Below are 56,259 nucleotides of genomic sequence, written 5' to 3'. Positions count from 1 at the left end.
CATTGATAGTACCTTCACCTTTGCAGGTTTCACAACGACCGCCATCAACGTTGAATGAGAAATGCTTTGGCTGATAATTTCTGATTTGCGATAGTTTTTGCTTGGCAAACAGGTCACGAATATCGTCATACGCCTTGATATAGGTCACCGGATTGGAACGTGAACTACGGCCAATAGGATTCTGGTCGACATATTCGATATGTTTGATAAGCTGATAACTTCCGGTCATTTCGCTAAATTGCCCGGCTTTTTCACCAACACCTTCCAGCGCTTTCTGCATGGCCGGAAAAAGTATTTTTTTGACAAGGGTACTTTTTCCACTTCCGGAAACTCCGGTGATTACTGTAAGCACTTCCAAAGGAAAACGAACATCAATATTTTTAAGGTTGTTTTCACGTGCCCCAATAATATCAATAAAGTTTTTATGTTTTCTGCGTATTCTCGGCGTTTTTATTTCTTCCTGTCCGTTCAGGTATTGGGCTGTAAGCGATGATGATTTTAGTATTTCCTCAAAAGTTCCCTGTGCCACCAGTTCTCCTCCAAATGTTCCTGCTTCCGGGCCTATGTCGATAATCATATCGGCCGCTTTCATAATATCTTCATCGTGCTCCACCACGATAACCGTATTTCCTAAATCGCGAAGCGAAAGCAACACTTTTATCAATCGTTCCGTATCTTTAGGATGAAGCCCGATACTTGGCTCATCCAAAATATACATCGAGCCTACTAGGCTGCTTCCTAAGGATGTAGCCAGATTAATTCGCTGGGATTCACCTCCGGATAATGTGGCAGAATTTCGGTTTAGGGTAAGATAATCAAGCCCCACCTCCGATAGGAAAGCCAGACGGTTATTGATTTCCAGTAATAAACGTTTGGCAACTTTGAAATCGTATTCCGAAAATTCCAGTTCTTTGAAAAAAGTAACCAATCTTTTGATTGGCAAATCAACCAAATCAGAAATCGTTTTGCCGCCAACTTTTACATAATTGGCTTCTTCACGCAGACGTTTTCCTCTGCAATCCGGGCATTTGGTCTTACCCCTGTAGCGGGAAAGCATCACACGATTTTGTATTTTATAATTTTTTACTTCCAGTTCTTTAAAGAAATCGTTCAATCCGACAAATTCCTTATTGCCTTTCCATACCAAAGCTTTTTGTTCTTCAGTAAGTTCATAATAGGGCTTGTGGATGGGGAAATCAAATTTATAACCGTTTTTGACCAGTTCATCTCTGTACCAGCTCATGCTCTCGCCGCGCCACGGATAAATAGCATTTTCGAAAATAGAAAGTGCTGTGTTCGGGATAACCAAATCTTCATCAATTCCTATCACATTCCCATATCCCTGACAGGTAGGGCAGGCTCCATAAGGATTATTAAAGCTGAAAAGGTGAACGTTAGGTTCAAAAAACTGTATTCCGTCCAGTTCAAAATTATTACTGTACGTAAAACGCTTATCCGTATTTAATTCCTGCAGATAACAAACACCTTTGCCTTCATAAAAAGCGGTCTGGATAGCATCGGCAAGTCGGTTGAAAAATTCTTCTTCTTCCTTGACAACAATCCTGTCAATAATCAATAATATATCTTTATTGTCTAACGAATGGCCGTCTATTTCATCAAGTCTTACCATTTCATTACCCACCAGTATACGGGCAAACCCCTGTTGCAGCAATACTTTCAGTTTGTCTTCAAGTGCACGTCCGTCTTCCAGATGAATAGGGGCGAGGAGCAACCACCGACTATCCAAATCAAATGATTTTACGTCATTAATAACATCTGTAACACTGTCTTTTCTGACTTCCTGCCCGGATATAGGAGAGAAAGTTTTCCCGATTCTGGCAAAAAGCAATTTCAGGTAATCGTATATTTCTGTAGAAGTACCAACCGTTGAGCGGGCATTGGTCGTATTCACTTTTTGCTCGATAGCTATTGCCGGAGCAATTCCTTTGATATATTCTACTTTTGGCTTGTCTAATCGTCCAAGAAACTGCCTGGCATAAGAAGAAAGACTTTCAACATACCTTCTTTGTCCTTCAGCATAAAGTGTATCAAAAGCCAGACTTGATTTTCCGGAGCCGGAAAGCCCTGTAATGACTACAAATTTATTTCTGGGAATTACTACATCAAGATTCTTAAGATTGTGAATTTGAGCACCTTTGATGATAATATTTGATTTTGGTTCAATCTTTGTTATATCAGTTATCATAGCTAATTTTGAGAAGTACAAAGATAATTAATTTTAGTGATGCAATCCGATACTATAAGATTGAGATATAGTCAGGGATGGCAATGTTAACGGACTCGTAAATCTATTGAAATATGCCATTTTTTGACGGAGAAACATTGTTGAAAATTATTTTATCATAAGGTTTTATGTTAAAATTCGATATTTTGTTTTGTACTATAAAAAAAATAATGCTACATTTGGTTCATTATTAATCTTAATTTAACACTTGCCTATACAAAAAATTACTTTTTAGAATATCTATTTTTCATTACACAACCAAAAACTAAAAGGTAATACTATGGCAAATGTTCAAACCCCAGACGCTTTGTTGGTAAAAAGATATGTGGCGGGTGACGAAGTCGCTCTTGCTTCACTTATCGACAGACACCAGTCAAAAATCTATGGATTTATCTACTCCAAGGTTTCTGACAGAGATATTACTGATGATATTTTTCAGGACACCTTTATTAAAGTCATTAAAACCTTGAAATCAGGTTCGTATAATGAAGAAGGGAAATTTCTTCCCTGGGTAATGAGAATTGCCCATAACCTTATTGTGGACCATTTCAGGAGAGGCAAAAAAATGCCTATGTCAAGAGAAACAGAAGAGTTTTCTATATTCTCTGTTATTTCAGACTCATGCCCGAATATCGAAAGCAGAATGATTACGGCTCAGGTAGAAAAAGACCTGAAAAAATTGATAGAAGAACTTCCGGATGACCAGAAAGAAGTGCTGTTAATGCGAATTTATCAGGACCTTAGTTTTAAAGAAATCTCTGAATTGACGGGAGTTAGCATCAATACCGCTTTGGGTAGAATGCGTTATGCTCTCATGAACTTAAGAAAAGTTATTGACAAGCATCAAATTATCTTGACAAACTAACAATATTCCCTGCATTGTTGCGTTGTAGTAGAAATAACCTAGTAAAATTATTATATGGCAAAAATCTACTCTAAAAAATCATTAGCAACAAAACCAATGCAACCTAAAAAAGAGACAATATCATTTCTATTGAATTACTCTAAAGCCTTGAGCTATATCAAAGTAAAAGGGCTTAAATTTGAGTCGATTGCTAACTGATAAAATATCCCGGTAATTTATTATCGGGATATTTTTTTTATTTCCCGGCCAGTTCAGCCAGTACTTTTTTACTGCCGATAGTGCGGGTAATAATATCCTTTCCTAAATTCCAGCCCCTTGCAGGAGAATATTCCCTTCCATACCAGATTATCTGAAGGTGGAGGTCATTCCATAATTCTCTGGGGAAAATAGCTTTAGCATCTTTTTCCGTCTGTAGCACATTTTTTCCGTTTGAAAGTCCCCAGCGATACATCAATCGGTGGATATGCGTGTCTACCGGGAAAGCAGGAACTCCAAAAGCCTGTGACATAACAACGCTGGCTGTTTTGTGCCCTACTGCCGGAAGCGCTTCCAATGCTTCAAAACTTTGAGGGACTTCGCCATTGTATTTTTCAATAAGTATTTGTGACAAGCCGTAGATTCCTTTGGATTTCATAGGCGAAAGGCCACACGGACGGATGATGTCCTGAATTTCTTCAACAGACATTTTTACCATATCATATGGATTGTCAGCCCTGGCAAAGAGCAAGGGCGTAATCTGATTGACACGAACGTCTGTGCATTGTGCCGATAACAAAACAGCAATTAGCAAAGTATAAGCGTCTTTATGGTCTAACGGAACAGGAACGGTAGTGTATAACTCTTTTAACGTATTAATAACAAATGTAGCGCGCTCTTTTTTGGTCATTTTTAGCTATTTTTATAAATGTAAAAGTAGGATAAATATTTAGTTTTTCCTTTTTACAATTTTCTGAAACCCAATACCAAAAACATGACAACATTAAAAGCAGGAGACAAAGCGCCTGATTTTTCAGGCTTTGACCAAGACGGAAAATTTCACCAGTTAGCAGATTATAAAGGAAAAAAGTTAGTAGTTTTCTTTTATCCTAAAGCGAATACGCCGGGTTGTACCGCCGAAGCTTGCAACTTGCGTGATAATTTTGAACGCTTTAAAGCGAATAATTACGAGCTTTTGGGAGTTAGCGCAGATTCTCAAAAAGCACAGGGAAGATTCAGGGATAAATTCAAGTTTCCTTTCCCGTTAATGGCAGATGAAGATAAGAGTATTATTGAAGCTTTTGGCGTCTGGGGACCTAAAAAGTTTATGGGAAGAACCTATGACGGAATCCACAGGACAACATTTGTAATTGATGAGAAGGGGATTATCGAAGAAGTGATTACCGACGTAAAAACCAAAGCGCACGCCAATCAGATATTAAAATAGGGTAAATAAAAAAGCAGTATCTGACAAATACTGCTTTTTTTATAAAATATCTAAACTTAGCACCTCTTTTAAACTAATTTGTGCTTTCTTCCATCAGTTTTTTAGGGTCGTAACCAAAAAGATTATCTCTTTTAATCATTTCTGCAATACCTTTTGGCAGCATGCTTTCCCAGCCCGGTTTTCCTTTGCTAATCATTTTCAGAACCTCACGGGAGAAAATTTCCAAATCATGCTCATCAAAGTCGGTTATATCGACTACCTTTCCGTTGAACTTGAAGAATTTATACAATTCTTTCATTCTAGGATGTACTTTGAGGTTTTCTGAATTGATGACTACTCCGTGTTCGTCCTTCATAGGATACAGGAATACCTTCAGGTCACGATAAAATAATTTACCGAAAGCTTCCAGTATACCACCGCTTAAATGGCGGTAATATTTTTCATCAAAAACATCCACAAGGTTGCTTACTCCCATGGCAAGTCCCATACGGGCTTTGGTGTAGTTAGAGAAATATTCCACTACTTTATAATACTCTTGGAAATTAGAAATCATTACAGTCTGTCCTAAAGAACAAAGCAATTCAGCCCTGTCCATAAAATCTCTTTCGTCAATTTCACCATCCGAACGCAGGTTGGAAAGCGTAATTTCAAAAACGACCAGCGTATTTTCTTTTTCTACTTTATTTTCTTCGAGAAACATCTGTAATGATTTCTCGTACATATCCATGTTTACACGGGTTACCGGGCGGAAACTTCCTCTTAGTGCCAAAATGTTCTTTTTGTAAAGTACAGCAGCAGGTAAAACGTTATTTCCTTCAGGGTCAAACATTACGGCATCTGTCATCCCGTTTTTAACCAGCTGGAGGCTCATCAAACGGTTATCGACATCGGCAAAGCGCGGACCGGAAAAATTTATCGTATCGATTTCCAATTGGTCCTTGTCCAGGTGGTCATAAAGATAACGCAGTAACTTTTTTGGGTCATTGTATTTGTAAAAAGCACCGTAAATCAGATTAACACCAAGAATACCAAGGGTTTCCTGTTGTAATCGGGCATCGGTTTCTTTAAAACGGATATGGAGTATAATTTCATTATAATCCTCGTCCGGTTCAATCTGGTATTTGATACCTACCCAACCATGTCCTTTGAATTGTTTTGCAAAATCGATAGTGGCTACCGTGTTGGCGTAGCTAAAAAACATTTTGCTGGGATGTTTGTCTCGTTTAAGACGCTGTTCCACAAGTTTTACTTCGTGTGAAAGCATTTTTTTTAATCGGGCCTCGGTGACATATCTTCCATCAGCTTCAGCACCATAGATGGCGTCGCTAAAATCCTTGTCATAGGCAGACATCGCCTTAGCAATCGTTCCGGATGAACCACCTGTTCTAAAGAAATGCCTTACAGTTTCCTGACCGGCACCAATCTCGGCAAAAGTACCATATATATTTTCATTCAAGTTGATACGGAGCGCTTTATCCTTTATGGAAGGAATCTGCTCAATGACCTTATCTCCTTTGAGTTTAATCTCGTTTTCGTCGTTTCTCATAATAGTGATAATACTTTGCAAAGTTAACAAAATAGGGCTTTTATTAAAGGGAATTAATCCTATTTTTGTAAAAAATTAACGTCAATTGAAAGTCTATTTTTTAGGTACGGGTACTTCACAGGGCATTCCGGTAATAGGAAGCGAGCATCCCGTATGTAAAAGTACCAACGCAAAAGATAAGCGTCTTCGTGTGTCTGTTTGGATTTCCTGGGAAAATCATTCTTTTGTTATTGATTGCGGACCGGATTTCAGACAGCAAATGCTGGTGTCCCAATGCCCTAAAATTGATGGTATCCTCTTTACACACGAACATTCAGACCATACTGCAGGTTTGGATGATATCCGTCCGTTCAATTTCAGACAGGGCAATATTCCAATCTATCTGCACAAAAGGGTTTTAGAATCGCTTAAACGCAGGTTTGATTATGTTTTTGAAACGGTCGACAAATATCCGGGTGCTCCGTCTGTTGAACCAATAGAGGTAGTTAACGGGCAGAGTTTCGATATTGGGAATAAAAAGGCGATTCCAATTAATGTGATGCACGGTAATCTTCAGGTTTTTGGTTACAGGATAGACGATTTTGCCTATCTGACAGATGTCAAGACCATTGAACCGTCTGAAGTTGAAAAGCTAAAAGGATTAAAAGTGCTTGTAGTTAATGCTTTACGGGAAGAACCGCACCATTCTCATTTCAATCTGGAAGAAGCCCTGGAATTTATTAATACGGTTCGCCCTGAAAAGGCTTACCTGACCCATATCAGTCACAGGATGGGTTTTCACGATGAAGTAGAGAAGATGCTTCCTGAAAATGTATATCTGGCATATGACAATTTGCAAATAACTATCTAAAATCAAAAAACAATGAAAAAACCACTGTTATATCTTTTCATTTTGTCTGTACTGTTGAACATCTTTACTTATATGTATTTTACAAAAAAAGTAAAATTTGAAGAAGACAGAATAGCTAACTTCCAAAAGGAATCCAAAGCAAAAAAAGATTCTATAGCGGCCTTAAACAATCAGGTTATGGAGGCAAATTATTTTTCTTTGGAATATAATGATAACGCTATGGATTATTTTGAACAATTTGATATCAATCAGTTGTCAGCTGAAATTCGGGATGAAATCAATTCCTTGAATGAAAAACCAGAAGGGAATCCGCTTACAAAATATGACAAGATTAATGGTGACAAGGCAATTATCAATAAGATAAAAATTTTGAACAACCGTTGGATTATTGCCGATTTTAGTATTGGAAAAGCCTGGGGCGAAGTCATGATAAAATATTACAAACAGGAAGGTAAGCCAACGGAATATGAAACGATGGATACTTTTATCTATCCTGCCACATTAAAATAGAAGTTTTTTTATAATTTTATAGGCTATCAAGACTAACCCCAAAACAATTATGAAAAAAGTATTTATGTTGGCCTTTATTACTGTTTCAGCTTTTTCCTGTAAAGATCTGGGTAGGAATTCTGATTTGTCAATCCAGAAAGACAGCCTCGGAACAGTAGTAGGAAACGATAAAGACGATAAAGGATGTGTCGCTTCAGCAGGTTATACCTGGTCTGAATTGAAAAGAACCTGTGTTCGTCCGTTTGAGGTTGGTATCCGTTTGAACCCGGCTGCAGAAATAAAACAGGGAGAAGCAATTTATAGCGCTTTTGCTATTTTGGAAGAGAATGGAGGAAATAAAGCAGAGCTTTTTATGCCTAATGAAAAAACATCCATGATATTGGAAAGAGAATCAGAAGGAAAGCCTTATGTGAAAGACGATTGGAAATTGCAAACTACAAATGGCTATCAATTGATGAAAGGCGACTCGCTGATGTATGCAGGAGCGCTGATTAATGAGGAAGTGATAACCGGAAGCGATAAGGCAGAAGATTAAAACATACTAAAAAGGATTCCAAATCGGAATCCTTTTTTATTTGTGATTTTCTAACCAGTTTCTAAAATCGTAAAAATTTTGTGGCGATACGCCGTGTCCAATCGGATATTCTTTATAGGTTGCTTCTATTCCTAATTTTTTAAGTAAATCAGGCGCTTTTCGTGCCCATTCTACCGGAATTACCTGGTCAACAGTTCCGTGGGAAATAAACAGGTTCAGATGCCTGAAATCATTTTTTTCATAGCCCGGAACTAATAAATCAGTATTGATATGACCACTTAAAGCAATAACGTTTTTAACTTTTTTAGGATAGCTTAAAGCAACAGCATAGCTCAGGATTGTTCCCTGGCTGAATCCAATCAATGTTACATTCTGAAAGTCAATAGGAAGTTCAGAAATCAGTTCGTTGATGAGCTTTGCAATAAGGTCTCTTGATTCCTTAGCCTGGTCAATATCCGAAAATTTATTTTCATCCGCATCAAAATTGATGGCATACCAGGCGTGTCCGTATGGCTGCAGATTATAAGGTGCGCGGGCCGAAACCACATAATATTCATCAGGAAGTTCAGAAGCAAAAGAAAAGAGGTCTTCTTCGTTACTCCCATAACCATGAAGCAATAACAGTAGCGGATTCTTTTCTTTTTTTATTTTAGGTTCCCGAATAAGGTATTCTATATTTGATTTCATTAGTCTTAAGTAAGGTTTTTAAATGCTTTTTGGAAGAAACCTCCCAAGAGAGGAATTTTGTTCATCTGTCCCTGAAGAGCGCTTACGAAACTATAGGCCCATAAAATAAAAATAAAGATATACAGGGCTGATGAAATCATCCAGCTGTCAAACAATCCAACAGGATAGCCTAAAGCAAAGAACAGAAGGAATATTCCTAAAGTCTGTCGGATATAAAAGCCTGCAAAAGCATTTTTTTTATCGCCATTTAATACGGCAGCGATTATTGTTCCTATGATGGTAAGGTGGGTTATAATAGCAATGTTTTTTCCTTCGTTAACTGTATTTTCCATAATCTATTCGTTTAAAACCAATTGTTGGTTATTGTATATTCCATAGGCTTTTCCTTTCATGGATTCTCCCATAAAAGCTGAATTTTTTGATTTTGACAAGATATTTTCTTTACCAAATGTCCATTTCTCTTCAGGATTAAACAGGGTCAGATTTGCTTTGTTTCCTTCTTTGATAACACTTTGGTCAATACTGAAAATTTCTTTTCCCTGAGTCAGTTTTTCAATTACTGTTTCCAGAGGAAGAACAGTCAGTAATGCTCCAAAAGCGCTTTCCAATCCAATAGTTCCGTTTTTGGCCATATCAAACTCCATTTTTTTGTGTTCGATATCCATCGGATTATGGTCGGAGGTAATCATATCGATGATTCCGTCTTTTACAGCTTTTACCAAGGCCTTTCTGTCTGTTTCACTTCTTAACGGAGGAGTTACTTTATATCGGGTATCAAAACCATCCAGTTTTTCATCGGTCAATACCAGATTATGAACGGCCACACTACAGGTCACATCCAAACCTTTCGCTTTCGCTTCTTTGATAAGCTGTACCGATTTTGCGGTTGAAATAGTTGGGATGTGTAATTTTCCTCCGGTATATTCTAAGATAAACAAATTCCTTGAAACCTGCAATTCTTCAGCCAGTGAAGGAATACCTTTCAGGCCAAGTCGGGTGCTGGCTATACCTTCATTGGCAACACCTGCTCCCTTAATATCCGAATCCTGAGAATAGGCGATAACCAATCCATCAAAATCCTGTACATATTGCAGCGCAATTTTTAGCAGGTTGGCATTTGACAAGCTTTTGTTATAATCACCAAAAGCCACGGCGCCGGAATTTTTCATATCAAACAATTCGGCTAGGTCTTTACCTTCGCTTCCTTTAGTCAGTGCCCCAATAGGGAAAAGTTCTGTGGCAAAACCTTCTGCTTTTCTTTTTGAGAAACTGATTCCCGATTGGCTGTCTGGAATCGGAAAAGCATTGGGTTGCAAGGCGATGGCCGTAAAACCGCTTTTTCCGGCTGTATCCAGTCCGTTAGAAAGAGTTTCCCTGTCTTCAAACCCCGGTTCGCCTAAGCTGACACTGGAATCAAACCAGCCTTGTGATATATGAAGACCTTGAAAAGTAACTTCTTTAAGTTTATCAGGATTCTGGAGCTTTTTTCCAATTTTAGTAATGACGCCACCCTCAATTTTCAAATCGGCAATCTCATTGTGATAAGGGCTTTTAGGGTCAATAACCTTAGCTTGTCTGATAATTAGGTTCATTTTACGAATTTTTGTATCAATATTTCAGTGACTAAAAAGAGTAGCGTTAAAAACACAAACCATTTCCATATTTCATTGTCTGTCCTGTTGGTTTGTAAAGTATCAAAAACTTCATCAATGCTTCCAATAACATTATAATCTGATAATACAGATTCATTGGAAGTAGCAATATTGCTTTCTGTTCGGGCATAATTAAAGCTGATTTCCTTTAAAAGATTATCTTGCTTGTAGACTCCAAAATTTCCGGCTTCCTGTGGAAAATCGTTAAACGTAAGTTTGACTTTATTATTCAATATCTGCTGCATTGGAATGAATTTCTCATTCGTTTCTTCGGAAAGACTTTTGATTTCAACAATTTCATCTTTGGAGAGGGAAGCGTCAATCAGGAAAGGGCTATTTTCCCCAATAGTCAAGGCGCTGATTCCTGTTTTCTGACTGCTTAATGCCATATTGTAAAAAGTAGGCACAATCAAAGGTGAATTCTGGAAATTGGAGTTGTTTTTATTGAGCGGAGCCGAAAATACATAAACCGAACTGACCGGATTTTGTATTGCCGTAAGAAAAGCATTCTGGTCTTCAAAACTCAATATCGATGGATAAGCACTTGAAATACTGTAAGCACTGCTAACATTCGGGTATTGGAAATTATCAATCTTTTTCTCAAAAACGGTACTGTAGAGCGGATGATTAAAGGCAATTTTGGTAACCAGTTTCTCTCCGTTTTCTAAAGATTTGAATTGTATTTTTCCGAAATTTCCCATCAGGCTATTCAGGTTGGAAATACTGCTTTCAGAAGACGGAATAACAATCAGATTGCCACCTTTTTCTACAAAAGTTTTTAAGGTGGTCTGCAAGGCTTGAGGAACTTCAGGAACCTCGTTTAAGATAATAGCATCCTGTTTTTCCAGTATATTGTAATCCAGTGTTTTTAAGTCGAAGTTGCTAAAAATAAATTCATTATCAGAATAGATTTTTTTCAGGAAGCTGCTTTTTTCAGGCTGTCCAATGCTAACGATATTCATCTTTTGCGGCTTTGAAATACTGAAAAATAATTGGTTATCATATTGTAATGCATTGTCATCAATGGCAGCATAACCATTGAAATCTCCTTTTGGAATAGTAAAATTGATTGACTTTTCTTTGCCTTCAAAATTGACTATGGTTTTGGCAACCAGTTTTTTGTTATTATAAAGAGAAATAGGAATATCCTTTTCATTGTCACCGTAGGAAGAAAGCTTGATACCAATTTCATAAAAATTGTCCAAAGCCTGTTGGATGAAAACGCTGTCAATCGCTACATTGTTCTTTTGTTCTGCTTTTGGAATGATAAAATAGGCATTTGAAGTGCTATCAATGTTTTTAAGCTGTTTTGGCTGTAAACCCACTGCGTCTGTAATAATTACTATGTCTTTGTTATAAGGCGATTTTCTGGATTTTATTTTGGACATCAAATTATCCAAAACAAAGGGAGAAGCACTGTATTTTAGGTTTTGCAATTCTCTTTGGATGGATTTTATATCGGTATTCCAAAAAGTTTCAGAGTTTGTAATTAGTGAAAAAGTCTGGTTTTCAGGAACGTTTTCCAATAATTCCTGAACTGCCCGTTTCATCAATTCGCCTTGTTTTCCTTTGACCTGCATTGAAAAGGAATTGTCGAGAACGATAAACATTTCATTCGTGATTCCTTTACTGTCTTTAGCCTGGAAAAAAGGCTGGGCAAAAGCAATAATCAGACAAGCCAGAAGAAATAACCGGGTAAGTAATAAAAGCCATTTTTTTAACCTCGAACTTTTTCGGGTTTGTATGGCAAGCTCTTTTAGAAAATGTACGTTGGTAAAATATTCTTTCTTGAAACGACGCAGTTGAAATAAATGAACCAGAATTGGAATGACCAATAAGAAAAGGAAGTAAAGAATTTCAGGGTGTTTGAACTGCATTTATTGAAAGTTTGTCAAAAATACAAATTAGTTGGCAGTTGTCGTAGCTAGTTTGGAGATTTTTTTGGAATATTAAATCAGTCAGTTCAAAAATGCCACAGATTAAAGGATTAAAATGATTCAATGTCCAAAATCCGGGTAAATCTGTGTAATCAGTGGCTAAAAAAAAATCTTTTGATATATTACAGAGTTAGGATGCCACAGATTAAAGGATTAAAATGATTCAATGTCCAAAATCTACGTAAATCTGTGCAATCAGTGGCTAAAAAAACTTTTGATATTATTACAGAGAGGAGAGTTAGAATGCCACAGATTAAAGGATTAGAATGATTCAATTTCCAAAATCTACGTAAATCTGTGTAATCAGTGGCTAAAAACTTTTGATATTATAGAGTTAGAATGCCACAGATTAAAAGATTAAAATGATTCAATGTCTAAAAATCTGTGTAAATTGGTTTAATCTGAGGCAAAAATCTATCGCCTCAACATAAGTGAAATTAACATTTCGTGATGATGCTTTTGCTTTCCGAAGCCTTATTTTTGTTCTAAACAATTTTTAAAATGAAAAAAATCAATTTCTTTCTTCTTGTTTTTTTATTTGTTATGAATGCTAAAGCCCAGGATAAAATTTATAATCTGATTGTAGGAACCTACACGAATTCCTGTGAAAGTAAAGGAATATATGTTTATGATTTTAGCCCGGATACGGGTGATTTTTCTTTAAAAAAGACACAGAAAACAGACAATCCGAGTTATCTCACGGTTTCGGAAGATGCCAAATATGTCTACAGCGTTAATGAAAATGGGGCAAACAGTAAAATAAGTTCTTTCCGTTTTGATTCAAAAAGCGGCCAATTGCAACTGCTGAATTCTCTGGATTCCAAAGGTGCCGACCCGTGTTATACTATTAATGATGACAAAAATGTAATTGTAGCGAATTATTCAGGAGGAAGTATCGCTGTTTTTGAAAAGAAGGCAGATGGAAGTCTGAAAGAAGCCAAACAGGTTATACAACATACCGGAAAAGGAATCAATACAAGCCGACAGGAAAGTGCCCATGTTCATATGGTATATTTTTCACCGGATAAAAAATATATTTTGGCAAATGATTTAGGAACGGATATGATTTACGTTTACAAATACAATAAGAATGCTCCGGAAAAAATATTGGAATTAAAAGATAAAATAGCTGTAAAACCAGGAAGCGGTCCTCGTCATCTTACGTTTAGTAAAGATGGGAAGTTTGTCTACTTGCTTCAGGAACTGGATGGAACACTTACTGTTTTTAAATACAAAAACGGTTCTTTAAAACAGCTTCAGGAAATTACTGTTGTAGCTAAAGATTTTAAAGGAGAAAATAGTGCGGCAGACATTCATATTTCGCCCGACGGACATTTTTTATATGCCACAAACAGGGGAGATGCCAACACCATCAACGTCTTTGCTATTAATAAAAAAGGAACGTTGGATTTAGTCAATCAGGTAAGCACTAAGGGAAAAGGTCCGAGGAATTTTGCCATTGACCCAAGCGGTAAATTTTTATTGGTCGCACACCAATATACAAACGATGTTGTGATATTCAGGATAGATAAAACTACAGGAAAGCTTTCCGATACCGGAAAAAGAATTGAGCTTTGTTCTCCCGTTTGTTTGGTTTTTACCAAATTCTAAATTCTATTTGCCTTTATCTTTTCTCTTTTTGTCTCGGTTTCTTTCCACAGCACGGTTTCTTGGCTTTGTCTTTCTTGGTTTAGTTTTGCCGGGACCGCCCAGATTGACTTTTTTGTTCTTGTCTGATTTTTCATGAAAAGCACTGCCTCCTTCTTTTTTGACTTTTTTCAAAAGCTTAATCGGTTGTTTTACTTTTTCTGATTCGATAAGAACAGTTGAAATTTCAACTCCTTCCGGAATTGGAAGCATATCTACTTCCATGTCCATCAGCATTTCACACTCAATAAAAGCATCTTCTTCCTTTGGTCCTACAAAACTGATAGCGGTTCCTTCTTTATCGGCACGACCGGTTCTTCCAATTCTATGGATGTATTGTTCCGGGATTTCTGCAACATCAAAATTCAATACATGGGTAATATCAGAAATGTCCAAACCTCTGGCCATAACGTCTGTGGTGATGATTCCCCTCAAATCTCCTTTTTGGAAATCCTGCATAGTAGTAAGACGATAATTCTGAGATTTATTGGAATGAATCACACCAAACTGCTCACCAAAATCCTCTTCAATACGGTCGTAAATCATGTCAACAAAACGCTTGTTATTCACGAAAATTAAGATTCGTGACATGGACTCGTCAGTTGACAAAAGATGTTTCAACAGGTTAATTTTTGTGTTGAAATTCGGAACGGCATATTTGACCTGCTTGATTTTTTCCAATGGTGTTCCGGATGGGGCCAGCGAAACTTCTTCCGGAAAATCAAAATAATCTTCCAATACAGCATCAACTTCATCTGTCATTGTAGCAGAGAAAAGGATATTTTGGCGTTTTGGACGCATCATTGCCAAAATGGAAGTTAGCTGTACGCGGAAACCAAGATTCAGCATTTCATCAAATTCATCAATCACCAGTTTCTGGGTTTCATCAAAACGCAAGACATTGTCTAAAGCCAAATCCATAACACGACCCGGTGTACCAACCAAAACATCTATTCCCTGATAAACAGAAGTTTTTTGGGTGTTGATATTGACACCTCCGTAAATGCCCAAAGTTCTGACGGACATGTATTTGGTTAGCTTTTCAACTTCTTCTACAACCTGTACTACCAATTCTCTGGTAGGAACCAGAATTACAATTTTTGGTGTATGTGTAGGAGTGAACTTATACAGTTTTAACAAAGGCAGGAGGTAGGCAAAAGTTTTTCCTGTTCCTGTCTGGGCAATACCCATCATGTCACGCCCTGATGCAATTACAGAAAATGACCTTTCCTGAATTGGTGTAGGTGAAGTGAATCCTAAATCATCAATTGCTTTTTGTAAGGATTTAGGAAGGTTGAATTGCTCAAAAGTTGACATATTGTATAAATTTTGGGCAAAGGTACGTTAAAATTTGGATTTCTCAGATTGAGATGCTTTTAAGCCTTAACAGAAGGTTATTTAAAACCCTTCAAAGACACCCAAACCAAATAAAGCAAAATCATATTTGACAGGATCGTTCGGGTCCAGTTTACGTAATTGAAGGTCTAATTCTGCCAAAGCCTTGGCATCGTTTTGTTTTCGATGTAAAAGTCCTAGCTTACGCGCTACATTGCCTGAATGTACGTCAAGCGGACAGGAAAGGGCGGAAGGTGAAATGGTTTTCCAGATTCCAAAATCAACGCCTTTTTTGTCCTGACGAACCATCCATCTCAAAAACATGTTGATTCTTTTGGCTGCGGAATTATTCAGTGGGTCAGAAATATGTTTTTGGGTTCGTTGCAGATGCTCTATTTCAAAAAAGATTTTTTTAAATTCATGAATGCTATGCTGCATAGAATCTTCTTTTTGGTTTTTCAAAAAAACCGCTTCCAGTCCACTATGGTTGGCGTAAATATTCTGTAAAGCTTTGATAAAACTGATAAAATCCTGTCCGTTGAAAGTCCTGTGTACAAAATTTTCCAGTCGTTCCAATTGGTAATCCTGATGGGTCATGATAAAATCATAAGGAGAATTCCCCATCAATTCCATCATCTTTTTGGAATTATTGATAATCATTTTCCGATTGCCCCATGCGATAATCGAACTTAAGAATCCGGCAATCTCAATATCTTCCTTTATTGAAAAAGCATGCGGAATCTGAATTGGGTCGCTTTCGATAAAATCCGGATTATTGTATAATTCTACCTTTTCGTCAAGAAAGATTTTTAGTTTAGTATCTGTCATAATTAGTTGGTAGGTTACGGAATCAATCCGTCAGACATTACCAGTTTTCGGTCTGCCATATTGGCCAGTTCTTCGTTGTGGGTAACAATCACGAAGGTTTGTCCAAACTCGTCTCTAAGCTTAAAGAACAATTGGTGTAGATTTTCTGCGGAAACAGTATCTAAATTTCCGGATGGCTCATCAGCGAAGATAACGGCAGGTTTGTTAATAAGCGAACGCGCAACGGCCACACGTTGTTGCTCACCACCGGAAAGTTCTCCCGGCTTATGGTCAATCCTGTGTGACAATCCAAGGTAATCTAAAAGTCTTTTGGCTTCCGCTTCGGTTTCCGATTTTGATTTTCCGGCAATAAAAGCAGGAATGCACACATTTTCCAAAGCCGTAAATTCAGGTAAAAGCTGGTGGAATTGGAATATAAATCCAAGCTTTAGGTTTCTGAAACGGGAAAGTGCCTTGTCATTAAGATGCAGGATGTTTTCTCCGTCGATTTGTAATTCGGTTCCGTTTTCTATATTCGGTTTGTCTAATGTTCCCAGAATTTGAAGTAACGTGGTTTTTCCGGCTCCGGAAGCTCCCACAATTGAGACGATTTCACCTTTTTCAATATGGAGGTCAACGCCTTTTAATACATGGAGCTTGTCGTAATATTTATGTAGGTTTTTTGCCTGAATCATTTTTTCCTATTTCTACAAAGAAACAAAGTTTTTGAAAATTTTCCCATCTTTAGCAGGTTATTCTTAGTGATAAAGTTTAGTTAATGCCATTCCTGAAACTTCAGATAATCGTTATTTTTGAGGAAAACTAAGGACACAATGAAAAAGATGATTGGACTGCTGACTTTGATTACGATTTCATGCCAGTCAAAAGAGAAGGAACAAGAACAATTAATTTCTGAAATTAAGGAACCCATAAAAATGGAAGTAGAAAAAGGATTAGAGATTGCAACCTTTGGAGGTGGATGTTTCTGGTGTACAGAAGCTATATTTTTAGAGTTGGACGGCGTTAAAAAAGTAGAATCGGGCTATACCGGAGGTAAGACCGAAAATCCAACATATGAGGAAGTTTCTACCGGAACAACAGGACATGCGGAAGCAACACAAATTACTTTTGACCCGAATAAGATTAGCTTTGGCGAATTATTGGAAATATTTTTTGCAACCCATGACCCAACAACATTAAACCGTCAGGGAGCAGATATTGGTACCCAATACAGAAGTGAAATTTTTTACCACAATGAGGAACAAAAGAAACTGGCAGAGGACTATATAAAACTTCTGGATAGAGAAAATACATTTGGTAAACCGGTTGTGACTAAAGTTTCTCCTGCGGGTAAATTCTACGTAGCAGAAAACTACCATCAGAATTATTATGCAAGAAATAAGGAGAAGTCCTATTGCAGTTATGTCATTACCCCAAAAGTTGAAAAAGTAAGAAAGCAGTTTGCAGGAAAGCTGAAAAAATAATTGGCATTAGTTTTGCGTTATAATAGCGACTAAACAATTGAAAATGACAGAACAAGTTCAGATTAAAGTCGCTTCAGACAAAAAACAGAAACAGTTACTATTGAGTATACTGTTTGATGTTATAGGAATGACAACCTATGCACTTCCTTTTATTGGAGAGTTTGCAGATATTGCCTGGGCTCCTATTTCAGGATTTATCCTGGCAAGAATGTATAAGGGAACAGTAGGTACGGTTGGAGGTATCATCTCTTTTCTGGAAGAATTATTTCCCTTAACAGATATATTGCCAACATTTACCCTGACATGGATTTATACTTATTATTTCAGCAATGAAAAAAAGTAACGATTTTGTTAGATAATAAAAAAGCCGGAAGTTCAATTCCGGCTTTTCTTTTTTATAGCAGTTGCAACTTAGTTGCTTTCTTCGTTTTTTTCTTTAGGCAATAAAAATCCCAATCTCATGCTTCGAATCATTCGCTTGGCAAAAGGAAAGAAAAATCCCGATTGTCCAAAAATATATCCGAAAACCATTAGCATAAAAGGATAAAGTGGTAACACCAATACCAATAGAATGATATAGTATAGCGACCAATGCGTATTTTCTTTTGTTATTCCGAGAAGTCCCATCAAAAAATAGGAAATACGGGCTGAAAGGGAACCGTTTATGGCAAAAACAATAAAAATTATGACAAGCTGGTAGTTTGATGTAATGCCCCAGCGCTTTTTAAGCTTATTCATACTTAATAAATATAGCGCAAAACTACAACTTTAAATTCGAGGCACAAAACCTCCAAGTTTTATATTATGGGTAAGTTGAAAATAAGTGAGATAGTTATACAGCATATAATTAACTTCATAGCCATAGTTTATATTATTTTGATAGTCAATACTCATATCAAAGCGTCGGTCGCCCTGGTTGAAACGGCTATTCCATTCCATGACCCAAACACGGTTTCGTGTTTCCATGTATTGTTGTGAATAATAATTTCGTGGCCTGGCATAGCTGTAAAACCAGCTGTTGAATCCCGGGTCGATAATGATAACTTCATATTCAAGTTCTTCATTGGCAATTTTTATCGTGTCATTTTGTACCGCCTTATCAGTCTGTTGAAACGTTTTGGTTTTTGTATCTTTTGTTGTGGTACATCCAAAAATCAAAAAGAATAACGCAATGATGTAAATGAGATTTTTCATGTTTGACAGGATTTGTATAAAGTTACTCATTCTTTTCGGAATGCTTTTTCGGCTTCTTATATTTTTAACAAAAAAAAGCCAGACGTCAGTCTGGCCTTAGTATACTATATTGTAATGATTTATCTTCCGAAAAGTTTTCCAAGAAAACCACCGATGCCACCTTTTTTGTTGACAGCAGCCATTGCATCACTCATGTCTATCTTGCCGTCATTGTTTTGGTCTAATCCAAACTGACCTCCATATTTCTGGATGGCATCCATGATAGATGAACCGCCCTGACCGCCACTAAGCGAGTTGACAATGTCTGAAATTTCAAAACTTTTGTCGTTAGGATTTTTTGCTTTTCCAATCAGAGACCCTAAAACTTTTGGAATTAGTCCGCCGGCAACACCCGAAGCAGCATCACTGCTAAGGCCGAATTTTTCTCCCAGATTTCCGGAAAGCTGCTCTGTTAGTTGTTTCACAACAGGATTTGATGCTGAACCGGCATTATCGCCTTGAAACAATTGACCAATCTGGTCTGCGCCACCATCAGAAATAATTTTCTGAAGTCCTGAAAAAATAGAGGTGCTGGCTTCGTCCATAACACCTTCGTTCAATTCATTTGGTACGGAATTATTGTTTACTACAGCGTCGTTTCCGTACTGTCTTACTAAATCGGATAATTGTTCTAGCATCTTCTGTAAGTTTAAAGTTTAAACAAATCTATACAAAAAAGCCTAATATTTAACAAGAATGATAAATTATATGTCTGATTTTAATAAACTGATGATTTGTTCTGCCAGTTCAATTCCAATTCGGTCCTGTGCTTCCAATGTTGCTGCACCAATATGCGGTGTTAGTGATATTTTAGGGTGCATGAGAACCTGTACGGCTGGTGTAGGTTCTTCTTCAAAAACATCCAGTCCGGCAAATAAAACCTTTCCGTTATCTAAGGCTTCAATAAGGTCAACTTCGTTAATTATACCGCCACGCGAAGCGTTTATAATTCCCACACCATCTTTCATCTGCTCAAATTCTTCTTTCCCGATTACATATCCGTCTTGTGCAGGAACGTGCAATGAGATAAAGTCGGAATGCCTTAAAATATCTTCCATTGGTTCAGTCACGATGTCAACATTAATAAACTGACCATTATAAAAATCCACCTTAATTTCTGCATTGCCTACAAACTTATCGGAAGCGATGACACGCATGCCCAATCCGAGTCCGATTTTGGCAACTGCTTTTCCGATTTTTCCAAAACCGATTATTCCAAGTGTTTTTCCTTTTAATTCAATTCCATTGGCATACGCTTTCTTTAGTCCTTCAAAATTAGAATCACCTTCAAGCGGCATATTGCGGTTGGCATCATGCAGGAATCGTACGCCCGAAAAAAGGTGGGCAAAAACCAGTTCTGCCACAGATTCTGATGAAGAAGCCGGAGTGTTGATAACATGTATTCCTTTTTCGCGGGCATAATCCACATCGATATTATCCATACCTACTCCGCCTCTGCCTATTACTTTCAGCGTAGGGCAGTTGTCAATAATGTCTTGTCTTACTTTAGTTGCACTTCGTACTAAAAGCACCGAAATAGCATTTTTATTGATATAATTGGCGACCTGTTCCTGTGCTACCTTGGTCGTTATGACTTCAAATCCGCCTTTTTCCAAAGCGATGATGCCGCTTTTTGAAATTCCGTCGTTGGCTAATACTTTCATGTTTCTTAATTGTGTTTTATGTTTTGGTGAATCAGGCATTTGTCTTTTCAAATTCCTTCATTACATCTACCAGTACCTGTACGCTCTCCAAAGGCAAAGCATTATACATGGAAGCCCTGTAACCGCCTACGGAACGATGTCCGGTCAGACCAGATATTCCGGCTTCTTTCCAATACCGGTCGAATGCCTGTGCCTGGGTTTCGTCCTTTAGTAAGAAAGTCGCATTCATGTTGGAACGGTCTTCTGTAACGGCTGTTCCGGTGAATAATGGATTTCGGTCTATTTCTGCATATAATAACTGGGCTTTGGCCTCGTTGATTTTTTCAATGGCGGGAATTCCACCTTGTCGTTTTAGCCATTGCAATGTCAGTAGGGAAGTATAGACTGCAAAAACTGCAGGTGTATTGTACATACTTTCTTTTTCAATGTGCTGCTGATAGTTTAATATATTCGGTATGTTTCGTCCTGTTTTACCCAAAATAGCTTCTTTGACCACTACGAGCGTAACTCCTGCTGGTCCCATGTTTTTTTGAGCTCCGGCATAAATGAGGTCAAATTTTGAGAAATCGAGTTGGCGTGAAAAAATATCCGAACTCATATCGCAGACTACCGGAATTTTTGTTTCCGGAAATTCTTTCATCTGTGTTCCGTAAATCGTATTGTTGGAGGTGCAGTGAAAATAATCAGCATCTGCAGGAATAGCATAATGTTTAGGAATATGATTGTATTTATCTTCTTTTGAGGAAGCAACCACAATGGTTTCTCCAAATGCTTTGGCTTCCTTTATGGCTCCTGCTGCCCAGGTTCCGGTATCTAAATAAGAAGCTTTCCCGCCGTCTCTTAATAAATTGTAAGGAACCCGTAAAAATTCCATACTGGCGCCGCCTTGTAAAAATAAAGCCTGATAACCTTTTCCCTGCAAGCCCAGAAGTTCCAAAACCAGGGCTCTGGCTTCTTCCATTACGGCTACAAAATCTTTACTCCTGTGTGAAATTTCCAGAATGGATAAGCCCGAATCATTGAAGTTCAAAATAGCCTGTGCTGATTTTTCAAATACTTCTTGCGGCAGGATGCAAGGACCTGCACTGTAGTTATGCTTTTTCATGCTGTGTTTTTAAGAAAGTGTTGTTGTGAGTTTGAAAAGCAAATTTCAGGAATTAAGATTAAAGATTTCTTAGCCTTTTCATGATAATTTCGTAAGGTTATTAACGAAAACGATATAGTAAAACTATTTTTATGAGCTATTTTGACTAAATTGATGAAAGAAATGCAATAGTGTCTACATTGTCGGCATAGTCCCAAAGTTCCGGTTTCTGTGTTTTGCCAAACGGAATGCTGTTTTCAATTATTCCTTTGGAAACAATACATTGGATTTGCTCATTGTCTGTTGTAAGACGTTTTTTAAGTTCCTCTGTATTTTCATAGAATTCATAAAATACACTTGAAATAGGAGAGGAATAGCTCGTGTCTTCCTTAATAGTAAGGAATCCGTTATCGAGCAGTTTGAAATTACTCATCAGGAAGACTGCCTTATTGTAGTCGTAATTATTGGCATATTTTTCATAATGGATGACATCCTGATACTCAAAAATTCCTTCAAAAAAGGCTTCGAATTTATAATCTTTTGGGACAAAAAGTTTGGAAACGTTTCTGCAACCCAATCCGAAATATCGGAAGATGTCTTCACCCAGTTGAATAAAGTCTTCTTTGGATTCCGTGCCGTCCAATACCGCAACAGAATTTCTGTTCTTTCTGATTATGGAAGGTTTGTCCTTAAAATAATATTCAAAATAACGGGCCGTATTATTACTTCCTGTTGCAATGACAGCATCAAAATTTTCTAATTTTCCTTCAGTAAATGTAATGTATTCTCCCATTTTAGGCTCGACAGCCATAATGTATTTTGCTAAAAACGGCAACAGATGCTGGTCATTTGAAGAGGTTTTGACCAATACTTTATGACCGGAAATTAAAACACTCAAAAAGTCATGAAATCCCACCAATGGGATATTTCCAGCCAAAACCAATCCAACTGTTTTTCCGCCAACGTTTTCCAGATTGTATTTGGAAAGCCATTGGTCCAGATTTTCTTTTGTCAAGGCTTCAGCCCAGGAGCGTATGGCAAAGTATACCTGTTCCGGGGTATACCAACCGTTATGGGATTGAGACAACTCAATCAAATCCAAAAAATCATTGAAAAACAAATCGTTATGTAAAACGTTTTCTTTTTTAATACTTTCATTTTCAGAAAATTGACTTAAGAATTTTCCTAACTCTGCGAAAATATTTTTTTTGTGCTCTAAAGTCATATTGATTTGCTTATGAATTGTTTTGGATGTAATTTTGCACAAAAATAAACCTTTTCTAGGCAGCAGGCAAGCCTTACGCATATTGCCTATAGCTTATAGCAAAAAATGAAAAAATGGCAATCATAATAACAGACGAATGCATCAATTGTGGTGCTTGCGAACCAGAATGCCCAAATACTGCCATCTATGAAGGTGCAGATGATTGGAGATATAAAGACGGAACGAAACTTAATGGAAAAATAGTGCTTCCAAATGGAGAGGAAGTGGATGCGGATGCGCCGCATACGCCTCTTTCGGATGATATCTATTATATTGTTCCGGGTAAATGTACAGAATGTAAAGGATTCCACGAAGAGCCGCAATGCGCTGCCGTTTGTCCGGTTGACTGTTGCGTTCCGGACGACAACCATGTAGAAAGTGAAGAGACTTTGCTTAACAGGCAGGCCTTTTTACATGGGGAGTAATCTTACTTATTAAAAGAAAATAAAAAAACCTGAATTAAACAATTCAGGTTTTTTTATGTGTGTCAATAAAATTTTATTTCGGAGAACGTACATAGGTCTCTATAGAAACCTTATCGGATTTGTCATCATAAGTTTCTACAACCAAATTTCCGTTGGTGTCAAAATAACCTATTGAAGTCTGGTTTTTACCTCTGTAGATATAACTGTTTGTAGTTGTAGCTCTCAAAAGTCCCAGTCTTTTATTGTCCTGTGTGGTAATCACGTAACCAGCCGGGTCTAATCGTAACTGATAGGTTTTACCATTTGAAGTATAATAAGAGGAACGGTCAATATCTACTGTTCGGGTACTTCCGTCAGGATTGATTACCTGAGTTTTTGAAATTACTTCAACAGGTGTTTCCTTCAAGTCTTTGTTTAATGCTTTGGAATCCGCATTTTGGAACTCGATATTCTGAACTTCTTTAACTTCCTGGGTTTTCAGGTATGTTTTCTCGCCATCAGAATCCTTAACAGTAGTTACCGTGGTTTTGGAAACATCTGTGACATTTTTATTCTGGGCCTGTAGGCTTAATGCCGCCAACAATGTAATGCTGCTTAACAAAATAGTTTTCATAATGAGTTGATTTAGAGTGATATTAACAAATTTAAGGATTTTATGTTAAATTGGTTTTTAAAAAATCATAAAGAATTGCTAAATGTTATTTTTTAATAGAAATAGTTTAATTTTTTAAGAAATAAAAATAGAAAGGCGTTGAGGATTAATTTCAAATCCAAAAGCGTATATTTGCACCCTTAAAATTATCAATATCATACTTATACCATAATGAAAGCAGGAATTGTAGGGTTGCCAAATGTTGGAAAATCAACATTATTCAATTGTTTATCAAATGCAAAAGCGCAAAGCGCAAATTTCCCGTTCTGTACTATCGAGCCGAACATTGGAGTCGTAAACGTACCGGACCCGAGGATTAATAAGTTGGAAGAATTGGTGAAACCGGAGCGCGTTCAGATGGCTACTGTAGATATTGTAGATATTGCAGGATTGGTAAAAGGAGCAAGTAAAGGTGAAGGTTTGGGGAATCAGTTCCTTGGAAATATCCGCGAGTGTAACGCGATCATTCACGTATTGCGTTGTTTTGATAATGATAATATAGTGCATGTGGATGGCAATGTTAATCCAATCCGTGACAAAGAAACTATCGATATCGAATTGCAGCTGAAAGACCTTGAAACTGTTGAAAAACGTTTGGAGAAAGTAAACCGTGCTGCCAAAACAGGAAACAAGGAAGCGCAGGTTGAACAGGCATTGCTTAACCGAATCCGTGAAGCTTTATTACAGGCAAAATCAGCCAGAACCATAACGCCGCAAAGTAATGATGAGGAAGCCCTTTTGGAATCGTTCCAATTGATTACCGCTAAACCGGTTTTGTATGTATGTAATGTGGATGAAGCTTCTGCAGTTAACGGAAATAAGTATGTAGACCAGGTTAGAGAATTGGTGAAAGACGAAGATGCAGAGGTTATTGTGCTTTCTGTTGGGGCTGAGGCCGATATTACAGAATTGGAAAGTTATGAAGAACGTCAGGTGTTTCTTGAAGACATGGGCTTGACAGAACCGGGGTCGTCTGTACTGATTCGTGCGGCTTATAAGTTGTTGAAGCAACAGACTTATTTTACCGCCGGTGTAAAAGAAGTACGTGCCTGGACAATCAATATTGGAGCAACAGCGCCACAGGCAGCCGGAGTAATCCATACTGATTTTGAAAAAGGATTTATCCGTGCGGAAGTAATTGCTTATGATGATTTCGTAACCTACGGTTCTGAATCTAAAGTAAAAGAAGCCGGAAAACTGCGTGTGGAAGGTAAAGAATATATAGTAAAAGATGGGGATGTGATGCACTTCAGATTTAATGTATAATTTCAAAGTATAAACAATTAAAAGCGGCTTCTTGGCCGCTTTTTTTATGAAGATATGTCATGTTAAAAATCCTATAAACTGACCGGTGAATTTCTTAAAATCAGCTATATTTGAGTAAACCGAAACCAAAACGCACTATGAAAGCGAAAGGATTATTCTCAAAAACCTGGTACTTACTCAAAAATACGATATCAGAGTTTAATGATGACAATGCAATCAAATTAAGCGCATCACTCTCTTATTATACCATTTTTGCAATACCTCCATTAATGATTATCATCATTACGCTTTGTGGTTTTTTCTTTGGAAAAGATGCGGTTACCGGAGAGCTGTACGGACAGATTAACAGGCTTGTAGGTAATGATGCGGCAATCCAGATACAAAATGCCATTAAAAATGTGGAGCTTTCAGACAGTAATGCATTTGCGGCCATTTTTGGAGGGGTAATGCTTTTGATAGGAGCTTCCGGGGTTTTTGCCGAAATCCAGAGTTCTATCAACTTCATATGGGGACTCAAGGCAAAACCCAACAAAGGACTTAAAAAGTTTATCCAAAACCGATTGATGTCATTTTCGATGATTGTTTCTGTCGGATTCTTGCTATTGGTCAGTTTGTTGGTCAATTCGGTTATGGACCTTTTAAGTGCAAAACTCCGGTCATATTTTCAGGAAGGAACCATTTACATCTTTTATGTGCTGAATCTACTGCTGGTATTTGCCATTATTACGTTGCTGTTTACCATTATTTTCAGGACGCTGCCGGATGGAAAAATCAGGTGGAAAGACGCTTTCATAGGTTCGTCTTTTACAGCCGTGCTTTTTATGGTTGGTAAATTTGCAATCGGGCTCTATTTGGGGAATTCTACTGTTGCCAGTGTTTATGGGGCAGCCGGTTCAATAATAATAATTTTGGTATGGGTATATTATTCCGCAATAATTCTTTATTTTGGTGCTGAATTCACTAAGGTGTATGCAAAAGCCTACGGAGGCAGTATTAGCCCTAATGAATATTCGGTAGAAATCCAGAAAGAGATTTTTGAAATAACAGACGCGGAAACCAATACAAAAACCAGGATATGAAAATAATTGCCTTTGGCGGGAGTAATAGCTCCAAATCGATTAATAAAATGTTGGCTACTTATGCTTCCGGGCTTTTTGAAGATGCGGAAGTAGAAATTTTAGACCTTAATGATTTTGAAATGCCGCTTTTTTCGGTTGATAGGGAAAAAGAGGTAGGACAGCACGAAACTGCAAAAAAGTTTTTGGCTAAGCTGGCTTCGGCAGATATTCTGGTCGTTTCTCTGGCTGAAAATAATGGCATCTATTCTACCGCCTTCAAAAATATTTATGATTGGAGTTCCCGAATTGACAATGAGGTATTCCAGCAAAAACCAATGCTGTTAATGGCAACTTCACCGGGCGGAAGAGGAGGTAAGGGCGTATTGGATTTTGCAAGCAGCAATCTGCCAAGACATGGGGCAAATATTAAAGCCCTGTTTTCACTTCCGAGCTTTTATACCAATTTTGATGTGGAAAATAAAAAGATTTCAAATGCCGAATTGGATAATGAGCTAAAAGAAATTGTAACCAATTTTGAGGCTTGAAAAAGATGAAGAAGATTTTCAGGATTTTACTGAAGATAATTTTAGGAATACTCGGATTTTTTATTGTTTACATTCTGTTAGCTCTTGCTATTCCTTACATTGGTGTCAATACCGAAGATAAGGACAAGCAGGAAGACGTCGCCATTTATATTAAAACCAATGGTGTACATACCGATATTGTGGTTCCAATCAAAACGGAATATAAAGACTGGAGTGAAAAAATAAAATACGAACATATTGCTTCAAAAGATTCTACCATGCAGTTTATTGGTTTTTGCTGGGGTGATAAAGGGTTTTATTTAAACACACCGGAATGGTCTGACCTGAAATTTAGCACGGCATTTAATGCAGCTTTCTATTTGGGAACTTCCGCCATGCATGCTACTTTTTTCAAACAGATGAAAGAAAACGAAAGCTGTGTCAGGATTGCTATCAGCAAGGAGGAATATGCTAAGCTGATTGCTTATATTGAAGATAGCTTTCAATATGATTCTCAGGGAAATCCAATCCTGATTCATGCCACGACTTACGGGCAGAATGACAGCTTCTATGAGGCCAATCGAAAATACAGCCTGTTTTACACCTGTAATACCTGGGCAAACAATGCTTTAAAGGCAGCCGACCAAAAAGCGGCATTATGGACGCCATCCGATAAAGGTATTTTTTGCCATTACAAATAGCTGCTGATTTCTAGCTGATTTTGTCAATTATTCTATTGATAACTTTGCTTTCCAGGACTTTCATTTTTCTTGCGGATACTGTATATTAGCACAAAATCCATAATTTTCAAATGTCAGAACAAAATCAGTATACCGAAGACAATATCCGTTCTCTCGACTGGAAGGAGCATATCCGAATGCGTCCGGGGATGTATATCGGGAAATTGGGCGACGGTTCTTCACCAGACGATGGTATTTATATCCTATTGAAAGAAGTTTTGGACAACTGTATCGATGAATTCGTTATGGGTGCCGGAAAAACGATAGAGGTGTCAATCAAAGAGAAGACCGTTACCGTAAGAGATTATGGGCGTGGAATTCCGCTGGGAAAAGTAGTGGATGTAGTGTCCAAAATGAACACGGGAGGAAAGTACGATTCTCTTGCCTTTAAAAAATCAGTCGGTCTGAATGGTGTCGGTACCAAGGCAGTCAATGCCCTCTCGACGTATTTCAGGGTAGAATCCGTTCGTGAAGAAAAACAGAAAGCGGCAGAATTCTCTGCAGGTAATCTGGTGCTTGAAGAAGATATTATTGAAACAACCAAGCGTAAAGGAACCAAAGTAACCTTTACTCCGGATGAGGCCATTTTCAAAAACTACAAGTTCAGAAACGAATATGTATTGAAAATGCTGAAAAATTATTGTTACCTGAACACCGGACTGACAATAATTTACAATGGTGAAAAATTTTATTCTGATAACGGACTTAAAGACCTGTTAGAAGAAAATATTGCCGAGGAAGATATGGTCTATCCAATCATCCATCTTTCCGGCGATGATATAGAAATTGCCCTGACACACAGTAAGTCGCAGTACTCAGAAGAATATCATTCTTTCGTGAACGGGCAGAATACAACACAGGGAGGAACGCATTTGGTTGCTTTCCGTGAGGCGGTCGTAAAAACAATCCGCGAATTTTACAACAAAGGTTTTGAACCTTCGGATATCCGAAAATCCATTGTCAGTGCAATCAGCGTGAAAGTAATGGAGCCGGTGTTTGAATCGCAGACAAAGACAAAACTGGGTTCTACGGAAATGGGACCGGATTTGCCTTCGGTTCGTACGTTTATCAATGATTTTATCAAAAATAAACTGGATAACTTTCTGCATAAAAACCCGGAAACAGCCGATTTGCTTTTGCGTAAGATTCTGCAGGCGGAAAGAGAACGAAAAGAACTTTCAGGAATTCGTAAATTGGCGAAAGACCGTGCCAAAAAAGCCAGTCTTCACAATAAAAAATTACGGGATTGCCGTGTACACTTAACGGATTCTAAAAACCCAAGAAGTTTAGAAAGCACGCTTTTTATCACGGAGGGAGATTCGGCTTCGGGATCTATCACCAAGTCGCGTGATGTGAATACACAGGCCGTATTCAGCTTGCGTGGTAAACCTTTGAATTCGTATGGCATGAGCAAAAAGATTGTGTATGAAAACGAGGAATTCAACCTGCTGCAGGCCGCTTTGAATATTGAAGAAGACATGGGTGACCTGCGTTACAACAATATTGTAATTGCAACCGATGCCGATGTCGATGGAATGCACATCCGTTTACTGCTGATTACGTTCTTCCTGCAATTTTTCCCGGAGTTAATCAAGGAAGGACATTTGTATATCCTGCAAACGCCGCTTTTCAGGGTAAGAAACAGAAAAGAAACCATTTACTGTTATTCAGAAGAAGAACGGGTTAATGCTATTGAAAAGCTAAAACCTAAGCCGGAAATCACACGATTTAAAGGTTTGGGAGAAATCTCTCCTGATGAGTTCAAGCATTTTATTGGTGATGATATCCGACTGGACCCGGTCATGTTAGACAAGCTGACTTCCATTGAACAGCTTTTGTCTTTCTATATGGGTAAAAACACGCCGGATAGGCAGGAATTTATCATCAATAATCTGAAAGTAGAACTGGATGTTGTTGAGAAATAAGATTAGAATCAAATAATTATAGGACCGCTTAATAAATGGACGAAGAAGAGAATTTAGAGCCGATTGAAGGTCAACCTGAGGGTTCAGGGTCGCATTTTTACGATAATCAGGAAGAAAACAATCCGGAGGATACCATTACCAAGGTAACCGGAATGTATAAGGATTGGTTCTTGGATTATGCTTCCTATGTAATCCTAGAACGTGCCGTTCCTGCCATAGAAGATGGTTTTAAGCCTGTACAACGCAGGATTATGCACTCGATGAAAGAACTGGACGATGGACGTTACAATAAAGTAGCGAACATTGTTGGGCACACCATGCAGTATCACCCGCACGGTGATGCCAGTATTGGTGATGCGATGGTGCAGATAGGGCAGAAGGACCTACTTATTGACATGCAGGGAAACTGGGGTAACATCCTGACAGGCGACGGTGCCGCCGCTTCCCGTTATATCGAAGCAAGAATCAGCAAATTCGGGCACGATGTTCTCTATTCTCCAAAAATTACCTCATGGCAGGCTTCGTATGATGGGAGAAGGAATGAGCCTATAAACCTTCCTGTAAAATTTCCACTGTTATTAGCTCAGGGGGCAGAAGGTATTGCCGTAGGACTTTCTACCAAAGTACTGCCGCATAACTTTAATGAACTGATAGATAGTTCTATAAAAATATTAAAAGGGAAACCTTTTACATTATATCCTGATTTTCCAACGGCGGGTATTGCCGACGTTTCCAATTATAACGATGGAATGCGTGGCGGACGTGTGCGCGTTCGTGCTAAAATTTCCCAGCTTGATAAGCAAACGTTGGTCATAACGCAGATTCCTTTCACGACCAACACTTCAACCTTGATTGAAAGTATCCTGAAAGCCAATGAAAAAGGGAAAATCAAGATTAAAAAAATTGAAGATAATACCGCTGCTGAAGTTGAAATTATCATTCATCTTTATCCGGGTGTTTCACCAGATAAGACCATTGATGCCTTGTTTGCTTTTACAGCCTGTGAGACTTCTGTTGCACCGCTTGGTTGTGTGATACAGGACCATAAGCCTTTATTTATTGGCGTATCAGACATGCTTAAGATTTCTACCCAGAGAACGGTAGACCTGCTCAAGCGTGAACTGGAAATCCAGTTGGATGAACTGGAAGAACAATGGCATTTCCTTTCTCTGGAGCGTATTTTTATCGAGAAAAGAATTTACCGTCTTATTGAAGAAGAAGAAACGTGGGAAGGCGTTATCAAGGCAATTGATGAAGGACTGAAACCTTATGTTCAGCATTTAAAACGTGCCGTTACGGAAGAAGATATTGTTAGGCTGACCGAAATCCGAATCAAGAGAATTTCCAAGTTTGATATTGACAAGGCGCAAGAGAAAATTGAGGCTTTGGAAGGTGATATTGAACAGGTAAAACACGATTTGGACCACATTATTGATTTCACAATAGCATTCTTTACGAAACTGAAAGAAAAATACGGAAAAGGGAAGGAACGTCAAACCGAACTCCGAATTTTTGATGATATTGAAGCTACAAAAGTGGTATTGAGAAATACCAAGCTTTATGTAAACCGGGAAGAAGGCTTTATTGGAACCGGATTGAAAAAAGACGAATATGTTACAGATTGTTCTGATATTGATGATGTGATTGTCTTTCTTCGAAACGGGACCATGATGGTTTCCAAAGTCGACGATAAAAAGTTCGTAGGCAAAGACATCATACACGTAGCTATTTTTGATAAGAACGATAAACGTACAATTTATAACATGATTTATCGTGATGGAAAATCAGGCCCGTCCTATATCAAACGTTTCAATGTTTCAGGAATTACCAGAGACAAGGCTTATGACCTGACACAGGAAAAGCCGGGTTCACAGGTATTGTACTTTTCGCATAACCCGAATGGGGAAGCGGAAGTTATTACCGTATTGCTCCGACAGGTTGGAAGTGTCAAAAAATTGAAATTTGATATTGATTTTGCGGCAATGGCCATCAAGGGAAGAGCTTCAAAAGGAAATCTGGTGACCAAATATCCAATCAAGAAAATAGAATTAAAGGAAAAAGGAATTTCAACCTTAAAACCAAGAAGAATCTGGTTTGATGATACAGTCCAGAAATTAAATGTAGATGGCAGGGGAGAACTATTAGGCGAATTCAGGCCAAATGACAGGCTCTTGATTATCAATCAGTCCGGAAGGCTGAAAACGATTATTCCGGAATTGACCACGCATTTTGATGAAGATATGGTAGTCCTTGAAAAATGGCTGCCTAAAAAACCTATTTCTGCTATCTATTATGACGGAGAAAAAGAACGCTATTTCGTAAAACGATTCCTCGTCGAAAATGAAAACAAAGAAGAAATTTTTATTACGGAACATCCAAAATCGCAACTGGAAATCGTAGCGACAGATTACCGTCCGGTAGCCGAAATCGTGTTTGCAAAAGTAAAAGGCGTACAGAAAGAAAACCAGACGGTTGATTTGGAGAGTTTTATTGCTGTAAAGGGAATAAAAGCCTTAGGAAACCAATTGACAACAGATAAGCTAAAACAGGTCAACCTTTTGGAACCGTTACCTTATGAAGAACCGGAAGAAGAAATTCCTGAAGAAATAGAAGTTTCCGGCTCCACAGAAATTTCAGATGACGTACAGCTTGATGATGACGGACAGATTACATTAAGTCTGGATTAAATAAAAAAACGGAATGCATTGCATTCCGTTTCTTTTTAGTTGTATCTCTTGTCTGTCAGTGTTTTCATGAACGCAACCAGCGCTTTTTTTTCAGCAGCGGTCAGATTCAGCTTGTCGGTTGGAAGAGTTTGGTTTTCTACGCTAAGGCCTAATCCTGTTCCTCCGCCTAAATCATAAAATTCAACCACTTCTTCCAAAGTAGCATATGCCCCGTTATGCATATAAGGTGCGGTTACGGCCACATTGCGAAGTGTTGGGGTTTTGAAGGCTCCTTTGAGTTGTGGTAGCTGATTGAAAATATAACGGCCTTCATCCTTGCTCAGGCGTTTGCCGGAAGCATCTTCAGGCGTACCTACAACTTCATGTTCTGTTTTGGCAAAATTAGGAGGTACTGTTCCGTTAAACAATGGCGTAAAATGGCAAGTCGCACATTTCGCTTTTCCCATAAACAGGTTCATCCCCTGAATTTCTTCGGCGTTGATGCTGTTTTTATTGCCACGCATATAAGAATCAAATCGTGAATCGAAAGAATTGAGCGAACGAACATAACTGGAGATTGCATTTTGAATCTGCCAGGCTTCCGTCTTATCCGATTTAGGATATGCTTTCTGAAAAAGTTGGATGTATTCCCTGTCAGAAGAAACTTTAGAATGGATTGCGGCAAGCGAGCCGTGCATTTCGTCTTCATTTTGAATAACATCGACACTTTGTTTTTCTAAATCGAGCTGTCGCATATCCCAAAATTGCGCATTTTGGAAGGAGGCATAGGTTAGGGTAGGCGTATTGCGGTTGAGGTTTTTCCCTTTTAAAGAAACATTGGTTTTCAAACCGTCTGTAAATGCTTTTTCAGGATTATGGCAGGAAGCACAGCTTCTGTTGCCGTCTTTGGACAGACTTTTATCATAAAACAGCTTTTCTCCTAAAATCGCTTTTTCATCAGAATATCGGTATTCATTAGAAGCTACAAAACCGTTCACATCAAAAGCATTTTCATCAAACAGAGTCGATGCAGTTGCCTTTAACGGTCGGTTGCGTTCTACGGCCGGTATCTTTTCTTCTTTTTGGAAGAGATTTAGTTTTTGTGACAACGGATTCAGATATTCTGTAATAAATACAACCCTGTTGAATGTATTAAAATTCGGATTTGAATCACAATATTCTTTTGCTTTTGCAGCTATTTGTTTTACATCGTCCAAAATCTTACTGTTAGCCTGGATAATTAATAGCAGTTCCGGAATTACGGACAAGCTTTGTCGGGCTTCCGGAATGGAAGAATTGAGTATAGGGCTGTCAAAGCCGGTAATTCCCAAAGTCAGGATTCTGTGGACATTTTGCTGTAAAGCATCTAAAACATAATCATCACTGATTGTAATGGCTCCAAAAGTTGTCTCAACTTGTTTTGTATTGGAAAGCAAAATATCCAGTTCGCGGATTATTTCTTTTTTATTTTTGGAATCGTATTCAGGATAGATATGTTCTTCAATGACCTGGAAACCGTTAGGAACGAAAAACTTATTCTCTTCCAGTTCCATTTCATCCAATGCCGGTCCATTCATGAATCGGGCTGTTTCCGGAACAAAATATTCAACTGCCCACTCGATTCTTTTGTATTGCAATCGGGTTTTTTTGAATTGCTCCAAAACTTCTTTTTGAGAACCATCTGCAGCAATTTTTTCCTGCAACAAAATGATTTCGTTTTTCAATTTTGTGAGGTCTATTAAAAGTTCCTGTTTTATGTTTTTTTCAAATGCTCTGTCCTGACAGCCAGAAAAAAAGAAAGTAAGCAGGGTAAGGGAAAATATAAAATACTTTAATTTCATTTTGTGTAGTTAAAAAGCAACAACCCTTATGTTAGGATAAGGGTTGTTTTATAGTGTTGTTTTTGTGTGAATTAACGTTGTACGTTTCGTATGATTACGGTCTGTCCACCTTCTTTGTTAGTGCTTCTTCCGCTTCCGTCAGCATTCAGGAAGGCATCTTTCTGCCAGGTGTGCGGGTGGATGTTTACAAGGAATGTTCCCGGAACACCAATGATGTCTGATATGTCAGTCATTGCACCAAATTCCCAGCTTCCAAAACGCATTTCGCCTGTCTGGTTATAAAGAGAGTTCCAGGCCGCATCGTTTCGCTTATGATTCATGTTTAACCATGGCTTGTTTTGTTTTGTAGCGATGTTGTACTGCCATATGTATGAATCGTGCTGGGCAGCAGTATAATAGCTGTCACCATCTTCCTGAATGTACACGAAATTTTCCGTAACACAAAGGTTGTCCGGATTGATTAATCCTGTTCCCGGAGTACTGTCGCCTTCAGCAATTACTTCAAGAGTTCCTGCCAACGGATTGTTAGCATCCATTTTTAATCTGTAAACTCTTCCCCACATTGTGTAGCCATCTACCGGAGCATTTGAAGTAGCCTGACCTGTGGCCGTGAAATAAACTTCACGATTGTTGCTGGCACTTCCTTTTCTGTAATCTACATCTTCCACTCTGGAGAAACGGATTGCACCCAAATTGTTTACTGTAGTATTGATTACAGCACCGGTAAGGTTTTTAGCATTTGGAATTTCAACAAAAGAAACATTGTAGCTATTGTTCATAGTCATAGCAGTTTCAACCTGGTTTCCGTCAGTTCTTTTTAGGGCATATAGTTTTCCGTTAGACAAGTCACCTACTGTATTACTCATGTACATAATCATTTGTCCTGCGCTGGCATGAGACGTTGTATAGGATTGGTCTTCTCCAATTAAGATAACGGTTTTACCCGGATAAGCGTCTTTTGGAAGCGGTACGGCATTTTCCATACTGGCTTTTCCTAATGCAGGAAGAATTCTGTCGGTTCTGCTTCTGTCATTTGCTAACCCCATAGGGTCAATTCCGTGAACCATACTTTCTTCGCCACTTTCTCCTGCTGTAAGGAAGATAGGACCAAAGCCATGAATTTCAGGAGTTGCAAGAGTAGCCGAGCACAAACGGGTCATTCCGCCCACGCCGTCAACAATATATTCACCTTTGACAGGCTTAAAAGTCTTGTCTAAATATACCCTTGAAACTGATTGCAGGATTTCGTGGTTTGAAATCAGGATATAACCTTCACCTGAAGGATTCTTCATTAATCCGGCACCATCAGGCTGGGCTCCGTATACGAAAGCGGGAGACTGTGACAGTTGGTCGGCACTTGTAATTAAGGTGCTAATTTCCATGCTCTCAAATCCGGGCATTGCAAACACAAAAGCCGGGATAGAGGAATGCGATGTAAAGTCAATTTCCCGGTTTACTGGAGTTCCGTTTGAACTGTCATCATTTTGGCAGCTTGCCAATAAGATGCTTGCCGTTGCCAAAATGGCAAAAGTCTTGGTTGTTAGTTGTCTCATGTTGTTGGTTTTTTGTTTGTGGCAAAGCTATTTATGAGACGTTAACAGTAAATTAAGGAATGATTTTTAAAAGTATATTTAAAAGTAAAGGAATTGTATTGTGAAAGTGTTCTTTGTAAATAAAAAGCGCTTCCGTAATCAGGAAGCGCTTTCTATTTATAGTGGTGGATTTAATTAGAAGATTTTTTCCTCATTTTCATGTTAAGGAATTCTACCGCCAGTGAAAAGGCAATCGCAAAATACAGATAGCCTTTTGGAACGGCTCCAACATGTTGTCCGGCCAATTGCGCCTCAGAAAGATGCATACTTTCCGTAATCAGCATAAAACCAATCAGAATAAGGAAAGCCAGACCTAAAATTTGGATGGAAGGGTTTGCATTTACGAAATTTCCAACCGGAACGGCAAAAAGCATCATGACACCTACAGAAATTACTACAGCAGTAATCATAATGTATAAGGCGCCTTCCAGGCCGTTTGTCATACCAACCGCTGTCAGGATGGAATCGACAGAGAAAATCAGGTCAATTAATAAAATTTGAAGGATTACACTGGAGAATGATTTTTTGGCAACATCGCCCAAACTCTTTTCTTCTTCCCCTTTATGGTCGACCTTTTCATGAATTTCTTTAGTACTCTTATAAATAAGGAAAAGACCACCCAGGAGTAAAATTAAAGCCTGTCCGGTAACATGGCCGCTAAACCATCCAAAATCAAAAGAAAACAACGGAGCTTTCATGGCAATCAGCAGCGTAATTCCAAAAAGTAGCCCTATTCTCATAAACATGGCAAGGAAAAGTCCTATTCGTGTAGCTCGTTTGCGGTCTTCGACAGGCAGCTTTCCGGTTACGATTGAAATAAAAATAATATTGTCAATACCTAAGATAATCTCTAAAAAAGTCAGAGTCAATAAGGCAATCCATGCATCCGGATTTAAAAATACTTCCATTTTTGTTTATTTGATTTTGGTTACTGTTCCTTTTTGTTTGTTTGTATTGCCCAGTTTTGAAAACTCAAATGTATATGAGTTTTCAGTTGTACTCAAAATTTTCATGTGGATTGCCTGTTTTTCCGCCATATTTTTCGGATTCATTTTCTCCAGAATATATTCACAATCATTAATCCATCGAACTTTTGAAGTGTCGGTCTTTCCTTCAAAAGTATCAATTTCCAAAGTATCATTTCTTACAAAGTGAGATGTTTTTTTTACACCATTAACTTCATATTCGAATTGAAATTCTCCGGTTTTAAAATCTTTGCAGTTTCGTTCTACATTATAGCAGGAAGTCAGTAATCCAACAGTGAGCAGGGCAAGGGAAAGTATTTTTTTCATAGGATGTTTATTTAAGTTTATTTAATTCGTCGTCGGTAAAATTTTTGATGGATTTTTCCTGGGCGAATTTTGCGGCGTTGTAGTCACCAGATTTGTTTTTAGGGATTGAAAGGCTGTCCCATTCGGTCTTTTTCAAAAGTTTGGCATAAAAGACAATCTGCCCGATATGGTACGGATAATGTGCCAGTTGCCTGTTAATGGCTTCAATAACGGTATGTCCTTCATTACGGATATAGATGATTTCTGTTAGCTGTTCCGGATGTAACGGATTTATAGCATTAAAAAGACAGTCCCAGCCTTCGTTCCATTTTGCCATTAATTCTTCTCTTGACTGGTAGGTGTCTACAAATTCACCGTCTCTCTTGCGCCATTCTTTTTCTCCGTCAGAAGTGAGAAAGTCAGTCCAGCGGGAAAGCATATTGCCATGCATATGTTTGACGATGACAGCAATGCTGTTTGTGTCTTCGTTTAGCGAAATAAAAAGCTGTTCGTCAGCTAGTTGGGCCATTGCTTTTTCGCCAAGAGTTTTATAGTATAAAAACTGTTTTTTAACACTGTCCAGAAAGTGAGAATTTGCATCCATGATTAAACGAGTTTTATGTTGTATTTTTCTAATAATCCGCCCGCATCCTTGAGCGAAAATTTGGCTTTTTTGAGGAAATTAAGTTCAGGGTCGATTGAAAAATTATAAGCTTTTGACAAATCGGCTTCTACTAATATTGTCCTGTTAAATAATGCCCTGTTGAGGTTGATGTCTTCAAAAACAGACTTTGTCAGGTCTGTTTCAGAAAAATTAACTTCCTGCATGGAAGAATTTATAAATTTGGTCTTTTGCATTTTTTTGCGTGCAAAAGACGAGAAGTCTAAAGTACAGTCGTTGAATTGTACCTCAAACAAAAAGTCGTCACTGTAGTCAAAACCAATTCCCATCATCTTGCAGGCATCAAATGCAACATTTTTCAACCCTGTGGCATTGAGTTTTATTATTGAAAGGTTACATCCTTTAAAAGAACAATCGATAAACTGACTTTGTGAAAAATCGCTGCCATACAGGTCACAATCTATAAAAGTACAATTTTCGAATTCCCGTTTCTGTATCAATTCTTCGGTATAGGTAACTTTTGTAAATGTCTTGCCTATGTGAACGGTTTCTTTCATCGCTTTTTGAATAGGCTGTTCATGATTTTTCGAATTCCAAGAAACAACATGAGCATGGCTCCCAAACAGGTGAGAATACCTATTCCCAGAACAATCAGATACAACGGATGGCTTTGGTTTTTAAAAGCACTGTGAATTATAACAGGACCTAAAAAAAGCAGAGGCATTGCTATGGATAGGTATAAAATTCCTTTTTGCAGTATTTTTTTGTCGGTATTCATGGTTTACCTTTTATAGTTTTCTATAGAATTCCTGACATTTTTATATTTTTCAAGCAGCGATGTTGCTTCCGTTTCCGAAACAGACAGTTCTTCCATAATCATTCTAACGGCTCTTCCTACAAGCTTATGGTTGCTGAGCTGCATGTCTACCATTTTATTTCCTTTGACTCTGCCCAACTGAATCATGGTAGAAGTTGAAATCATATTCAATACCAGTTTTTGGGCAGTTCCTGCTTTCATTCTGGAACTTCCGGTTACAAATTCCGGCCCGACTACCACATCTATAGGAAAATCAGAAGTTTTAGACAGCGGACTTTCAGCATTACAAGAAATGCTTCCTGTAGTAATGTTCTTTTCGATGCATTTCTGCAAGCCGCCAATTACATAAGGAGTAGTCCCTGAGGCTGCTATGCCAATAACGACATCTTTTTCGTTAATATCCCATTCCTGAAGGTCTTTCCATGCCTGTTCTCTGTCGTCTTCTGCAAACTCCACAGCTTTGCGGATAGCAGTATCACCTCCGGCAATAATACCAATTACCAGGTCAAAAGGAACACCAAATGTTGGCGGGCATTCCGAAGCATCGACTATGCCTAATCGCCCGGATGTTCCGGCACCGATATAGAACAAACGGCCGCCTTCTTTCATTTTTTCGACGATTTTTTCGACCAGTTTTTCAATCTGTGGTAATGCTTTTTCAACGGCAAGAGGAACCGTTTTGTCTTCGTTGTTGATGTTGCGAAGCAGGTCGGCAACAGGCATTTTTTCTAAATGCTCATATTTTGAAGACTGTTCGGTAGTTTTAGTGAAGGTCATCTTTAAAAGGAATATTATTTTTCAAAAATACGAAGTTTCTTAAGTTATTTATTCATTTACCAGAATAAGTATTTTTAAAGAAAAACTTACATTTTGTTATTTTTTTATTATATTAGCTTCGTATCGATACAGATTATTTATAAACCAATTAGATTTAAAATTTATGAAAAAAATTAAATTATTTTCAACTTTTTGTTTGTTTACGTCTTCCTTAAGTTTGTTTGCTTCAAATAACGGAAATGAAGAATTTAAACAAAATTTTAATGAAGTTACTATGTGCTGTGTTGGTCAAGCTAGCAAGGGGATAGCGGGAACAGCCGATTATATAAAAATTTCAGTTAAAAAATGTGCTACTTCAGCCAAAGGTAATAGAGACCAGGCATATGTTTACGCATGTACTAATGCGCAAAAGGCAGCAGAAAATGCTCTAAATGCTCTTAAGAATATGGATTTAACACTAAAACAATCTTAAGAGATGGGAAGAATAATTTTAACAGTGTTATTGGTCTGTGTTTTTTCTCAATTCGCTTCGTCAAAAAATCAAACAGATATAAAAAGAACAGATTCTCCTGTTGCTTGCTGTGAGAGAAGGGCTGAAGGAGGTGTAAGAGGGACAAATACTCATATTGTTATCGTGGTGAAAACTTGTGTCACATCAGATATTTCATATCAAGATGCACAGGCGAAGGCATGTAGTAAAGCAGGAAGGCTGGCTGATTTAGCTCTTCAAATGTCTATGGAAACAAAAGTACCTGTCACCATTGAAGCCGGAAAATAAAGCTATGAGACACATTTTTTTAATACTACTATTATTTACTATTTCAATTTGTTGGGGTCAAACCCTTACTGTTGATTATAAGTTTGAGTTAGCTGATGATAAAGATAAATATGGCTTTTCAGCATTCGGAATCATCAGGCTGATAACAGATGGCTCAAATAGTATTTCCTATGTGAAAGTTACAGATACCATTGTAGGTTTTAAAAATATTGGTGAAACTATACAAAAGGCTTCCGAATTTGATTTTTCAAATCCTGCTGAATATAAAGATTTTGTTTCTAATGAATATTATTCGAAAACAATTTTCCCTAAATATTTGCTTAAAGACAATACCTATATGACTGCATGGACTATAACTGGAAACTATAAAGAAATATTAGGATACAAATGCCAGCAGGCAGTTGGGCATTACAGGGGTAGAGATTATACACTTTATTTTACAACAGCAATCCCTATTCAAAACGGACCAAAAAAATTTGATGGCTTACCGGGTCTAATCCTGGAAGTTATTTCAAATGATGGGGCTATACATTACAAGGCTATTAAAATACAGAATAGTAATGAGGTTATAGAAAATCCTTTTGATAAATTAAACCTATCTTATATTAATTGGGATCAATTTATCAACGCTTATAAGGATTATTTTAAAAGAATAACCAATTATGTGCCTGATGAAGATACAGCTGTTTTTATTCCTAAAAGAGGCATTGAGGTATATATAAATGACAATAATGAATAATTTATGTTACTTCATAATTATTATTTTTTTTACCAGTTTTGACTTTAAAGCACAAACTATAAAAGGCACGGTTTTTCATGAAAATGAGGCCGTGCCTTATGCCAGTATCATAATTCGTAAATCGGAAAATAGTAGTTCTATACATCAATACACAAAAACAAACAAAGAAGGCTTTTATCAAATAGATTTAAAAGAATCCTTAGATTCAATTTGGGTAGAAGTGAACGCCCTTGCTTTTGAATCACAAATAAAACATTTGAGTAGCATTCAAAAAAATAAACAAATCATTATTTTAAACTTTAATCTTGAAAACAAACCCACAGAATTAGAGGAAGTAGTTATTACAAAAGAAATGCCAATCAGAATTAAAAATGATACGACTACTTATAATCCTGAAAGTTTTAAAGATGGAACAGAGAGGGTTGTAGAGGACTTACTTAAAAAACTACCCGGTATTAAAGTGGAAGAAAGCGGAGAGATAAAATTTAAAGGCAAAAGCATTAAAAAATTCTTACTTGATGGAGATGATTTGTTTAATAGTCAATACACAACCGGAAGTAAAAATCTCAGTGTTGACATGGTTGAAAAAGTTCAGGCTATTGAAAACTTTAATGAAAATGCAATGCTTAAAGGACTTGTAAATGCTGAGGATGTAGCTATTAATATCTTACTGAAAAAGGGAAAGACAGACCTCTCAGGTGATGCTTTTTTTAGTTATGGGATTCAAGACAGGTATAATGTTTCAATGACGGGTTTGTTTGTGAACAAAAAGACAAAAGGTTTTTTAACAACGGCCTACAATAATATTGGCAATAATTACAGTCCGTATGATTTTAGTTCTGAAATTACTTCATTGAGCCAAAAAAGCGAAAAAGAAGAACAAACTAAAACATTAATTGGTCAGGGAGGATTTTATTCCCAACTGGAAAATAAATACCATAGGATAAACAGTAATTTTAATTTGGAACTAAATTTATTGCATAAATTTTCATCGAAGATTACGGCAAAAACAAATTTAGGAATTTATGATGACAGACTAACCAGAACGAATAAATCACATACTGAATACAGTATTAATGAGGAACAATTTGTAATTAATGAGATTGAAGATATCATTAAAAAACCACGTCTGTATAATGCCAATATTCAATTGTCGAATAAAGTAAATGATTGTTTTATATGGGAATATATTGGAAAAGCGAATTATCAGGAAATTGATTTTGACAGCAATAGCCTAAATAATGAAGTAGCGCAGAAGAATGAGGTAAAAACAACTAATTTTTTTACCAAACAGGATTTTAATTTTACCAATAGGATAAATGAAAATAGTGCTGTAACAGGAGTAGTGCTTTATAGTAATAATCGGGCTCCACAAGATTTTTTGCTTACCCCTGGTTTAAATATTGAAGAAGGTAATACTAATGCCGTAATCAGCAATAATCAATACAGCCGTTTTGATAAAGAAACTTTTAAGACCAAAGGTGAATACTACCGCAATTTTAATAAAGCGAAATTGAAATTGATGGCAGGATATTTATCTGTCAATAATACGCTAAACTCAAGCCTGAAAGCAAATTATTCTGATGGTACGGTTTATACAGACAGGCTTTATCAAAATAGAATGCGCTATAAGTATCAACTTCCTAATGTAGCTTTAAGTTTGAGTTATATAAAAAAACAAAAATATGGTTTCGCAATTTTATTTAATAATCAGTATTATGATATCGCCCTGAATGACGAAATCAGAAACCTGAACAGGAAAGAGGAAAAATTTGTCTTTTTACCAATAATGAAGTTCCAGTATGTTTTGAATACCAAATCTAATCTGGTTGCTACCTATAGTTATAATGAAATAGTTCCTTCTGAAGAGCATCTTTTTGAAGGTTTTGTGCTTACGGGTTTTAGAAGTTTCAGAAATAATAGCCCCAATATTTCATTTTTAAACACACATACCTATAATCTTAATTATATTTATAATGATACTTTTAAGGTAACCCGTTTTTCTGTATCCGGCAATCATAATAAAAGGAGTAATAATTATTTTTCAAGAAATACGATTAATCTCGATAATACTTTTACAAATTCATTTTTATTGGAAGCAGGCAATAGAGATTACAGTTTGAATTTGGATTTTGAACGTTATATGCATTTTATGAGGACTACCCTGCAGATTAATGGCAGTTATGCCTTATCATTTGACAAAAACATTGTAAATGATTCCAATCTAAGAGATGTTGAATCCAGGCTATTGTTTATAAACTGTGTTTTACGAGCCGCTTTCAAATCAAAATTTTATATTGAAAACAATTTCAGTTATTCTACTATTGACTTTTTACTGGATAATGTGATTCAAAACCGATTTAGCAGTTTTAATGATACTTTTAAAATGACTTATAAAATAAGACCTGATTTGAAGGCCAATCTAGCTACTAATTTTGTCTTTCCGGATTTGTCAAAAAACAACAATTATCTGTTTTTAGATTCTGAACTGCGATATACGCCTCTAAATAAAAGATTTCAATACGCCTTAATTATGAGAAACCTGACCAATAATAAGAAATTTGAAACAGTTTCAATTTCCGACTATTCAAAAACCATAGCTTCACATAATTTATTGGAAAGATATATTCTGGGGAGCGCTTCTTTTCGGTTTTAGTTATATGTGTTTCAAAGCTACGAAGTATTAGATAGATTCGTTCCTGACTTTAATTTTTTTATTTCTTAAAACGGTCATCATTTCAAGCCAATGTTTGTCACGAAGGGTTCCTGCTAAAAAGCGACTGTTGTCAAAATCTTTTGTGATAATTCGTAACGCATTCGGTTGTCTTACTTGCTGGTCATATACTATTTCTCGAATGTCTTTAAGTAAGTAGACTTTTTTAATCCAAAAGAAGTAATGATTTTTTACAATAAAATACTTATTAGAAATCTGAAAATAATGAGCCATCCAGGAGTTTAATAAAAACCAGAACAAACAAAAGGCAGATACAACCAATATAGGAACAAACTCAAGGCTTTTAGGGTTTTTTGATGGAACAAAAATGACGAACAGGATAAGCCCCCACATCATAATTCCCCTAAAAGAAAAAATGGGATGGCCTTTAAAAGTTTTTAAGTTCTCAAATGATAAATTCTTTTTTTCTAAACGTATTTTTTCAAACTTAAATGCTTCGCTTTCGTTGATTACAACCTGATTGATAAAACTTTTGATTTCAGGAGAGTTAGCGTAATAAACATCATAAATACAAACCACATCCTGATTTTTGAATAAAATCTTTGTTGCTTCGTAATCAGAATGGATATATCCCATTCCTTTTCCGGTAATTTCGATTTCTAAACGATCATTCCAATAGTATTGTTTTTTTCCAACTTGGATTCCCTTATCATTTACAATAATCTTTGGCGATTTTTTTAAAAAAATATAATTGAAGACTGCCGCCATTCCAATAAAAATAAATCCAAGAGCATGTGCATTTACTTCATTACTTATAAAAAAGAAGATACTAAAGCATAAGAAGGCTAGGTTTATTATTAGAAGTGCAAAATAAAACTTATAAGGATGTCTTCTGGATGTGATTTCCATAAAAACTTATATAAAATAAGCCGCAACAATTCCAATAGCAATCATAGACAACTTGGCAAGGTTGAATTTATGCCCTTCACTGCTTTCAAAAATAATGGTAGATGAAATATGGAATAAAATCCCGATTACAACCGCTGTGATTTCTGTATAATAAGCTGTCAGGAAAGGTAAGTATTCTGAAAGTACTGTTCCTAGTGGTGTCATGATTGCAAAAGCAACCATAAACAGCAAAATCGCAGTTTTATTGAGATGTGCATTTACGAAAAAGGAAGTCAGGATAATAGCAATCGGAAGGTGGTGGATGGCTATTCCTAACGCCAGGTCGTGATGATGGCTCACCGGAAAACCTTCTAACAAGGCATGGATGCAAAGGCTTATAAATAACAACCAGGGCATTTTATGCATTTCTTCATGTCCGTGAACGTGGCCGTGTTCAGCTCCTTTTGAGAAAAATTCCAATATAATCTGGAACAAAATCCCCAGCATTATAAAAATTCCTATCGCATTCGAATGTTCATGCCCGTGGTCATGGTCGTGATGTGCGTGGAGACTGGCTTCATAAACTTCAGGAAGCAGGTGCATAACGGTTATGGAAAGTAGAAACGAACCACTAAAAGCCATTAGCAGCTTTAGATTGGTTTTCTTTTTCGGTTTTAGAAACAGCGCAATAGCATAACCGATTAAAACTGAAAATAGGGGCAGAATATAGGGTACAATGTGGTCCATACTTTAAAATATAGAAAATTATCAGGCAGTTTATCGCCCAGATTATTTGAAAACCATTATGAGTCTTTCGCTTTCGTTCTTATAGAACTTTTTTAATTTATAATCTCCAAAAGTATCTAACAGGAATATGCCTGCTTCTTCCATCATTTCCTCAAAATCCTGTAATGTTAATGCCTGTACTTTTTCAACAAAATGAAACTTTTCGCCCTTGTCTTCAAAGTCTATTTCTTTGAAAATATGATTGTCCTTTACGTATCTTTTGATTTTAAACTCAATGCCCTCAACGATTTTGGTTTCTTCAGGAACCAGATTGCTAATGACATGATGAACATTCATGAAGTCGATTACGGCAAAACCATATTCAGACAAACTTTCCTTAATTGCTTTCAGGGTAGTAAGATTGTCTTCATCATTTTCAAAATAACCAAAACTGGTAAACAGGTTAAAGATAGCATCAAATTTTTCATCAAATGGCATTCTCATGTCATGAACCGTAAAATGCAGTTTGCTGTTTGAAAATTTAGAAGCTTCGGCAATACTGTTTTCAGATAGGTCGGCTCCGGTCACATCATATCCTAGTTGGTTGAGATATATAGAATGGCGGCCTTTTCCGCAGGCAAGGTCTAGTATTTTGGCGTCTTCAGGAAGATTTAAATAATTGGTGATATTGTCCATAAACACTTGGGCTTCCTCATAATCCCGGTCTTTGTAAAGTATGTGATAATAAGGAGTGTCGAACCAGGAGGCAAACCAAGTATTTTTTTCTTTTTGCATCGTATTGAATTAAGCTGCAAATTTAGTGTATTTTTGCATAAAATAACTATAAGTATTCCCAATTTAAGGGAGTAAAATCAGTATGGAGAATTTCAAGATGATAGCCAAAACTTTTTTCGGATTTGAAGAAATTTTGGCGAAAGAATTACAGGTTTTAGGGGCTCAAAAAGTAGAACAGGGCGTAAGAATGGTCAGTTTTGTAGGAGATAAAGGATTTATGTATAAAGCCAATCTTGCCTTGCGTACCGCCTTAAAAATCTTAAAACCTATTTACCAGTTCAGGGCAACCAATGAACAGTCATTATACAAAGGCATTTCAGCAATTGACTGGTCGCAACATCTAAATTCCAACCGTACTTTTGTGATTGATACTACCGTGCATTCAGATTATTTTAAACACTCGCAATTTGTTTCGCAAAAAAGCAAGGATGCCATCGTAGACCAGTTTAGGAGCAAGACCGGAGCAAGACCAAGTATTGACAAGGACTATCCGGATTTGAGAATCAATATCCATATCGACAGAGACCAGGTTTCTGTGGCGCTGGACACTTCAGGGAGTTCCCTACATCAAAGAGGTTACAGAATCGCAACCAATATAGCACCAATCAATGAAGTACTGGCGGCCGGAATGTTATTGCTTTCCGGTTGGGACGGTCAGGGACATTTTTTAGACCCGATGTGCGGTTCGGGAACCATACTGGCAGAAGCGGCCATGATTGCCTGCAATATTCCTGCTAATCTGAACAGACGGGAATTTGCTTTTGAAAAATGGAACGATTGGGATAACGACCTTTTTGACCAGATTGTAGATTCTTTATTGAAGAAGGTAAGAGAATTTCATTATACGATTCAGGGCTATGACAAGGCACCGTCGGCAGTTTTAAAAGCAAAAGACAATATCAGAAATGCCAACCTTGACGAATATGTTTCCATTGCAGAGAAAAATTTCTTCGACACAGAAAAAACGACACAAGGTCCCTTACATATGGTTTTCAATCCGCCGTATGGTGAACGCCTCGATATTGAAATGGAGCGTTTTTACAAAAATATAGGTGATACCCTGAAACAAAACTATCCTAATACTAATGCCTGGTTTATTACTGCAAATATTGAAGCGTTGAAATTTGTGGGCTTAAGGCCTTCCAGAAAAATTAAATTATACAACGGTAGCCTGGAAGCCAGACTGGTCAAGTATGAAATGTATGAAGGCAGTAAAAGAGCCAAATTTGCCCAACCGGACTGATGATGGAAAAATTTGTTTCTATACAGCCTAAAAACGAAATAACCAGGAAGTATATTGCCTATTATTATTTCCATAGCTGTACGGATGCTAAATTTGAAAAATCATTTGTCTTTTATCCGAATTATAAAAACGCGCTGACGGTTTATAAAAATGCTGAAATCGTATTGTCAGAAGAGGGAACGGCTGTTTCTGATTCGGCTACCAAACAGTTATGTGTTTTATATACTACAAATCTTGACAAGAGTATCCGGGTCAGATTTAAGGGTGCTTTTGATAAGATAGGAGTCGTTTTTACTCCATTAGGACTTAATCATTTTGTAGATAAGCCTCTTTTTCAGGTGCTTTCGGAAAGGATTGGCTATTTTGATTATTTCGGTTTTCCTTTTGAAAAATGCGTTACGGCTGTTTTTGAAGAAAATGATGAATCTGAAAAAGCAAAGCTTTTGGACGCTTACTTTGAAAACAGGCTGGTAGATTTTAATGTTCCTGTTCTTGAAAAAGCGGTGAGTGAAATCATAAAATCCGGTGGACTGGTCAAAGTTGCAGCACTTTCGGAAAAATTAAAGACAAACCGGAAAACACTGTTGCGGTTGTTTCAAAAGCATCTGTTGTGTTCTGTTGAAGAGTATAAAAAAATGGTGCGGTTCCGGCAGGCAATTAATTTTTCGCAAGAACAAAACGGAGCCAATACGCTTACTGAGGTTGCTCTTTTCAGTCAATATTATGACCAGGCCGATTTTATACGCCAATTCAAATCCATTACAAAAGAATCACCCAAAAAGGTTATCCCATCCATTTCAAAACTGGGCAACGAAGAAACCTATTGGAAATTGGAGTAATGTCCCAATCATACAATTAATTACGAGAAATCAGGCTTTAATTTGTCTGACTTAAACAAATTTTATGGTATCCAGAGTCGTATTTATCATGTGTTTATTCTATCTGCAATTTTCATTCTCACAGGAAAAGCAGGAGTATCTTTCAGTAAATAAATTCGACCTGAATAAACTGCCTGAGTTTCCACAGTCGGAAATGAAGATTATAGGTTTTGGGGCCTATCACGGGAGTGCCAAAACAGAAGAAGCCGAACTTTTACTGTTGCAGGCTGTTTTAAAAAACAACGACGTTCGGTTTTATTTTCCGGAAACAGATTACAGCATTGCTTATTATTTTAATGAGTATCTGCAAAACGGGGATGAAAAACTACTGAAAGATTTGGTTCAGACGTATGGTACGAGAGTGCCGCAGGAACGTTCTGTAGAAGTCTTTATGAAATGGAAAAAGCTTAAAGCCATAAACGATAATTTGCCTCCCAATAAAAAAATAAAAGTTCTTGGAGCTGACCCTATTGTGACCTATAAATACACATGCAGGCATTTACTGTTATTGGCTGAAGCGGAACCAAACCAATGGAAAAAGCTATCGGAATTAAAAGGAATGGTTGAAAAAGATACAGCAAACTATTCGCCTTATAAAGAAAGTTATTCTAAAAAAATGTTGAGGGAATTTGTAGCCGATTATCAAGCCGATACCCAAAACTACAGAAGATTTATCAAAAATCAAAAGCAGTTTGACTATCTCATAGCGACTATAAAAACAAGTTTTGGGGAGTATTCAAGAGAAGAAAGTATTTATAATAACTACATAGCTCTTTCAAAAATCTATAACTATGATGAAGGACTAAAGTTTTTCAGGTATGGATTTGCCCATTTGATGAAAATAAGAGAAGAGGAGGATTTTGCTTCCTTCTTTACCCAGTTAATTGAAAACGGAGTTTATAAAAAAGAAGAGATAGTTTCGGTTTTGGGCTACCTGACCAAATCGAGAGTGCTTTGGGACGATGTTTTTGATAAACAGGGCAATTATAAAAAATCAACCACAAAAGGCGGTTTTGGTATTGGAGACTATAGCAAGGAGTATTTTAAAGGAATAGACGGGCTTAAAAAGCAGCAGGTTTCTGACCTTAGCCTTTTTAGATTAAACCAACCCCATAGTCCCTACCGTCAAAAGGGTTGCACTGATTTGATAGAGGTAGTAACAAAGCCTAAGCCAAAGCATATTATAGACTACAGCAAAAAAAGTACGGCAGATTTTATTGATTATGCTGTTTTATTAAGTCATTCAAAAGCCAATACTTCTCTTTATAAACTTTCGGAAGAATAATTTTATGGTTAGCTTTGCAGGACTGGAATTAATCTAACGAATTTTTACAATGACTCTAAAAACGAAAGCTTTCCTTTACCAATTATTATCTTTTGCCGTTTTGTTTATCCTGTTCCGCTTTCTGGTAGCGGCTTATACCAATTTGCACGGATTCTGGATTCCATTGACGGCTTTTATGATTGCAACACTTCTTTCGCCTCAATTTCAGGCCGTGAAAACAAATGACGGAGAAAAGCTTTTTATGAAATGGATTTTCATGAAGGGAATCAGGCAAATCAAATAGCTTATTCCTTCTTTTTACCTTCAGTTTCCGCTTTAGGAAGATTTTTCTTTTTGTAGATAGGAATAAAATAACTTACGGTGTAATTGAAGCCTACACCAAAGTCGCCATCATATGTACGATTATATCCCGGAATGTAAAGGTTGTCAAAATCACTTGGTTTTTTGTTGGAAACCAGTCGATTCAAACGTAGTGTAAAACCCATGAAAAAATTGTCAAAGACTTCTGCTTTCACACCGGCTACAAATTCTACCCAATGCGCCGAAAGTCCGGAGTATTTTCTCGATACGGTAATCACACCCGATTCGTCAAAATAAGGATGCGGATTATAGATGGAATAGCTGTTTAGTTCCTGAGTAAAAGAACTTACGCCATAGCGCATTCCCAGCGTAATCATGTTTTCCATATCCAGCCAGTTTTTGTAGATATTGTAATCAAATCCGGCTTTGAAATAGGTTCCTTTTGTTGTAAAATTCAATTGAGGCTCGTCAGTAGTTTTGTTTTCGTTACCTACTTCTCCGGCAATATAGATTTTTTCTGTCAGGCGGTAATCACCGGTAATTTCAAAACCTTTATAATCGTTGTCGTAGATAGACCGTGCAATTTTATATAAATCGGTACCAAGACGCAATCCATAACGCTCTGTCCTGGGAGCGACTGTGTCTTTTTTTTTGTCTTGTGCAAAAGCGGATAATGAAATCAGCACTAAAGCCAGATTAAAAATAGATTTTAATGTGTATTTCATTTTCGGTTACGATGTTAGGTGTTTCAACAACAATATTGCTAATCCAACGGTTGCTGTCAACGGTGTTAGGTTCTTGTACAGGGCTTCCGGTCAGGTCAAAATTGGTCTTGTAGCCGCAGGCTCTGGAAACGTAGATTTCTTTTGTAGTATAATTGAAGACAATCTTATCCTCGTTGCGAATTGCGGGATTTGTGCTTGTCGAATTTTGGGTAAGCGTATATTCTGTTGTTTCTCCGGTAATTTTTAAAGGCAGCCCGATTTTATTTGCGCTGGTCAGATAACGATTAGGGTCGGTAGATGACAGTCCTTCATTAAAAACTACTCCTGTTGTCATTCCTGTTGCTACTGCTGTAAGATTGGTAACAGGTTTTAGAATGGAAGGATTGTCCTTTTCGCGAAACTCAATCATAAGTCTTGGAGTAGTAGGCGTGCCTCCGGAGCAGATATCGTCCTTTTCACAGCCAAAAAAGCAGATAGCTATAAAAAGCGCCGTTATTATATTTAGAATCTTATTCATCAATTTATCTTTTTTCCAAAAGTACAACATTTTCAACGTGATGCGTTTGCGGAAACATATCTACCGGACGCACTTTCGTTACTTTATAAAACTCATCCATTAAAGCCAGGTCGCGCGCCTGTGTTGCAGAATTACAGCTTACATAAACGATTCTTTTTGGCGCAATTTTTAAAATCTGTTCGATAACGTCTTTGTGCATACCGTCTCTTGGCGGGTCAGTAATAATCACGTCCGGTTTGCCGTGCTGTGCAATAAATGTTTCATTGAAGACTACTTTCATATCTCCAACAAAAAACTCACAATTGGTAATCTCGTTACGTTTTGCGTTTTCTTTGGCATCTGCAATAGCTTCCGGTACGGCTTCAACTCCAATTACTTTTCCTGCTTTTTTGGAGACAAATTGTGCAATAGTTCCTGTTCCTGTATACAAATCATACACCAGCTCATTGCCGGTCAGCCCTGCAAAATCACGTGTAATTTTATACAATTCATAGGCCTGGTCTGAATTGGTCTGGTAGAATGATTTGGCATTAATGCTAAATTTAAGGCCTTCCATTTCTTCCAGAATATAATCTCTTCCTTTGTAAAGGATTACGTTTTGGTCATAAATCGTGTCATTAGGCTTGCTGTTGATTACATATTGCAACGATTTGATATTCGGGAATTTTTCCAACAGGAAGTTTAGCAATGCTTCTCTTTGCTCTTTATTTTCTTCAAAAAACTGAATCAATACCATGATTTCACCAGTTGAAGCCGTACGAATCATTAGCGTACGCAAAAAGCCTTCATGGTTTCTTGGATTAAAAAATGCCAGGCCATGCTCGTTTGCATAATCGCGGATTGAATTTCGGATGGCATTGGATGGGTCTTCCTGAAGATGGCATTGGGTAATGTCTAAAATTTTATCCCACATTTTAGGAATATGGAAACCAAGGGCATTTCTGTTCCCCAGGTCCTCATCGCTTTCAATTTCCTTTTCGGTCAGCCAACGGGCGTTCGAAAAAGAAAACTCCATTTTATTTCTATAGAAAAACTGTTTTTCAGAACCAAGGATAGGTTCAAATTCAGGCAGTTCGATTTTACCAATGCGTTTCAGGTGGTTGAAAACTTCGTTGTTTTTGTAAAACAGCTGTTTTTCATAAGCCATATTTTGCCATTTGCAGCCTCCGCAGGCTCCAAAATGTTGGCAAACCGGCTCGACTCTATCTTCAGAAAATTCATGAAAAGCAACGGCTTTACCTTCATAATAGGCCTTTCTCTTTTTAAATGTCTGAATATCTACTACATCACCAGGCACGACGTTTGGAATAAAAATTACTTTTCCATCGGGCGCTTTTGCAACTGAAACTCCTTTGGCACCTGCATCCAGTACCTTAATATTTTCAAAAACGATCTTGTCTGTCTTCTTTCTTCCCATACGGCAAAAATAAGTGATTGTTCTGTTTTTTGAATTGAAATTAAGAAAATTTTTCCGTGCCCGTTTTCGGAATGCTGTAAGCTAATTTTTAAACAGTATGAAATTGTTTTGGAGGTCTTATTTTATAAATTTGGAAAGAAATTTTTAAAAAGAAAATCATGAAATCGTATGTAGCTCTTCTTAGGGGAATCAATGTTAGCGGTCAAAAATTGATTAAAATGGAAACTTTGAGAAAAGTAATGGAAGGTTTTGGTTTTCAAAATATTAAAACCTACATACAAAGTGGAAATATTCTCTTTGATACTACAGGAAACATAACTCCGGAAACGTTGGAAAAGCAGATTCACGACCTGATTGAAGCCCATTTTGGTTTTGATGTTTCGGTTGTGGTAACAGACAGGGAAATGCTGCAATGGATTTCGGTAAATAATCCTTACCTGAAAGAAAAAGAGATTGATTTGAAAAAACTCTATATCACTTTTCTGGGTTCTGAACCTTCAAAAGAAAACATTCAGGCCTTACTAAATGCAAATTTTGAACCTGATGAAATTATTCTAAAAGGAAGGATCATCTTTATGAAATATAATAATCCGGCCGGTAATTCAAAACTTAGCAACAAGCTGATTGAGAATAAGCTGAAAGTGACCGCAACAGCCAGAAACTGGAATACCACATTAAAACTATTGGCGTTGTTTGAAGAAAGGCCATTATCCTGATACTTTTGTTAAAGTTTATAAAATTTAATTTCTTCCCGTTTTTGATTTTCGTAATTTTAGGAGAAACAAATCTACAACACTTATGAAAAGAAATGCCACAGCAGTTTGGGAAGGTTCACTCAAAGAAGGGAACGGAAAAATTTCTACCCAGAGTACCGTTTTAAGTAATGTTCAATATTCTTTCAAAACCCGTTTTGAACATGGAAACGGGACAAATCCTGAAGAGTTAATTGCGGCAGCCCATGCCGGCTGTTTTACCATGCAACTCACAGCCTATTTGAATGAGGCAGGTTTTAGGGTAGCATCTATCGAAACCAAATGCGATGTTGATTTTCAGGATGGAAGCGTTGTAGGCTCACATTTGTCAGTTATAGGAAGAGTCGATGCGATTTCAACAGACCAGTTCCAGGAATTGGTAAAAAAGGCAGAAACAACCTGTCCGATTTCCAGATTGCTAAATACTAAAATTACTTCGAATGCTACGTTAGTACTTCCGTAATTTTAAGTTTTTATAGATACATGAATCCCATTTTTGCATCTGAAAAGTCAGTTGGAGAAATGGGATTTCCATTTGTTTTCGTTCAACTACAACGATTGAAAATCCATTTAGATTCATTAATTTTGTAATGTCATATGGATGATTTCTCTCCACAAGAAGGAATTGATTTTTGAAGAATTAAAATACTTTCACAATGTCAGTTTTAGAAAAAAACAATGCCTCTGAAGCTATTTCTTTAGAAGATAAATTCGGTGCGCACAATTACCATCCGCTTCCTGTTGTTTTAAGCAGAGGTGAAGGCGTGTATGTCTGGGATACGGAAGGGAAAAGATACTATGACTTCCTTTCGGCCTATTCTGCCGTAAATCAAGGGCACTGCCATCCAAAAATTATTACTGCTTTGGTTAATCAGGCACATACCCTGACATTGACTTCCAGGGCTTTTTATAATGACAAGCTGGGCAAATACGAAGAGTTTGTTACCCGATATTTTGGGTTTGACAAAGTATTGCCAATGAACACGGGGGCTGAAGCAGTTGAAACGGCCATCAAAATTTGTAGAAAATGGGCCTACGAGAAAAACGGAATTCCGGAAAATGAAGCTCAGATTATTGTATGTGATGGGAATTTCCACGGCAGGACTACAACAATCATTTCTTTCTCTAATGATGAGAATGCACGCAAAAATTTCGGGCCTTACACAGGCGGATTCATTAACATCAACTATGATGATATTGAAGCTCTGGAAAATGTTTTGGCAACCCAAAAGAATATAGCCGGTTTCTTAGTTGAGCCTATTCAGGGAGAAGCAGGCGTGTATGTGCCTTCTGAAGGATATTTGGCAAAAGCCAAAGCCTTGTGCGAAAAGCATAACGTTTTGTTTATTGCAGACGAAGTTCAGACCGGAATAGCAAGAACGGGTAAACTGCTGGCCGTACACCATGAAAATGTACAACCGGACATACTGATACTTGGAAAGGCATTATCAGGTGGTGCTTATCCTGTTTCGGCAGTATTGGCAAACGATGAGATTATGAATGTTATCAAGCCGGGACAACACGGTTCTACTTTTGGTGGAAATCCTATTGCGGCGGCTGTTGCCATTGCTGCTTTAGAAGTTGTGAAAGATGAAAAGCTTGCAGAAAATGCAGACTATCTGGGGACTATTTTCCGTGAAAAACTGGGGCAATATATCAAGACCAGTAATATTGCAACTTTAGTAAGGGGAAAAGGACTGTTGAATGCCATAGTAATTAATGATACGGAAGAAAGTGATACGGCATGGAATATTTGTCTGTCGTTACGCGATAACGGACTTCTGGCAAAACCAACCCATGGTAATATTATTCGTTTTGCACCGCCATTGGTTATGAATGAAGAGCAATTGCTGGATTGTGTTTCCATTATTATCAAAACCTTGAAAGAGTTTGAAAAATAAAAACTAAAAAAGCCGCTTATAGCGGCTTTTTTTATGATATTGGATAGGGCTTAGCCTCCCATAACATCTCTCATCAGAGCTTCTACTTGTTGTTGGTCTTGCATACCTTCAAGTCCAAGCTTTGCATATAGCCATACATAAAGAAGAATCATAAGTACGTTAAGAACAATTCCAATTATGGCTAAAATCTTTCCGGTTGTCAGGTTAGAGTAATTCGAATATAATTCTGGATTTTCAACATAAAGTTTCTTGTCCTTTGCAGCCAGTATAAGTGCTACAACAGCAAGAATTAATCCAATTATACCATAACAACAGCAGGTTAGGATAGATAGAATCCCCAGAATAAGAACGGCTAAAGCATTAGGTAATTTTTGTTTTTCCATAGATAAAAGATTTAATTGTTTAGTTGGTGATTTTGTAAATGTAAGAAATTACCATTATTACCGCATTGATTATTGCTAAAGAAATTATTGCTTTATGGTAATTTCGAGCTTTGTCGATGAAATTTAATCCTAACACCATGAAAAACAAGATGGTAGTGTAAATGGCCGGAAACATGTGGAAAGCGTCCACAAATTCTCCTTTAAAGATTAAAGCCAGGGCTCTCTGTGTTCCGCAGCCCAGACAGTCCACTCCAAAAATTTTTTTATTCATGCAGGGAATCATGTATTCTTCCATAGCGTATAAATTTGTTACTACAATTTTACGAAAAAAGCATAAAGTTTGAGGTGTGTCCGGAAATTATTTTTAAAGTTATTACTTTTGGCAGATAGCAAATTTGAATCTACAATGAAAAAAATATACATACCCATAATGGCCCTCGCAGGTGTTTTTGCATTATATGAACAAAGTAAAGAGAAGCCAAATCTGTATATTATGATAGTTGCCATCGTCATTTTTATGTATGGAATGATGAGGCTGATGGCAAAAGTACCAAGTAAAAACCAGGATAATTCTGAAGATGATGTTAGTTAAAGGAGATAGGGTAACGGTGATTGATGAAGCGGTTAATGGTGTTGTTTTGTCGGTCAAAAATAATGAAATTACCATCGAAACTGACGATGGTTTCCAGTTGACATATTTTGTCAATGAATTAATTAAGATTCAGAAATCCAGTGATTTAAACTTTGGAATTGGAAGTCATAATTTAAGTCAGGTTTTGAAAGAGAAAGAAATACCAAAACCAAGGAGTTTCGTTAAAGAAAAGAAGACAAGAGACGAAAGAGGCGTTCCGGAATTTGATTTGCACATCGAAAAACTGGTTCCGAATAAAAGAGGCATGTCAAATTATGACATACTCACACTCCAGACCGAAACAGCAAAAAGACATGTTGAATTTGCCATCAAAAACAGAATTCCCAAAATAGTTTTTATACATGGAGTTGGGGAAGGTGTATTGAAAGCCGAGCTTGATTTTTTATTGGGTCGTTATGATGAAATAATTTTTCAGGATGCCGACTATCAAAAGTATGGTCTGGGAGCTACAGAAGTTTATATCAAACAAAATCCTAACAGATAATTATAAAAAAAGCCCGATTAAACAATCGGGCTTTTTTTATAATTATAGACTCTATTAGTTGGTCGTTATATAGTCCCCAAAAGTTTGGATTTCCTGTACAAACGTATTATTGTTAGGTCCTGTTTTTCTATACTGTACCTTTGTCAATGTAATAGTATGTGTACGGGTGGTTCCATTT

The 56,259-nt window shown here is 37.3% G+C and carries 61 protein-coding genes (2 of these 61 cut by a window edge); 27 read left to right on the top strand and 34 right to left on the bottom strand.

The window, feature by feature from the left end; genetic code table 11:
• Positions 1–2,206, bottom strand: the 5' portion of a protein-coding gene (gene uvrA, locus BGO88_RS04205; RefSeq protein WP_286706057.1) for an excinuclease ABC subunit UvrA. 581 nt of this gene lie to the left of the window's left edge; only the first 2,206 of its 2,787 coding nucleotides appear in the window; its start codon is at positions 2,204–2,206; its stop codon lies off the left edge, out of view.
• Between the two features lie 319 nt (positions 2,207–2,525).
• Here uvrA and BGO88_RS04200 point away from each other — a divergent pair, with 319 nt between their 5' ends.
• Positions 2,526–3,110, top strand: coding sequence for an RNA polymerase sigma factor (locus BGO88_RS04200; RefSeq protein ID WP_056070645.1), 585 nt, complete (start codon positions 2,526–2,528; stop codon positions 3,108–3,110).
• A gap of 235 nt (positions 3,111–3,345) precedes the next feature.
• On the opposite strand, the gene BGO88_RS04195 is transcribed toward BGO88_RS04200, so the two are convergent.
• Positions 3,346–3,996: an endonuclease III domain-containing protein gene (locus tag BGO88_RS04195; RefSeq protein WP_286706056.1), complete on the bottom strand. Its 651-nt coding sequence runs from the start codon at positions 3,994–3,996 to the stop codon at positions 3,346–3,348.
• 84 nt (positions 3,997–4,080) lie between these two features.
• On the opposite strand from BGO88_RS04195, the gene bcp reads away from it, so the two are divergent.
• Positions 4,081–4,533 carry a thioredoxin-dependent thiol peroxidase gene (gene bcp / locus BGO88_RS04190; RefSeq protein WP_286706055.1) on the top strand — a complete coding sequence of 151 codons (453 nt, stop codon included), beginning with the start codon at positions 4,081–4,083 and terminating at the stop codon, positions 4,531–4,533.
• Positions 4,534–4,606: 73 nt separating this feature from the next.
• Here the strand turns inward: bcp and BGO88_RS04185 are convergent, their stop codons facing one another.
• Complete coding sequence (locus BGO88_RS04185) at positions 4,607–6,079, bottom strand: hypothetical protein (RefSeq protein ID WP_056070654.1); 1,473 nt, start codon at positions 6,077–6,079, stop codon at positions 4,607–4,609.
• A gap of 85 nt (positions 6,080–6,164) precedes the next feature.
• Here BGO88_RS04185 and BGO88_RS04180 point away from each other — a divergent pair, with 85 nt between their 5' ends.
• From BGO88_RS04180 to BGO88_RS04170, 3 genes are read left to right on the top strand one after another with little or no spacing between them, the layout of a single operon-like run.
• A complete protein-coding gene (locus tag BGO88_RS04180; RefSeq protein WP_056070657.1) occupies positions 6,165–6,929 on the top strand; it encodes an MBL fold metallo-hydrolase in 765 nt (254 codons plus the stop codon).
• A 12-nt stretch (positions 6,930–6,941) separates the two neighbouring features.
• Positions 6,942–7,439 (top strand): hypothetical protein, encoded by a 498-nt coding sequence (locus tag BGO88_RS04175; protein WP_056070660.1) that lies wholly within the window; start codon positions 6,942–6,944, stop codon positions 7,437–7,439.
• A gap of 49 nt (positions 7,440–7,488) precedes the next feature.
• Complete coding sequence (locus BGO88_RS04170) at positions 7,489–7,974, top strand: hypothetical protein (RefSeq protein ID WP_286706054.1); 486 nt, start codon at positions 7,489–7,491, stop codon at positions 7,972–7,974.
• A 36-nt stretch (positions 7,975–8,010) separates the two neighbouring features.
• On the opposite strand, the gene BGO88_RS04165 is transcribed toward BGO88_RS04170, so the two are convergent.
• From BGO88_RS04165 to BGO88_RS04150, 4 genes are read right to left on the bottom strand one after another with little or no spacing between them, the layout of a single operon-like run.
• Positions 8,011–8,661, bottom strand: coding sequence for an alpha/beta hydrolase (locus BGO88_RS04165; RefSeq protein ID WP_286706053.1), 651 nt, complete (start codon positions 8,659–8,661; stop codon positions 8,011–8,013).
• Between the two features lie 5 nt (positions 8,662–8,666).
• Positions 8,667–8,993, bottom strand: coding sequence for a hypothetical protein (locus BGO88_RS04160; RefSeq protein WP_101471790.1), 327 nt, complete (start codon positions 8,991–8,993; stop codon positions 8,667–8,669).
• 3 nt (positions 8,994–8,996) lie between these two features.
• Entirely contained in the window at positions 8,997–10,253 is a 1,257-nt protein-coding gene (locus BGO88_RS04155) for a dihydroorotase (protein WP_286706052.1), read from the bottom strand.
• On the bottom strand, positions 10,250–12,190 hold the full coding sequence (locus tag BGO88_RS04150; protein WP_286706051.1) for a vWA domain-containing protein: 1,941 nt from the start codon (positions 12,188–12,190) through the stop codon (positions 10,250–10,252). Before BGO88_RS04150 ends, BGO88_RS04155 begins: the two co-directional genes overlap by 4 nt.
• 561 nt (positions 12,191–12,751) lie before the next feature.
• On the opposite strand from BGO88_RS04150, the gene BGO88_RS04145 reads away from it, so the two are divergent.
• Complete coding sequence (locus BGO88_RS04145; protein WP_286706050.1) at positions 12,752–13,861, top strand: lactonase family protein; 1,110 nt, start codon at positions 12,752–12,754, stop codon at positions 13,859–13,861.
• 3 nt (positions 13,862–13,864) lie between these two features.
• On the opposite strand, the gene BGO88_RS04140 is transcribed toward BGO88_RS04145, so the two are convergent.
• From BGO88_RS04140 to BGO88_RS04130, 3 genes are all read right to left on the bottom strand, one after another.
• Complete coding sequence (locus BGO88_RS04140; RefSeq protein ID WP_101471794.1) at positions 13,865–15,214, bottom strand: DEAD/DEAH box helicase; 1,350 nt, start codon at positions 15,212–15,214, stop codon at positions 13,865–13,867.
• A gap of 81 nt (positions 15,215–15,295) precedes the next feature.
• Complete coding sequence (locus BGO88_RS04135) at positions 15,296–16,060, bottom strand: TIGR02757 family protein (protein ID WP_286706049.1); 765 nt, start codon at positions 16,058–16,060, stop codon at positions 15,296–15,298.
• A 14-nt stretch (positions 16,061–16,074) separates the two neighbouring features.
• Positions 16,075–16,734, bottom strand: coding sequence for an ABC transporter ATP-binding protein (locus tag BGO88_RS04130; protein WP_056070687.1), 660 nt, complete (start codon positions 16,732–16,734; stop codon positions 16,075–16,077).
• 138 nt (positions 16,735–16,872) lie between these two features.
• Between BGO88_RS04130 and msrA the strand changes: the two genes are divergently transcribed.
• Positions 16,873–17,523, top strand: a complete 651-nt coding sequence (gene msrA / locus BGO88_RS04125; protein ID WP_056070690.1) for a peptide-methionine (S)-S-oxide reductase MsrA — start codon at positions 16,873–16,875, stop codon at positions 17,521–17,523.
• 43 nt (positions 17,524–17,566) lie between these two features.
• Entirely contained in the window at positions 17,567–17,866 is a 300-nt protein-coding gene (locus BGO88_RS04120) for a hypothetical protein (protein WP_056070693.1), read from the top strand.
• A 68-nt stretch (positions 17,867–17,934) separates the two neighbouring features.
• On the opposite strand, the gene BGO88_RS04115 is transcribed toward BGO88_RS04120, so the two are convergent.
• The 6 genes from BGO88_RS04115 to BGO88_RS04090 form a co-directional block, all read right to left on the bottom strand.
• A complete protein-coding gene (locus BGO88_RS04115; protein WP_101471797.1) occupies positions 17,935–18,261 on the bottom strand; it encodes a DUF6787 family protein in 327 nt (108 codons plus the stop codon).
• A 30-nt stretch (positions 18,262–18,291) separates the two neighbouring features.
• Positions 18,292–18,717: a DUF6146 family protein gene (locus BGO88_RS04110; protein WP_056070699.1), complete on the bottom strand. Its 426-nt coding sequence runs from the start codon at positions 18,715–18,717 to the stop codon at positions 18,292–18,294.
• Positions 18,718–18,836: 119 nt separating this feature from the next.
• Positions 18,837–19,394, bottom strand: coding sequence for a hypothetical protein (locus BGO88_RS04105; RefSeq protein WP_101471798.1), 558 nt, complete (start codon positions 19,392–19,394; stop codon positions 18,837–18,839).
• A 66-nt stretch (positions 19,395–19,460) separates the two neighbouring features.
• Positions 19,461–20,420 carry a D-2-hydroxyacid dehydrogenase gene (locus tag BGO88_RS04100; protein ID WP_056070703.1) on the bottom strand — a complete coding sequence of 320 codons (960 nt, stop codon included), beginning with the start codon at positions 20,418–20,420 and terminating at the stop codon, positions 19,461–19,463.
• Positions 20,421–20,451: 31 nt separating this feature from the next.
• Positions 20,452–21,525, bottom strand: coding sequence for a 3-phosphoserine/phosphohydroxythreonine transaminase (serC, locus tag BGO88_RS04095; protein ID WP_056070708.1), 1,074 nt, complete (start codon positions 21,523–21,525; stop codon positions 20,452–20,454).
• A 145-nt stretch (positions 21,526–21,670) separates the two neighbouring features.
• Positions 21,671–22,729 (bottom strand): acyl-CoA reductase, encoded by a 1,059-nt coding sequence (locus BGO88_RS04090; protein WP_286706048.1) that lies wholly within the window; start codon positions 22,727–22,729, stop codon positions 21,671–21,673.
• Positions 22,730–22,842: 113 nt separating this feature from the next.
• Between BGO88_RS04090 and BGO88_RS04085 the strand changes: the two genes are divergently transcribed.
• Positions 22,843–23,193, top strand: coding sequence for a 4Fe-4S dicluster domain-containing protein (locus BGO88_RS04085; protein WP_056070711.1), 351 nt, complete (start codon positions 22,843–22,845; stop codon positions 23,191–23,193).
• A gap of 73 nt (positions 23,194–23,266) precedes the next feature.
• Here BGO88_RS04085 and BGO88_RS04080 read toward each other — a convergent pair whose 3' ends face one another.
• Positions 23,267–23,806 carry a hypothetical protein gene (locus BGO88_RS04080; RefSeq protein ID WP_101471800.1) on the bottom strand — a complete coding sequence of 180 codons (540 nt, stop codon included), beginning with the start codon at positions 23,804–23,806 and terminating at the stop codon, positions 23,267–23,269.
• A gap of 210 nt (positions 23,807–24,016) precedes the next feature.
• On the opposite strand from BGO88_RS04080, the gene ychF reads away from it, so the two are divergent.
• From ychF to BGO88_RS04050, 6 genes are all read left to right on the top strand, one after another.
• On the top strand, positions 24,017–25,111 hold the full coding sequence (ychF, locus tag BGO88_RS04075; RefSeq protein WP_286706047.1) for a redox-regulated ATPase YchF: 1,095 nt from the start codon (positions 24,017–24,019) through the stop codon (positions 25,109–25,111).
• 137 nt (positions 25,112–25,248) lie between these two features.
• The gene (locus BGO88_RS04070; protein WP_273238669.1) at positions 25,249–26,190 is read left to right on the top strand and encodes a YihY/virulence factor BrkB family protein; all 942 of its coding nucleotides are present in this window, start codon (positions 25,249–25,251) and stop codon (positions 26,188–26,190) included.
• Positions 26,187–26,714 carry an NADPH-dependent FMN reductase gene (locus BGO88_RS04065; protein ID WP_056070719.1) on the top strand — a complete coding sequence of 176 codons (528 nt, stop codon included), beginning with the start codon at positions 26,187–26,189 and terminating at the stop codon, positions 26,712–26,714. Before BGO88_RS04070 ends, BGO88_RS04065 begins: the two co-directional genes overlap by 4 nt.
• 5 nt (positions 26,715–26,719) lie before the next feature.
• Positions 26,720–27,394, top strand: coding sequence for a TIGR02117 family protein (locus tag BGO88_RS04060; RefSeq protein WP_286706046.1), 675 nt, complete (start codon positions 26,720–26,722; stop codon positions 27,392–27,394).
• Between the two features lie 110 nt (positions 27,395–27,504).
• Positions 27,505–29,358: a DNA topoisomerase IV subunit B gene (locus tag BGO88_RS04055; RefSeq protein WP_056070728.1), complete on the top strand. Its 1,854-nt coding sequence runs from the start codon at positions 27,505–27,507 to the stop codon at positions 29,356–29,358.
• A 35-nt stretch (positions 29,359–29,393) separates the two neighbouring features.
• Positions 29,394–32,045 (top strand): DNA gyrase/topoisomerase IV subunit A, encoded by a 2,652-nt coding sequence (locus BGO88_RS04050; RefSeq protein ID WP_286706045.1) that lies wholly within the window; start codon positions 29,394–29,396, stop codon positions 32,043–32,045.
• 35 nt (positions 32,046–32,080) lie between these two features.
• Here BGO88_RS04050 and BGO88_RS04045 read toward each other — a convergent pair whose 3' ends face one another.
• From BGO88_RS04045 to murQ, 8 genes are all read right to left on the bottom strand, one after another.
• Positions 32,081–33,865, bottom strand: coding sequence for a cytochrome-c peroxidase (locus BGO88_RS04045; RefSeq protein WP_286706044.1), 1,785 nt, complete (start codon positions 33,863–33,865; stop codon positions 32,081–32,083).
• 71 nt (positions 33,866–33,936) lie between these two features.
• Positions 33,937–35,418: an alkaline phosphatase PhoX gene (locus BGO88_RS04040; RefSeq protein WP_056070736.1), complete on the bottom strand. Its 1,482-nt coding sequence runs from the start codon at positions 35,416–35,418 to the stop codon at positions 33,937–33,939.
• Positions 35,419–35,588: 170 nt separating this feature from the next.
• Positions 35,589–36,365, bottom strand: a complete 777-nt coding sequence (locus tag BGO88_RS04035; RefSeq protein WP_056070740.1) for a TerC family protein — start codon at positions 36,363–36,365, stop codon at positions 35,589–35,591.
• A 6-nt stretch (positions 36,366–36,371) separates the two neighbouring features.
• Positions 36,372–36,749 (bottom strand): hypothetical protein, encoded by a 378-nt coding sequence (locus BGO88_RS04030; protein ID WP_056070743.1) that lies wholly within the window; start codon positions 36,747–36,749, stop codon positions 36,372–36,374.
• Positions 36,750–36,756: 7 nt separating this feature from the next.
• Entirely contained in the window at positions 36,757–37,332 is a 576-nt protein-coding gene (locus tag BGO88_RS04025) for a DUF1572 domain-containing protein (RefSeq protein ID WP_286706043.1), read from the bottom strand.
• Between the two features lie 2 nt (positions 37,333–37,334).
• Positions 37,335–37,907 carry a pentapeptide repeat-containing protein gene (locus tag BGO88_RS04020; protein ID WP_286706042.1) on the bottom strand — a complete coding sequence of 191 codons (573 nt, stop codon included), beginning with the start codon at positions 37,905–37,907 and terminating at the stop codon, positions 37,335–37,337.
• A complete protein-coding gene (locus tag BGO88_RS04015) occupies positions 37,904–38,128 on the bottom strand; it encodes a DUF6095 family protein (protein ID WP_056070750.1) in 225 nt (74 codons plus the stop codon). The genes BGO88_RS04020 and BGO88_RS04015 overlap by 4 nt, the downstream gene beginning before the upstream one ends.
• Before the next feature lie 3 nt (positions 38,129–38,131).
• Positions 38,132–38,944, bottom strand: a complete 813-nt coding sequence (gene murQ, locus BGO88_RS04010) for an N-acetylmuramic acid 6-phosphate etherase (protein ID WP_056070754.1) — start codon at positions 38,942–38,944, stop codon at positions 38,132–38,134.
• Positions 38,945–39,107: 163 nt separating this feature from the next.
• On the opposite strand from murQ, the gene BGO88_RS04005 reads away from it, so the two are divergent.
• From BGO88_RS04005 to BGO88_RS03990, 4 genes are read left to right on the top strand one after another with little or no spacing between them, the layout of a single operon-like run.
• Positions 39,108–39,416: a hypothetical protein gene (locus BGO88_RS04005; RefSeq protein WP_286706041.1), complete on the top strand. Its 309-nt coding sequence runs from the start codon at positions 39,108–39,110 to the stop codon at positions 39,414–39,416.
• A 3-nt stretch (positions 39,417–39,419) separates the two neighbouring features.
• The gene (locus BGO88_RS04000) at positions 39,420–39,722 is read left to right on the top strand and encodes a hypothetical protein (RefSeq protein WP_286706040.1); all 303 of its coding nucleotides are present in this window, start codon (positions 39,420–39,422) and stop codon (positions 39,720–39,722) included.
• A gap of 4 nt (positions 39,723–39,726) precedes the next feature.
• A complete protein-coding gene (locus BGO88_RS03995; RefSeq protein ID WP_286706039.1) occupies positions 39,727–40,461 on the top strand; it encodes a GLPGLI family protein in 735 nt (244 codons plus the stop codon).
• Entirely contained in the window at positions 40,454–43,117 is a 2,664-nt protein-coding gene (locus tag BGO88_RS03990; protein ID WP_286706038.1) for a peptidase associated/transthyretin-like domain-containing protein, read from the top strand. The genes BGO88_RS03995 and BGO88_RS03990 overlap by 8 nt, the downstream gene beginning before the upstream one ends.
• A gap of 27 nt (positions 43,118–43,144) precedes the next feature.
• Here the strand turns inward: BGO88_RS03990 and BGO88_RS03985 are convergent, their stop codons facing one another.
• From BGO88_RS03985 to BGO88_RS03975, 3 genes are read right to left on the bottom strand one after another with little or no spacing between them, the layout of a single operon-like run.
• Positions 43,145–44,044: a hypothetical protein gene (locus tag BGO88_RS03985; protein WP_273238681.1), complete on the bottom strand. Its 900-nt coding sequence runs from the start codon at positions 44,042–44,044 to the stop codon at positions 43,145–43,147.
• A 6-nt stretch (positions 44,045–44,050) separates the two neighbouring features.
• The gene (locus tag BGO88_RS03980) at positions 44,051–44,770 is read right to left on the bottom strand and encodes a ZIP family metal transporter (protein WP_056070773.1); all 720 of its coding nucleotides are present in this window, start codon (positions 44,768–44,770) and stop codon (positions 44,051–44,053) included.
• Positions 44,771–44,812: 42 nt separating this feature from the next.
• Entirely contained in the window at positions 44,813–45,544 is a 732-nt protein-coding gene (locus BGO88_RS03975) for a class I SAM-dependent methyltransferase (RefSeq protein WP_056070776.1), read from the bottom strand.
• An 82-nt stretch (positions 45,545–45,626) separates the two neighbouring features.
• On the opposite strand from BGO88_RS03975, the gene BGO88_RS03970 reads away from it, so the two are divergent.
• From BGO88_RS03970 to BGO88_RS03955, 4 genes are all read left to right on the top strand, one after another.
• The gene (locus tag BGO88_RS03970; RefSeq protein WP_056070780.1) at positions 45,627–46,787 is read left to right on the top strand and encodes a THUMP domain-containing class I SAM-dependent RNA methyltransferase; all 1,161 of its coding nucleotides are present in this window, start codon (positions 45,627–45,629) and stop codon (positions 46,785–46,787) included.
• Positions 46,787–47,626: a helix-turn-helix domain-containing protein gene (locus tag BGO88_RS03965; RefSeq protein WP_286706037.1), complete on the top strand. Its 840-nt coding sequence runs from the start codon at positions 46,787–46,789 to the stop codon at positions 47,624–47,626. The genes BGO88_RS03970 and BGO88_RS03965 overlap by 1 nt, the downstream gene beginning before the upstream one ends.
• A gap of 64 nt (positions 47,627–47,690) precedes the next feature.
• Entirely contained in the window at positions 47,691–48,950 is a 1,260-nt protein-coding gene (locus BGO88_RS03960) for a TraB/GumN family protein (RefSeq protein WP_286706036.1), read from the top strand.
• Between the two features lie 49 nt (positions 48,951–48,999).
• The gene (locus BGO88_RS03955; RefSeq protein WP_056070790.1) at positions 49,000–49,233 is read left to right on the top strand and encodes a hypothetical protein; all 234 of its coding nucleotides are present in this window, start codon (positions 49,000–49,002) and stop codon (positions 49,231–49,233) included.
• A gap of 1 nt (position 49,234) precedes the next feature.
• Here BGO88_RS03955 and BGO88_RS03950 read toward each other — a convergent pair whose 3' ends face one another.
• From BGO88_RS03950 to rlmD, 3 genes are read right to left on the bottom strand one after another with little or no spacing between them, the layout of a single operon-like run.
• Positions 49,235–49,975, bottom strand: coding sequence for a DUF6048 family protein (locus tag BGO88_RS03950; RefSeq protein ID WP_101471818.1), 741 nt, complete (start codon positions 49,973–49,975; stop codon positions 49,235–49,237).
• Positions 49,947–50,492, bottom strand: a complete 546-nt coding sequence (locus BGO88_RS03945) for a DUF6452 family protein (RefSeq protein WP_056070797.1) — start codon at positions 50,490–50,492, stop codon at positions 49,947–49,949. The genes BGO88_RS03950 and BGO88_RS03945 overlap by 29 nt, the downstream gene beginning before the upstream one ends.
• A gap of 4 nt (positions 50,493–50,496) precedes the next feature.
• Entirely contained in the window at positions 50,497–51,909 is a 1,413-nt protein-coding gene (gene rlmD / locus BGO88_RS03940) for a 23S rRNA (uracil(1939)-C(5))-methyltransferase RlmD (protein WP_286706035.1), read from the bottom strand.
• A 158-nt stretch (positions 51,910–52,067) separates the two neighbouring features.
• Between rlmD and BGO88_RS03935 the strand changes: the two genes are divergently transcribed.
• From BGO88_RS03935 to rocD, 3 genes are all read left to right on the top strand, one after another.
• Complete coding sequence (locus BGO88_RS03935; RefSeq protein ID WP_286706034.1) at positions 52,068–52,625, top strand: DUF1697 domain-containing protein; 558 nt, start codon at positions 52,068–52,070, stop codon at positions 52,623–52,625.
• Positions 52,626–52,707: 82 nt separating this feature from the next.
• Complete coding sequence (locus BGO88_RS03930) at positions 52,708–53,124, top strand: OsmC family protein (protein ID WP_056070805.1); 417 nt, start codon at positions 52,708–52,710, stop codon at positions 53,122–53,124.
• Between the two features lie 193 nt (positions 53,125–53,317).
• The gene (gene rocD / locus BGO88_RS03925; protein WP_286706033.1) at positions 53,318–54,562 is read left to right on the top strand and encodes an ornithine--oxo-acid transaminase; all 1,245 of its coding nucleotides are present in this window, start codon (positions 53,318–53,320) and stop codon (positions 54,560–54,562) included.
• A 50-nt stretch (positions 54,563–54,612) separates the two neighbouring features.
• Here the strand turns inward: rocD and BGO88_RS03920 are convergent, their stop codons facing one another.
• Positions 54,613–54,945: a CCC motif membrane protein gene (locus tag BGO88_RS03920; RefSeq protein ID WP_056070811.1), complete on the bottom strand. Its 333-nt coding sequence runs from the start codon at positions 54,943–54,945 to the stop codon at positions 54,613–54,615.
• Between the two features lie 19 nt (positions 54,946–54,964).
• Positions 54,965–55,240, bottom strand: coding sequence for a DUF2752 domain-containing protein (locus BGO88_RS03915; protein ID WP_101471822.1), 276 nt, complete (start codon positions 55,238–55,240; stop codon positions 54,965–54,967).
• A gap of 286 nt (positions 55,241–55,526) precedes the next feature.
• Here BGO88_RS03915 and BGO88_RS03905 point away from each other — a divergent pair, with 286 nt between their 5' ends.
• Positions 55,527–56,081: a DUF8465 domain-containing protein gene (locus BGO88_RS03905; RefSeq protein WP_056070819.1), complete on the top strand. Its 555-nt coding sequence runs from the start codon at positions 55,527–55,529 to the stop codon at positions 56,079–56,081.
• A gap of 54 nt (positions 56,082–56,135) precedes the next feature.
• Here the strand turns inward: BGO88_RS03905 and BGO88_RS03900 are convergent, their stop codons facing one another.
• Positions 56,136–56,259, bottom strand: partial view of a hypothetical protein gene (locus BGO88_RS03900; RefSeq protein WP_286706032.1) — the 3' end only. Its footprint extends 869 nt past the window's final position; 124 of the gene's 993 nt are visible here — the last part of the coding sequence; its start codon lies beyond the right edge, outside the window; it ends in the stop codon at positions 56,136–56,138.

It is taken from the genome of Flavobacterium sp. 38-13, assembly GCF_001899155.1.
GTDB lineage: Bacteria > Bacteroidota > Bacteroidia > Flavobacteriales > Flavobacteriaceae > Flavobacterium > Flavobacterium lindanitolerans.
The sequence above is the reverse complement of the archived record's forward strand: the minus strand, read 5'-3'. Positions and strand labels throughout refer to the sequence as shown.

Excerpts from the sequence above, each read along its gene's own strand:
- rlmD (WP_286706035.1), bottom strand. The coding sequence starts at position 51,909 with ATGGGAAGAAAGAAGACAGACAAGATCGTTTTTGAAAATATTAAGGTA.
- BGO88_RS03920 (WP_056070811.1), bottom strand. The coding sequence starts at position 54,945 with ATGGAAAAACAAAAATTACCTAATGCTTTAGCCGTTCTTATTCTGGGG.
- BGO88_RS03990 (WP_286706038.1), top strand. The coding sequence starts at position 40,454 with ATGAATAATTTATGTTACTTCATAATTATTATTTTTTTTACCAGTTTT.
- BGO88_RS04175 (WP_056070660.1), top strand. The coding sequence starts at position 6,942 with ATGAAAAAACCACTGTTATATCTTTTCATTTTGTCTGTACTGTTGAAC.
- BGO88_RS04020 (WP_286706042.1), bottom strand. The coding sequence starts at position 37,907 with ATGAAAGAAACCGTTCACATAGGCAAGACATTTACAAAAGTTACCTAT.
- BGO88_RS04025 (WP_286706043.1), bottom strand. The coding sequence starts at position 37,332 with ATGGATGCAAATTCTCACTTTCTGGACAGTGTTAAAAAACAGTTTTTA.
- BGO88_RS03970 (WP_056070780.1), top strand. The coding sequence starts at position 45,627 with ATGGAGAATTTCAAGATGATAGCCAAAACTTTTTTCGGATTTGAAGAA.
- BGO88_RS04070 (WP_273238669.1), top strand. The coding sequence starts at position 25,249 with ATGAAAGCGAAAGGATTATTCTCAAAAACCTGGTACTTACTCAAAAAT.
- BGO88_RS03945 (WP_056070797.1), bottom strand. The coding sequence starts at position 50,492 with ATGAATAAGATTCTAAATATAATAACGGCGCTTTTTATAGCTATCTGC.
- BGO88_RS04110 (WP_056070699.1), bottom strand. The coding sequence starts at position 18,717 with ATGAAAAATCTCATTTACATCATTGCGTTATTCTTTTTGATTTTTGGA.
- BGO88_RS03905 (WP_056070819.1), top strand. The coding sequence starts at position 55,527 with ATGTTAGTTAAAGGAGATAGGGTAACGGTGATTGATGAAGCGGTTAAT.
- BGO88_RS04065 (WP_056070719.1), top strand. The coding sequence starts at position 26,187 with ATGAAAATAATTGCCTTTGGCGGGAGTAATAGCTCCAAATCGATTAAT.
- BGO88_RS04120 (WP_056070693.1), top strand. The coding sequence starts at position 17,567 with ATGACAGAACAAGTTCAGATTAAAGTCGCTTCAGACAAAAAACAGAAA.
- BGO88_RS04200 (WP_056070645.1), top strand. The coding sequence starts at position 2,526 with ATGGCAAATGTTCAAACCCCAGACGCTTTGTTGGTAAAAAGATATGTG.
- BGO88_RS04170 (WP_286706054.1), top strand. The coding sequence starts at position 7,489 with ATGAAAAAAGTATTTATGTTGGCCTTTATTACTGTTTCAGCTTTTTCC.
- serC (WP_056070708.1), bottom strand. The coding sequence starts at position 21,525 with ATGAAAAAGCATAACTACAGTGCAGGTCCTTGCATCCTGCCGCAAGAA.
- BGO88_RS04140 (WP_101471794.1), bottom strand. The coding sequence starts at position 15,214 with ATGTCAACTTTTGAGCAATTCAACCTTCCTAAATCCTTACAAAAAGCA.
- BGO88_RS03950 (WP_101471818.1), bottom strand. The coding sequence starts at position 49,975 with ATGAAATACACATTAAAATCTATTTTTAATCTGGCTTTAGTGCTGATT.
- BGO88_RS04160 (WP_101471790.1), bottom strand. The coding sequence starts at position 8,993 with ATGGAAAATACAGTTAACGAAGGAAAAAACATTGCTATTATAACCCAC.
- BGO88_RS04130 (WP_056070687.1), bottom strand. The coding sequence starts at position 16,734 with ATGATTCAGGCAAAAAACCTACATAAATATTACGACAAGCTCCATGTA.
- BGO88_RS04085 (WP_056070711.1), top strand. The coding sequence starts at position 22,843 with ATGGCAATCATAATAACAGACGAATGCATCAATTGTGGTGCTTGCGAA.
- BGO88_RS04155 (WP_286706052.1), bottom strand. The coding sequence starts at position 10,253 with ATGAACCTAATTATCAGACAAGCTAAGGTTATTGACCCTAAAAGCCCT.
- BGO88_RS04080 (WP_101471800.1), bottom strand. The coding sequence starts at position 23,806 with ATGAAAACTATTTTGTTAAGCAGCATTACATTGTTGGCGGCATTAAGC.
- ychF (WP_286706047.1), top strand. The coding sequence starts at position 24,017 with ATGAAAGCAGGAATTGTAGGGTTGCCAAATGTTGGAAAATCAACATTA.
- BGO88_RS04040 (WP_056070736.1), bottom strand. The coding sequence starts at position 35,418 with ATGAGACAACTAACAACCAAGACTTTTGCCATTTTGGCAACGGCAAGC.
- msrA (WP_056070690.1), top strand. The coding sequence starts at position 16,873 with ATGAAAAAGATGATTGGACTGCTGACTTTGATTACGATTTCATGCCAG.
- BGO88_RS04195 (WP_286706056.1), bottom strand. The coding sequence starts at position 3,996 with ATGACCAAAAAAGAGCGCGCTACATTTGTTATTAATACGTTAAAAGAG.
- BGO88_RS04185 (WP_056070654.1), bottom strand. The coding sequence starts at position 6,079 with ATGAGAAACGACGAAAACGAGATTAAACTCAAAGGAGATAAGGTCATT.
- BGO88_RS04030 (WP_056070743.1), bottom strand. The coding sequence starts at position 36,749 with ATGAAAAAAATACTTTCCCTTGCCCTGCTCACTGTTGGATTACTGACT.
- BGO88_RS04000 (WP_286706040.1), top strand. The coding sequence starts at position 39,420 with ATGGGAAGAATAATTTTAACAGTGTTATTGGTCTGTGTTTTTTCTCAA.
- BGO88_RS04035 (WP_056070740.1), bottom strand. The coding sequence starts at position 36,365 with ATGGAAGTATTTTTAAATCCGGATGCATGGATTGCCTTATTGACTCTG.
- BGO88_RS03930 (WP_056070805.1), top strand. The coding sequence starts at position 52,708 with ATGAAAAGAAATGCCACAGCAGTTTGGGAAGGTTCACTCAAAGAAGGG.
- murQ (WP_056070754.1), bottom strand. The coding sequence starts at position 38,944 with ATGACCTTCACTAAAACTACCGAACAGTCTTCAAAATATGAGCATTTA.
- BGO88_RS03965 (WP_286706037.1), top strand. The coding sequence starts at position 46,787 with ATGATGGAAAAATTTGTTTCTATACAGCCTAAAAACGAAATAACCAGG.
- BGO88_RS03955 (WP_056070790.1), top strand. The coding sequence starts at position 49,000 with ATGACTCTAAAAACGAAAGCTTTCCTTTACCAATTATTATCTTTTGCC.
- BGO88_RS03915 (WP_101471822.1), bottom strand. The coding sequence starts at position 55,240 with ATGGAAGAATACATGATTCCCTGCATGAATAAAAAAATTTTTGGAGTG.
- BGO88_RS03975 (WP_056070776.1), bottom strand. The coding sequence starts at position 45,544 with ATGCAAAAAGAAAAAAATACTTGGTTTGCCTCCTGGTTCGACACTCCT.
- BGO88_RS03995 (WP_286706039.1), top strand. The coding sequence starts at position 39,727 with ATGAGACACATTTTTTTAATACTACTATTATTTACTATTTCAATTTGT.
- BGO88_RS04005 (WP_286706041.1), top strand. The coding sequence starts at position 39,108 with ATGAAAAAAATTAAATTATTTTCAACTTTTTGTTTGTTTACGTCTTCC.
- BGO88_RS03980 (WP_056070773.1), bottom strand. The coding sequence starts at position 44,770 with ATGGACCACATTGTACCCTATATTCTGCCCCTATTTTCAGTTTTAATC.
- BGO88_RS04055 (WP_056070728.1), top strand. The coding sequence starts at position 27,505 with ATGTCAGAACAAAATCAGTATACCGAAGACAATATCCGTTCTCTCGAC.
- bcp (WP_286706055.1), top strand. The coding sequence starts at position 4,081 with ATGACAACATTAAAAGCAGGAGACAAAGCGCCTGATTTTTCAGGCTTT.
- BGO88_RS04015 (WP_056070750.1), bottom strand. The coding sequence starts at position 38,128 with ATGAATACCGACAAAAAAATACTGCAAAAAGGAATTTTATACCTATCC.
- BGO88_RS04090 (WP_286706048.1), bottom strand. The coding sequence starts at position 22,729 with ATGACTTTAGAGCACAAAAAAAATATTTTCGCAGAGTTAGGAAAATTC.
- BGO88_RS04145 (WP_286706050.1), top strand. The coding sequence starts at position 12,752 with ATGAAAAAAATCAATTTCTTTCTTCTTGTTTTTTTATTTGTTATGAAT.
- BGO88_RS03935 (WP_286706034.1), top strand. The coding sequence starts at position 52,068 with ATGAAATCGTATGTAGCTCTTCTTAGGGGAATCAATGTTAGCGGTCAA.
- BGO88_RS04105 (WP_101471798.1), bottom strand. The coding sequence starts at position 19,394 with ATGCTAGAACAATTATCCGATTTAGTAAGACAGTACGGAAACGACGCT.
- BGO88_RS04060 (WP_286706046.1), top strand. The coding sequence starts at position 26,720 with ATGAAGAAGATTTTCAGGATTTTACTGAAGATAATTTTAGGAATACTC.
- rocD (WP_286706033.1), top strand. The coding sequence starts at position 53,318 with ATGTCAGTTTTAGAAAAAAACAATGCCTCTGAAGCTATTTCTTTAGAA.
- BGO88_RS03985 (WP_273238681.1), bottom strand. The coding sequence starts at position 44,044 with ATGGAAATCACATCCAGAAGACATCCTTATAAGTTTTATTTTGCACTT.
- BGO88_RS04150 (WP_286706051.1), bottom strand. The coding sequence starts at position 12,190 with ATGCAGTTCAAACACCCTGAAATTCTTTACTTCCTTTTCTTATTGGTC.
- BGO88_RS04045 (WP_286706044.1), bottom strand. The coding sequence starts at position 33,865 with ATGAAATTAAAGTATTTTATATTTTCCCTTACCCTGCTTACTTTCTTT.
- BGO88_RS04050 (WP_286706045.1), top strand. The coding sequence starts at position 29,394 with ATGGACGAAGAAGAGAATTTAGAGCCGATTGAAGGTCAACCTGAGGGT.
- BGO88_RS04115 (WP_101471797.1), bottom strand. The coding sequence starts at position 18,261 with ATGAATAAGCTTAAAAAGCGCTGGGGCATTACATCAAACTACCAGCTT.
- BGO88_RS03960 (WP_286706036.1), top strand. The coding sequence starts at position 47,691 with ATGGTATCCAGAGTCGTATTTATCATGTGTTTATTCTATCTGCAATTT.
- BGO88_RS04165 (WP_286706053.1), bottom strand. The coding sequence starts at position 8,661 with ATGAAATCAAATATAGAATACCTTATTCGGGAACCTAAAATAAAAAAA.
- BGO88_RS04135 (WP_286706049.1), bottom strand. The coding sequence starts at position 16,060 with ATGACAGATACTAAACTAAAAATCTTTCTTGACGAAAAGGTAGAATTA.
- BGO88_RS04100 (WP_056070703.1), bottom strand. The coding sequence starts at position 20,420 with ATGAAAGTATTAGCCAACGACGGAATTTCAAAAAGCGGCATCATCGCT.